The 56777-nt window shown below is 67.3% G+C and carries 52 protein-coding genes and 1 riboswitch (2 of these 53 only partly in view); of the genes, 33 read left to right on the top strand and 19 right to left on the bottom strand.

The annotated features are described in order from the left end of the window. Positions 1-24, bottom strand: partial view of a sigma-70 family RNA polymerase sigma factor gene (locus ABE485_RS09595; protein WP_346515054.1) — the 5' end (the start) only. Its footprint begins 465 nt before the window's first position; 24 of the gene's 489 nt are visible here — the first part of the coding sequence; it begins with the start codon at positions 22-24; its stop codon lies off the left edge, out of view. A 122-nt stretch (positions 25-146) separates the two neighbouring features. Between ABE485_RS09595 and ABE485_RS09590 the strand changes: the two genes are divergently transcribed. Both ABE485_RS09590 and ABE485_RS09585 read left to right on the top strand, forming a co-directional pair. After that, positions 147-1160 carry a FecR family protein gene (locus ABE485_RS09590; protein WP_346515053.1) on the top strand — a complete coding sequence of 338 codons (1014 nt, stop codon included), beginning with the start codon at positions 147-149 and terminating at the stop codon, positions 1158-1160. 233 nt (positions 1161-1393) lie between these two features. Then, a complete protein-coding gene (locus ABE485_RS09585; protein WP_346515052.1) occupies positions 1394-3757 on the top strand; it encodes a TonB-dependent siderophore receptor in 2364 nt (787 codons plus the stop codon). Positions 3758-3799: 42 nt separating this feature from the next. Here the strand turns inward: ABE485_RS09585 and ABE485_RS09580 are convergent, their stop codons facing one another. Further along, positions 3800-6217: a DNA internalization-related competence protein ComEC/Rec2 gene (locus ABE485_RS09580; RefSeq protein WP_430795407.1), complete on the bottom strand. Its 2418-nt coding sequence runs from the start codon at positions 6215-6217 to the stop codon at positions 3800-3802. A 102-nt stretch (positions 6218-6319) separates the two neighbouring features. Beyond that, positions 6320-7222 (bottom strand): LysR substrate-binding domain-containing protein, encoded by a 903-nt coding sequence (locus ABE485_RS09575; RefSeq protein ID WP_346515051.1) that lies wholly within the window; start codon positions 7220-7222, stop codon positions 6320-6322. A gap of 126 nt (positions 7223-7348) precedes the next feature. Between ABE485_RS09575 and ABE485_RS09570 the strand changes: the two genes are divergently transcribed. The 16 genes from ABE485_RS09570 to ABE485_RS09495 all read left to right on the top strand — a co-directional run bounded on the left by ABE485_RS09570 (position 7349) and on the right by ABE485_RS09495 (position 23208). Continuing rightward, positions 7349-7735 carry a carboxymuconolactone decarboxylase family protein gene (locus ABE485_RS09570; RefSeq protein WP_346515050.1) on the top strand — a complete coding sequence of 129 codons (387 nt, stop codon included), beginning with the start codon at positions 7349-7351 and terminating at the stop codon, positions 7733-7735. A 1-nt stretch (position 7736) separates the two neighbouring features. Then, positions 7737-8618, top strand: a complete 882-nt coding sequence (gene mmsB, locus ABE485_RS09565) for a 3-hydroxyisobutyrate dehydrogenase (RefSeq protein WP_346515049.1) — start codon at positions 7737-7739, stop codon at positions 8616-8618. 27 nt (positions 8619-8645) lie between these two features. Further along, positions 8646-9614, top strand: coding sequence for a Bug family tripartite tricarboxylate transporter substrate binding protein (locus ABE485_RS09560; protein WP_346515048.1), 969 nt, complete (start codon positions 8646-8648; stop codon positions 9612-9614). Between the two features lie 88 nt (positions 9615-9702). Next, positions 9703-10116 (top strand): (R)-mandelonitrile lyase, encoded by a 414-nt coding sequence (locus tag ABE485_RS09555; RefSeq protein WP_346515047.1) that lies wholly within the window; start codon positions 9703-9705, stop codon positions 10114-10116. A gap of 98 nt (positions 10117-10214) precedes the next feature. Further along, on the top strand, positions 10215-11843 hold the full coding sequence (locus ABE485_RS09550; RefSeq protein WP_346515046.1) for a flavin-containing monooxygenase: 1629 nt from the start codon (positions 10215-10217) through the stop codon (positions 11841-11843). A gap of 73 nt (positions 11844-11916) precedes the next feature. After that, the gene (locus ABE485_RS09545; RefSeq protein WP_346515045.1) at positions 11917-12885 is read left to right on the top strand and encodes a Bug family tripartite tricarboxylate transporter substrate binding protein; all 969 of its coding nucleotides are present in this window, start codon (positions 11917-11919) and stop codon (positions 12883-12885) included. 33 nt (positions 12886-12918) lie between these two features. Next, the gene (locus tag ABE485_RS09540; protein WP_346515044.1) at positions 12919-14100 is read left to right on the top strand and encodes an iron-containing alcohol dehydrogenase; all 1182 of its coding nucleotides are present in this window, start codon (positions 12919-12921) and stop codon (positions 14098-14100) included. Positions 14101-14153: 53 nt separating this feature from the next. After that, positions 14154-14924, top strand: a complete 771-nt coding sequence (locus ABE485_RS09535; protein WP_346515043.1) for an SDR family NAD(P)-dependent oxidoreductase — start codon at positions 14154-14156, stop codon at positions 14922-14924. Positions 14925-14957: 33 nt separating this feature from the next. Beyond that, positions 14958-15941 (top strand): quinone oxidoreductase family protein, encoded by a 984-nt coding sequence (locus tag ABE485_RS09530; protein ID WP_346515042.1) that lies wholly within the window; start codon positions 14958-14960, stop codon positions 15939-15941. 55 nt (positions 15942-15996) lie between these two features. After that, a complete protein-coding gene (locus tag ABE485_RS09525) occupies positions 15997-16953 on the top strand; it encodes an alpha/beta hydrolase (RefSeq protein ID WP_346515041.1) in 957 nt (318 codons plus the stop codon). 53 nt (positions 16954-17006) lie between these two features. Next, a complete protein-coding gene (locus tag ABE485_RS09520) occupies positions 17007-17930 on the top strand; it encodes a LysR substrate-binding domain-containing protein (RefSeq protein ID WP_346515040.1) in 924 nt (307 codons plus the stop codon). A gap of 125 nt (positions 17931-18055) precedes the next feature. Next, entirely contained in the window at positions 18056-19033 is a 978-nt protein-coding gene (locus tag ABE485_RS09515; RefSeq protein ID WP_346515039.1) for a Bug family tripartite tricarboxylate transporter substrate binding protein, read from the top strand. A gap of 49 nt (positions 19034-19082) precedes the next feature. After that, positions 19083-20369 carry a M28 family peptidase gene (locus ABE485_RS09510; protein WP_346515038.1) on the top strand — a complete coding sequence of 429 codons (1287 nt, stop codon included), beginning with the start codon at positions 19083-19085 and terminating at the stop codon, positions 20367-20369. Between the two features lie 87 nt (positions 20370-20456). After that, complete coding sequence (locus tag ABE485_RS09505) at positions 20457-20906, top strand: PA2169 family four-helix-bundle protein (protein ID WP_346515037.1); 450 nt, start codon at positions 20457-20459, stop codon at positions 20904-20906. A gap of 272 nt (positions 20907-21178) precedes the next feature. Next, on the top strand, positions 21179-22222 hold the full coding sequence (locus ABE485_RS09500) for a uroporphyrinogen decarboxylase family protein (protein ID WP_346515036.1): 1044 nt from the start codon (positions 21179-21181) through the stop codon (positions 22220-22222). Between the two features lie 29 nt (positions 22223-22251). Beyond that, positions 22252-23208: a Bug family tripartite tricarboxylate transporter substrate binding protein gene (locus ABE485_RS09495; RefSeq protein WP_346515035.1), complete on the top strand. Its 957-nt coding sequence runs from the start codon at positions 22252-22254 to the stop codon at positions 23206-23208. Between the two features lie 87 nt (positions 23209-23295). On the opposite strand, the gene ABE485_RS09490 is transcribed toward ABE485_RS09495, so the two are convergent. After that, the gene (locus tag ABE485_RS09490) at positions 23296-23931 is read right to left on the bottom strand and encodes a glycoside hydrolase family 19 protein (RefSeq protein WP_346515034.1); all 636 of its coding nucleotides are present in this window, start codon (positions 23929-23931) and stop codon (positions 23296-23298) included. Between the two features lie 256 nt (positions 23932-24187). Between ABE485_RS09490 and ABE485_RS09485 the strand changes: the two genes are divergently transcribed. The 3 genes from ABE485_RS09485 (at position 24188) to ABE485_RS09475 (ending at position 27897) form a co-directional block, all read left to right on the top strand. Beyond that, entirely contained in the window at positions 24188-24646 is a 459-nt protein-coding gene (locus tag ABE485_RS09485; protein WP_346515033.1) for a DUF2846 domain-containing protein, read from the top strand. 88 nt (positions 24647-24734) lie between these two features. Then, positions 24735-24860: riboswitch (TPP riboswitch) on the top strand. Between the two features lie 29 nt (positions 24861-24889). After that, positions 24890-25705 (top strand): hydroxyethylthiazole kinase, encoded by an 816-nt coding sequence (gene thiM, locus ABE485_RS09480; RefSeq protein WP_346515032.1) that lies wholly within the window; start codon positions 24890-24892, stop codon positions 25703-25705. A 74-nt stretch (positions 25706-25779) separates the two neighbouring features. Further along, positions 25780-27897 (top strand): 5'-nucleotidase C-terminal domain-containing protein, encoded by a 2118-nt coding sequence (locus ABE485_RS09475; protein WP_346515031.1) that lies wholly within the window; start codon positions 25780-25782, stop codon positions 27895-27897. A gap of 36 nt (positions 27898-27933) precedes the next feature. On the opposite strand, the gene ABE485_RS09470 is transcribed toward ABE485_RS09475, so the two are convergent. Genes ABE485_RS09470 through ABE485_RS09450 form a run of 5 tightly spaced genes read right to left on the bottom strand, consistent with a single transcriptional unit; the run spans position 27934 to position 33696 of the window. Beyond that, positions 27934-28692, bottom strand: a complete 759-nt coding sequence (locus ABE485_RS09470) for an iron ABC transporter ATP-binding protein (protein WP_346515030.1) — start codon at positions 28690-28692, stop codon at positions 27934-27936. Further along, complete coding sequence (locus ABE485_RS09465) at positions 28689-29672, bottom strand: iron chelate uptake ABC transporter family permease subunit (protein WP_346515029.1); 984 nt, start codon at positions 29670-29672, stop codon at positions 28689-28691. Before ABE485_RS09465 ends, ABE485_RS09470 begins: the two co-directional genes overlap by 4 nt. After that, entirely contained in the window at positions 29665-30657 is a 993-nt protein-coding gene (locus ABE485_RS09460) for an ABC transporter permease (protein WP_346515028.1), read from the bottom strand. Before ABE485_RS09460 ends, ABE485_RS09465 begins: the two co-directional genes overlap by 8 nt. A 31-nt stretch (positions 30658-30688) precedes the next feature. Then, entirely contained in the window at positions 30689-31630 is a 942-nt protein-coding gene (locus tag ABE485_RS09455) for a siderophore ABC transporter substrate-binding protein (RefSeq protein ID WP_346515027.1), read from the bottom strand. Between the two features lie 44 nt (positions 31631-31674). Next, entirely contained in the window at positions 31675-33696 is a 2022-nt protein-coding gene (locus ABE485_RS09450; protein ID WP_346515026.1) for a ligand-gated channel protein, read from the bottom strand. A gap of 212 nt (positions 33697-33908) precedes the next feature. Between ABE485_RS09450 and ABE485_RS09445 the strand changes: the two genes are divergently transcribed. Beyond that, positions 33909-34622, top strand: a complete 714-nt coding sequence (locus ABE485_RS09445) for a response regulator transcription factor (protein WP_346515025.1) — start codon at positions 33909-33911, stop codon at positions 34620-34622. Then, positions 34622-36022 (top strand): sensor histidine kinase, encoded by a 1401-nt coding sequence (locus ABE485_RS09440; RefSeq protein ID WP_346515024.1) that lies wholly within the window; start codon positions 34622-34624, stop codon positions 36020-36022. Before ABE485_RS09445 ends, ABE485_RS09440 begins: the two co-directional genes overlap by 1 nt. A gap of 69 nt (positions 36023-36091) precedes the next feature. Here the strand turns inward: ABE485_RS09440 and ABE485_RS09435 are convergent, their stop codons facing one another. From ABE485_RS09435 to ABE485_RS09425, 3 genes are read right to left on the bottom strand one after another with little or no spacing between them, the layout of a single operon-like run. Next, positions 36092-36910, bottom strand: a complete 819-nt coding sequence (locus ABE485_RS09435) for a TatD family hydrolase (protein WP_346515023.1) — start codon at positions 36908-36910, stop codon at positions 36092-36094. A gap of 50 nt (positions 36911-36960) precedes the next feature. Beyond that, a complete protein-coding gene (locus ABE485_RS09430; RefSeq protein ID WP_346515022.1) occupies positions 36961-37650 on the bottom strand; it encodes an ABC transporter ATP-binding protein in 690 nt (229 codons plus the stop codon). After that, entirely contained in the window at positions 37643-38875 is a 1233-nt protein-coding gene (locus ABE485_RS09425; protein WP_346515060.1) for a lipoprotein-releasing ABC transporter permease subunit, read from the bottom strand. Before ABE485_RS09425 ends, ABE485_RS09430 begins: the two co-directional genes overlap by 8 nt. A 178-nt stretch (positions 38876-39053) precedes the next feature. Here ABE485_RS09425 and ABE485_RS09420 point away from each other — a divergent pair, with 178 nt between their 5' ends. From ABE485_RS09420 to ABE485_RS09395, 6 genes are all read left to right on the top strand, one after another. Beyond that, complete coding sequence (locus ABE485_RS09420; RefSeq protein ID WP_346515021.1) at positions 39054-39995, top strand: hypothetical protein; 942 nt, start codon at positions 39054-39056, stop codon at positions 39993-39995. Then, positions 39977-41677 carry a single-stranded-DNA-specific exonuclease RecJ gene (recJ, locus tag ABE485_RS09415; protein ID WP_346515020.1) on the top strand — a complete coding sequence of 567 codons (1701 nt, stop codon included), beginning with the start codon at positions 39977-39979 and terminating at the stop codon, positions 41675-41677. Before ABE485_RS09420 ends, recJ begins: the two co-directional genes overlap by 19 nt. Positions 41678-41855: 178 nt before the next feature. After that, a protein-coding gene (gene prfB / locus ABE485_RS09410; RefSeq protein WP_346515019.1) for a peptide chain release factor 2 occupies positions 41856-42960 on the top strand; the annotation gives its coding sequence in 2 pieces (ribosomal slippage) (positions 41856-41936 and positions 41938-42960; 1104 coding nt in all). 42 nt (positions 42961-43002) lie between these two features. Further along, a complete protein-coding gene (locus ABE485_RS09405) occupies positions 43003-43758 on the top strand; it encodes an SDR family oxidoreductase (protein WP_346515018.1) in 756 nt (251 codons plus the stop codon). Positions 43759-43769: 11 nt separating this feature from the next. After that, entirely contained in the window at positions 43770-45293 is a 1524-nt protein-coding gene (gene lysS / locus ABE485_RS09400; RefSeq protein WP_346515017.1) for a lysine--tRNA ligase, read from the top strand. 15 nt (positions 45294-45308) lie between these two features. Further along, positions 45309-45629, top strand: coding sequence for a preprotein translocase subunit TatB (locus ABE485_RS09395; protein ID WP_346515016.1), 321 nt, complete (start codon positions 45309-45311; stop codon positions 45627-45629). Between the two features lie 15 nt (positions 45630-45644). Here the strand turns inward: ABE485_RS09395 and ABE485_RS09390 are convergent, their stop codons facing one another. The 7 genes from ABE485_RS09390 to ABE485_RS09360 are packed head-to-tail and all read right to left on the bottom strand — an operon-like array spanning position 45645 to position 53526. After that, positions 45645-46397: a citryl-CoA lyase gene (locus tag ABE485_RS09390; RefSeq protein WP_346515015.1), complete on the bottom strand. Its 753-nt coding sequence runs from the start codon at positions 46395-46397 to the stop codon at positions 45645-45647. A gap of 31 nt (positions 46398-46428) precedes the next feature. Further along, entirely contained in the window at positions 46429-48564 is a 2136-nt protein-coding gene (locus ABE485_RS09385; RefSeq protein WP_346515014.1) for an acetate--CoA ligase family protein, read from the bottom strand. Continuing rightward, positions 48561-49058 (bottom strand): MaoC family dehydratase, encoded by a 498-nt coding sequence (locus ABE485_RS09380; RefSeq protein ID WP_346515013.1) that lies wholly within the window; start codon positions 49056-49058, stop codon positions 48561-48563. The genes ABE485_RS09385 and ABE485_RS09380 overlap by 4 nt, the downstream gene beginning before the upstream one ends. Further along, positions 49055-49804, bottom strand: a complete 750-nt coding sequence (locus ABE485_RS09375; RefSeq protein ID WP_346515012.1) for an SDR family NAD(P)-dependent oxidoreductase — start codon at positions 49802-49804, stop codon at positions 49055-49057. Before ABE485_RS09375 ends, ABE485_RS09380 begins: the two co-directional genes overlap by 4 nt. Positions 49805-49864: 60 nt before the next feature. Next, positions 49865-50830 (bottom strand): Bug family tripartite tricarboxylate transporter substrate binding protein, encoded by a 966-nt coding sequence (locus tag ABE485_RS09370; protein WP_346515011.1) that lies wholly within the window; start codon positions 50828-50830, stop codon positions 49865-49867. 28 nt (positions 50831-50858) lie between these two features. Then, positions 50859-52322, bottom strand: coding sequence for an aldehyde dehydrogenase family protein (locus ABE485_RS09365; protein WP_346515010.1), 1464 nt, complete (start codon positions 52320-52322; stop codon positions 50859-50861). Beyond that, the gene (locus ABE485_RS09360) at positions 52309-53526 is read right to left on the bottom strand and encodes an iron-containing alcohol dehydrogenase family protein (RefSeq protein ID WP_346515009.1); all 1218 of its coding nucleotides are present in this window, start codon (positions 53524-53526) and stop codon (positions 52309-52311) included. The genes ABE485_RS09365 and ABE485_RS09360 overlap by 14 nt, the downstream gene beginning before the upstream one ends. Positions 53527-53607: 81 nt before the next feature. Here ABE485_RS09360 and ABE485_RS09355 point away from each other — a divergent pair, with 81 nt between their 5' ends. The 4 genes from ABE485_RS09355 to ABE485_RS09340 form a co-directional block, all read left to right on the top strand. Continuing rightward, positions 53608-54429, top strand: coding sequence for an IclR family transcriptional regulator (locus tag ABE485_RS09355; RefSeq protein ID WP_346515008.1), 822 nt, complete (start codon positions 53608-53610; stop codon positions 54427-54429). Further along, positions 54426-55463: an NAD(P)H-dependent flavin oxidoreductase gene (locus tag ABE485_RS09350; protein ID WP_346515007.1), complete on the top strand. Its 1038-nt coding sequence runs from the start codon at positions 54426-54428 to the stop codon at positions 55461-55463. Before ABE485_RS09355 ends, ABE485_RS09350 begins: the two co-directional genes overlap by 4 nt. A gap of 279 nt (positions 55464-55742) precedes the next feature. Further along, a complete protein-coding gene (locus ABE485_RS09345) occupies positions 55743-56714 on the top strand; it encodes a Bug family tripartite tricarboxylate transporter substrate binding protein (RefSeq protein WP_346515006.1) in 972 nt (323 codons plus the stop codon). A 29-nt stretch (positions 56715-56743) separates the two neighbouring features. Beyond that, positions 56744-56777, top strand: the start of a protein-coding gene (locus tag ABE485_RS09340) for an acyl-CoA dehydrogenase family protein (protein ID WP_346515005.1). 1118 nt of this gene lie beyond the right edge of the window; 34 of the gene's 1152 nt are visible here — the first part of the coding sequence; its start codon is at positions 56744-56746; the stop codon falls past the right edge of the window.

Below are 56777 nucleotides of genomic sequence, written 5' to 3'. Positions count from 1 at the left end.
ACCGTAATATTTTTCGACCGCCATGCCTTTGCATCGGGCAGACCCGTATTTTCAGTGTTCTGCAGAGGCGCCGCAGTGGTGGTGGGGCTACACTAACTGCCCGACTTCCCATTGCTCCCCGTTGTGCCTGACGGCAATTCTATCCCATGACTGCGCCCTCTCCGCCGCAATATTCTTGCTCGCCGGATGACGAAGCCATTACCGCGCAGGCGGTGGATTGGTGCGTGCGCCTGCACGACCAGTCCCCAACCGCCGCGGACCTTGCCGCCTTCGAAGCGTGGCGCCGCAGCGATCCCCGCCACGGACAGGAGTACGACGAAGTCGTGCAGTTGTGGGACCTGTCGCGCGAACTGCCCTCTCCCTCCCAGGCGCCTGGCGCCGCGGGCAAGAGCAAGGCCCGGCGGCCCGTCCCGCAAGGATGGAAGTTCGCGGCACGGCGCACTGTCGCCATCGCGGCAGGCGCCGCTGCAATCGCGGTCGCGGGCTGGTCCATCGGCTGGCTGCCTTCGGACTATCAATCCTATGGCGCGCAGGGCTCCGCCGCCATCGTCTCATTGCCCGAGGGGTCGGTAGTCGAACTCAACGTCAACACCACCGTGACCTTCATGCAGTACCGCGATCGCCGCGAACTGCGCATGACTCGCGGCGAAGCCTTCTTCAATGTGAGCCACGACGCCGACAGTCCCCTGACGGTCCACACCCCCGCCGGCCAGATCACCGTGACGGGAACCCGCTTCAACGTGTGGGCCGACGAAGACCGCACGGTGGTCACGCTGGTCGACGGCTCGGTTTCCGTGCGCACCGCCGACAACGTCCAGACCGTCCAGCTGCGGCCCGGCATGCAGGCGTTACTGCAGCAGCAGTCGAGCATCAACGTAGACAGCGCGGCCCAGGTCGAAGACCTGCTCATGTGGCGGCAAGGCAAGCTGGTGCTGCACGATCTGCCGCTGCGCGACGTGGCGCGCCTGTTGAATCATTATCTGCCTCCACCGCAGCGCATCGTGGAGGTCGCTCCGCAAGTCGGCGACCTGCGCCTGGGCGGCAGCTACGACATCGCCGAGGTGCCCCGACTGCTCGAGCGGCTACCCAAGGTGCTGCCCGTTACCGTGCGCAAGGACGGCGACGGCAAGATCCGCCTTCTGGCTCCGCGCCGCGGCTGAGTTCCCCTTGTTCCCCAGGGTTGGCCAAGCAACCCACAATGGTTTCATTTAGTTACAACAAATCCGGTTCCGTTTCCATTCCTGAGGCGTCTTAGGAACAAGAACGATTATCAATGTTGTTGACTAACCTTGGAACTTCCGTGGCCCCTTCATCTTCCGCCCGCCATGCCTGCCGGATCCGGCGCGCCGCCTTGACCCTGAGCCTCTGCGCCGCAACCGCTGCAATGGCGGGAATGCCGCCCGTCGTACTGGCGGCGCCGATCCCGGTGAACATCCAGGCGCAGCCGCTGGCTTCCGCCCTGATCGCGCTCGGGCGCCAATCCAACCTGCAGATCCTGTTCAGCCAGGATCTGGTGCGCGGGCTCCACGCCAATGCCGTCAGCGGCACGATGGAATCCACGGACGCGCTCACCCGGCTGCTGGCCGGCACCCAGCTGACGTTCCAGATCAGCGGCAACAGCGTCACGATCATCCAGGCCGCGGCGCCCGGCGGCGTGACGACACTGTCGCCGATCTCGGTGACAGGCCGCACGGAAACGGCCACCGGCCCGGTCGACGGCATGGTCGCCCGGCGCAGCGCCACGGGCACCAAGACGGACGTCAGCGTGCTTGAAACGCCGCAGTCCCTGAGCATCATCACGCCCGACCAGATGGACGTGCAGGGCTCCACGAATCTCGAGCAAAGCGTGCGATACACGCCTGGCATACGCAGCGAGATCCTGGGCGCCGGCACCGAGCGCGACAAAATCTACATCCGCGGCTTCGAGCCGAACTACTACCTGGACGGCATGATGCTGCCCTACGGCGCCGCCGGCCAGGGATCACGCATCGAGCCTTACGGCCTGGAGCGGATCGAAGTGCTGCGAGGCCCCTCTTCCGTGCTGTACGGGCAGAACCCGCCCGGGGGCATCATCAACATGGTGAGCAAGCGCCCGCTGTCGGAACCCCTGCGAGAAATCGCCTTGGAAGGCGGCAATTTCGACCGCCGCCAGGTGGCCGCCGACTTCAGCGGCCCGATCGACGAGGAAGGCAAGTTCCTTTACCGCCTGACCGCGCTCAAGCGCAACAGCGACACGCAGGTGGACTACGCGCGCGACGACCGCGATTACATCGCGCCCAGCTTCACCTGGAAGCCGTCGGCGGCCACCACGCTCACGGTGCTGGGGCAGTACCAGCGCGACGACGCGGACGTCTCGGTGATGTATCTGCCCGCCTGGGGCACGCTGTACAAGAATCCGTACGGCGACATCCCGCGCGACCGCAACATCGACGAGCCCGACCACGACAAGTTCAAGCGCTACTACCGTTCCATCGGCTATCTGTTCGAGCACCACTTCAACGACAAGCTCACCGTCAGGCAGAACCTGCGCTATGCGGACGTGGACGTCACCGCCTATTCCGTCTATGGCACCGGCCTGCTCATGAACCCCGTCACGCAGTTGCCCAGCGACTACCGCACGCTGTCGCGCTACCAGTGGGACGTCGACCGCTACCAGTCGTTCTTCACGCTGGACAACCAGGCCCAGGCCAAATTCCAGACCGGCCCCCTCAGCCACGACCTGCTGGTGGGCCTGGACTACAAGCGCGCCACGCTGGACCAGACGGTGCACGGCGGCGTCGGGCCCACCATCGACATCTACGATCCGGTCTATCACGACATCGGCCGCGGCGCGAAGGTGGTCGACGGCTACGAGGAACAGCACCAGATCGGCCTGTACCTGCAGGACCAGGTCAAGCTCGAACGCTGGCTGCTGACGATGGGCGGCCGCTATGACTGGACCGACAAGACCAACCGCAACCGCCTGAACAACGTCAAGACCACCACCGACGACAACGTCTTCACCGGCCGCGTGGGCCTGACGTACCTGGCGGACTCGGGCCTGGCGCCCTACGCCAGCTATTCGACGTCGTTCGAGCCGGTGTCCGGCACCGGCTACGGCGGAGCGCCCTTCGAACCCACCAAGGGCCGCCAGTACGAAGTGGGCGTGAAGTACCAGCCCCACAACTCCAACAGCCTGATCACGGTGTCGGCGTTCCACCTGACCCAGGAGAACGTGCTGACGCCGGACATCGAACACCGCAACTGCGCGCTCTATCCCGGCACCTGCGGCAACTTCAACGAGCAGACCGGTGAAGTCGAGGTGAAGGGCCTGGAATTCGAGGGCCGCGCCAGCCTGACCGACAGCCTGAACCTGATCACGACCTACGCCTACACCACCTCGGAAATCACGCGCAGCAACACGGCCACCCAGGGCAACCAGCAGCCGCTGATTCCGCGCCACCAGGCTTCGGCGTGGGCCGATTACACGATCGGCGGCGGGCCGCTCGCCGGCCTGCGCATCGGCGGCGGGGTTCGCTACGTGGGCACGTCCTACGGCGACAGCACCAACACCTTGAAGACGCCCGCGTACACGCTGGTGGATGCCGCCCTGCAATACGACCTGGGGCAGTTGAGCACGCAGCTCAAGGGTGCGCGCGTGTCCCTGAACGTGAACAACCTCTTCGACCGCCGCTACCTGACGACGTGCGCCGCCGTCAGCGCGTGCTTCTACGGCCCAGGCCGCGTGATCGTGGCCCAGGTGCGCTACCGCTGGTAGCGGTTAGCCACTGCGCATGGGCGGACCATGCGTGATCGCCGCCTAGCGCCCATGCCAGTACCGCCCGCCCCGCTCCCGCTGCGCCCACACGTCCAGCCCGCCGGGGCCGGATTCCGCCACGACCGCGCCATCGCGGTCGCTGCGCCAGAACCCGGCCCCCGCACGCGTCCACCTCAGCTCCACGGCGCGCGCGGGGTGGCGGAACCGGTTCAGATGCCCGGCCTGCGCGATCACGTGCTCCGCGTCCACTGCCGTCACCAGTTCCCGGCTGGAGGACGACCCCGAGCCATGATGCGGCGCCAGCACCACATCGGCCTTCTCCAGCCCGTGCGCCGCCAGTTCCCGCTCCTGCGCCGCGCCGACGTCCCCGGTCAGCAGCAGGGAATGGCGCTCGCCTTGCACACGCAACACGCAACTGTCCGCATTGCGGTCGTCTGCCTTCGAACTGCCGCCAGGCCCCGGATGCAGGAACGTGAACACCACGCCGTCCGCCTCCCATCCCAGCCCGCGCTCGCACCGCGCCAGCTCCTTGGGCAGGACCGGCTGCGCATTGCCAACGTCCGGCCACATCCTGGCGTCGCGCCGCAGGAAGGCCGGCAGGTCGAATGACGCGTAGCCGCGGTCCACGGGCGCCGCCGCCAGCACCGCGCGCGTGCCGCCCACGTGGTCCATGTCCGCGTGCGACAGCACCAGCACGTCCAGCCGGCCGATCCCGCGCGCCTGCAGGAACGGCGCGACCACCCGCTCGCCCGCATCGCTGCCGCCGAAGCTGCGGGGGCCGGCGTCGAACAGCAGCGACCGGGTGGCAGTCTCCACGAGGATCGCGCTGCCCTGCCCCACGTCCAGCGCACTCATGCGCCAATAGCCGGGTTCCGGCCTGTCGGGCCGCCAGAACAACAAGGGCAGCATGCACGCCCAGCCCAGATGGCGCCCAGGCCAGCCGCGCGCCTGCAGCGCCCAGGCCATGCCCGCCACCGCCAGCAGCAGCCAGGGCCAGCCGGCGGCTGCGACCGGGACGCTGGCCCAACTGGCATTGCCCACCCAGGCCACCGGCGCCATGGTCAGGTCAAAGGCGGCCAGCCCCGCCTGTCCCGCCAGCGCAGCCAGGCCATCCAGGCCGGGAACGCAGGACAAGGCCGCGCACAGCAGCGCCAGCGGCGTCACGATGAACGTCACCGACGGAATGGCCACGGCGTTGGCCAAGGGCGACCCCAGCGACACTTGATGCACCAGGAACGCCAGCAACGGCGTCAGGCCCACCGTCACCATCAACTGCAGGCGCACCGCCTGCCCGGCCCGGGCCGCCCACCGCGCGCGCCAGCCGGCCTCGGCGTCGACCGGCAGGGCGGCGATGCGCAACAGCACCGCCACCGCCCCGAACGACAGCCAGAAGCCCGCCGACACCGGCGCCCACGGATCCAGCATCACCACCGCCGCCGCGGCGCAGGCCAGCACCCGGTCCGGCGACAGCGGCAGGCGCGACAACGCCGCCGCCAGCACCACCATCAGCATGAAGAACGTGCGCCGCGCCGGCACGCCCCAGCCGGCCAGCAGGCAATACAGCAACGCCACGATCGCGGCGACGGCGCCGCCCGCGATGCGGGCAGGCGCAAGTTCGGCCAGCCCCACGCCGCGCCACCGCAAGCGCCGCCACAAGGCGGACGCCATCAAGCCCGCGATGCCGGCAATGGACGTGACGTGCATGCCGCTGATCGACACCAGATGGGTTATGCCGCTGCGGTTGAAGATCCGCCAGTCGTCGCGCGCCACGCCCGCCTGGTCGCCAATCGCCAGCGCGATCATCACCGGCGCATAGCGGTGCTCGCCCAGCGCCGCCCGCATCCCTTCGCGCACATGATGGCGCGCGCGTTCGATCGCAATGCCGGGCGTGGCCCAGGGCCGGTCCGCCAGCAAATCCGGTTGCCCGCGCACCGTGCCCGTCGCGCGCACCCCATCCGCAAACAGCCGCCCTTCGGTATCGGGACCCGCCGGATTGAGCAGGCCGTGCGGCCGCCGCAGCACCAGCGCCATGCGCCACACCTGGCCCGGCACCAGCTGCGGCACGCCCTGATTGGACCCGGAGCCCCATTGCCAGGTCACCTGGATGCGGGATGGGATGCCAGATCTGGCGGGCGAGTCCCATTCCGCCAGGAAGCGCTGGCGCTGCGCATCGCCGTCGGGCAGCTCGGCCACGCGCAGCACCAGCCGGGAGACTTCGTCCTGATGCGCATCCGCCAGCGCGTCGTCCAGGCGGTGCTGGGCTTGCAAGGCGGCGTTGAGGAAGCCGGCGGAGAATCCCAGGGTCAGGGCGGCAAGGAGGCGCACGACAGGATGGCCCGCGCGCGACCACGCGGCACAACCGACAGCCGCGGTGGCAGCCAGGAGCCACAGTAAAAGCGGCCCAGGCAATGCCGGCAACACCTGCACCAGCCCCGAACCGGCCACGAACGCAAGGCACAACGATCGGCCCGTGATGGCGCTCTCCCGAAATGGGAAAGCGTAGGTCGCCGCCCCACGGGGTGGGTCTCCGAGTGAACGGATTTATCCAGGCCGGATCACACCTCACCTGCCCGACGCCGCCTCCGCCTGCTGCTGCACCAGCAGCCGGACAAAGACCTCGCATTCCGGACGCAGCGGCTCGAAGGCGGACGTGACCAGGTACACGGCCACCGGCAACTCCAGGTCCACCGGACGCACCGTCAACCCGCTCCACAGCTCCTCGTCCACGCACAGTTCATTGACCAGGGCCGCGCCCACGCCTTCGTGGACCAGCGCGCAGGCCTGTTCGGACCGATTGATCTCCACCAGCGGCCCGTCTTCCACGCCGGCGGCGCGCAGCCGCTCGCGGATCAGGGCGCCCATCGGCATCTCCTGCTGGTAGAGAATCAGCGGCACGCCCGCCAGGTCCTCCAGCTTGATCATTGCCTGGCGCGACAGCGGATGGCCCTTGGGGACGGCCAGGCAGATCCGTCCGTCAAACACGGGCGTGCATCGCAGGTTCGGATGATCGACCGGCCAGATCGACAGGGAAAAATCCACGACCTTGCCCAGCAGGTCCGCCGGCATCTCCTTGACCAGGCTGGTCTTGTACGAAAAGCTCGCGGGCGCCTGCGTGGCGAGATAGCGCTTGATCGCCTTCGGCACCACGCGCAGCCCCAGCGCCGGACTGCTGGAAAAGCTGATCCGCTGCTGCCGATGTTCCTTCAGGTTTTCGACCAGCCCGTCGATGCGCGCCGCGGCGCCGTAGAGGTCATCGACTTCCCGAAAGATGACGCGCGCATTGTCGGTCGGCCGCAAGGTGCCGCCCTTGCGATCGAACAGGGGAAGCCCGAGGCTGCTTTCGATATGGGCCAGCGTACGGCTGACGACGGGCTGCGATACGAACAGCATGCGCGCCGCCCCGCTGGTCGACCCGGTCAGCATGACCGCGCGGAACACCTCCATATGGCGCAGCTTGAATTTCATCGTCGTCTCCTCCTTCCTATGTCTTGCAGCTATACCTGCCGCACTAATTGCATATCCGCACTCGCGTCAACGTTCCTAGAATAGCCCGCAGGCGGCCGACTTCTCAGGCTGCAACCAGGAGACAAGATGAATGACCTTCAGGCAACCGGGCGCGACGTGCTGCGCCGCGTGCTGGGCGAACAGTATTTCGAAAAGCGGGAAGCGGGCCGCAACGCCTTCAACAACGACGCCCGGGAGCTCGTCGAGACCTACTGCTTCGGCGCGATCTGGGGCCGTCCCGGCCTGCCCGACCGCACCCGCAGCCTGCTGGTCCTTGCGATGCTGACCGCGCTTGGCAAGGGCGCCGAACTGAAGATGCACGTGGTGGGCGCGCTCAACAACGGCTGCACCGTGGACGAAATCAAAGAAGTGCTGCTCCAGGCCATGATCTACTGCGGCGTTCCCGCCGGCGTCGAAGCCATCCGCGCCGCCGAGGAGGTCCTGGCGGCCCAAAACCTGATCGAGAAGGCCTGACATGACGCGCATCGGATTCATCGGGCTGGGCGCGATGGGGCTGCCCATGGCCACGAACCTGCTGGCCCAGGGGCACCCTGTCATTGGCTACGACACGGTCGACAGGCCGGCCTTCGTGCAGGCGGGCGGCCGGGCAGCCGGCTCCATTCGCGAACTGGTCGAAGACGCGGACGTCATCATCACGATGCTGCCCAACGGCGCGGTGGTGCTCGACGTGGTCGCGACGCAGGTGCTGCCGCACGTGCGGCCCGGCCAGGTGCTCATCGATTGTTCGACCATCGGCGTGCCCAGCGCCCGCAAGCTGCACGCGCTGGCTGCGGAGCATGGGCTGGCGGCGCTGGACGCCCCCGTGACGGGCGGCGTGGGCGGCGCGCAGGCCGGATCGCTCACGTTCATGATCGGCGGGGACGAAGCCGTGTTCTCGGCGATGCGCGGCGTGCTGGCCGTCATGGGCGCCAAGCTGGTCTATGCAGGCGCGGCGGGTAACGGCCAGGCCGTGAAGATCTGCAACAACATGGCGGCCGGCATCATCAAGATCGCCATCAGCGAAGCATTCGTGCTGGCGCGGCAACTGGGCGTCGACGAGCGCACCTTCTTCGAAGTTGCGTCGGCCGGCAGCGCGCAGGCTTTCGCGCTGACCCGCACCTGCCCCGTGCCAGGACTGGTCGAAAGCTCTCCCAGCAGCCGCGATTACACCAACGGCTTCGCCACCAGCCTGATGCTCAAGGACATGGTGCTGGCGCAAGAAGCCGCCATGGCGAGCGGCGCCGCAACCGTGCTGGGCGGAGCCGCGACGCATCTCTATCAGCTGTGCGCGAACGCCGGACTGGGCGACCGCGACAATGGCATCGTTTATCAATTTCTATCGGCCCAGTCGGCATAAGACCGGCATCGGCAGCAGGAGACATCCATGAATTACCTGAAGCACACCCTGATCGCGGCGGCCCTGGCCGTCACTGCGTCCGGCGCCTGGGCGCAGGACGGCTATCCCGCGAGGCCGGTGTCGATCGTGGTCGGGTTCGCCGCGGGCGGCAGCACCGACCTGCTCGCGCGCACCCTGGCCAAAGAGCTGTCGGATCAGTTCAAGCAGTCGTTCATCGTCGAGAACAAGCCGGGCGCCAACAGCAACGTCGCGCACACCTTTGTGTCGCGCGCCGCGCCGGACGGCTACACGCTGTTGATGGTTCCCTTCGGCCTGGCCGTGAACCAGTATCTGTACAAGGGCCAGAAATACACGCTCGACAGCTTCGCGCCGATCGCCCTGGTCGCGCAGGTCCCCAACGTGATCGTGGTCAACAAGGACGTGCCCGTGAAGGACGTCAAGGGCTACGTGGATTATTCCAAGGCGAATCCCAAATCCGTTTCCTACGGATCGCCCGGCGTGGGCTCGTCATTGCACCTGGGCGGAGAACTGTTCCGGCAGGCCACGGGCGCCCAGATGCTGCACGTGCCCTTCAACGGCAGCGGCCCCGCGCTGGTGGCGGTGCGTTCGGGCGACGTGACGTCGGCGTTCGACAACCTGTCGACCGTCGCGCCCATGATACGCAACGGCGACCTGAAGGCGCTGGCGGTGACAAGCGCGAAGCGGTCCGATGCCTTTCCGGACGTGCCGACCGTCGCCGAGTCCGGCTATCCGCAATACGAAATATCCTCGTACTTCGGACTGGCCGCGCCCGCGGGCACCCCGCCCGCGATCGTCGAACAGCTGAACGCCGCCGTCATGAAGGCAGTGGCGGGCCCGGCCTTCCAGGCCCAGTTCAAGACGCTGGGCGCCTATGTCGAGCCGAACACGCCGGCCCAGTTCTCGGCCTTCCTGCACAAGGAAAGCGAAAAATGGAAGACGGTCATCGCAACGTCCGGCATCGATCTTTCGAACTGACCCGGGCCGCAGGCTTCCGAAACCTTGCCGCTCTATAACTAAAAAGCGGGAAACCGCGCCGAAGCGCGCTTCCCGCATGGAGACAAGCATGAAGGTTGTAAGAAATGGGGAAGGACGAACCAACCGCGGTTCGGCCGAATATTTTTCGGGAACCGTGCTCTCGGAACCCATCGTCGTTGCTCCCGACCCCGCACGGCTCAATGCCTCGCGCGTCACGTTTCTGCCGGCAGCCCGCACCGCCTGGCACAGCCACCCCTACGGCCAGACGCTGTATGTCACGGCGGGCACGGGCCTGGTCCAATTGATGGGCGAACCCGCCCGGGTCATCCGGCCTGGCGACTGCGTGTGGATCGCGCCCGGCGAAAAGCACTGGCACGGCGCGACCGCGCTGCACGCCATGACCCATATCGCCATGCACGAGCGCCTGGACGGACAGTACGCGACCTGGATGGAGCAAGTCAGCGAAGACGACTACGCTGCCGCGCAGCGCCTGATCGACTGACCTCCCATCGAAGACATCCTGCTTGGGCATGACGGGGCATCCCGTCAAACCCGGGCGTAGTGCGCCCCAAGAACATACCTATGCAAGGAGACCCCAAGATGAGCCCGCACGCCAACCCTCCAGGCGAAGAAAACCCGTCGCAGACGTCCATGGAAACATGCGACGTCGTCGTGATCGGCGCCGGATTCAGCGGCCTGTATGCCGTTCACCGCTTTCGCGAGATGGGGATGTCGGTCATCGGGATAGAGGCCGGGTCCGACGTGGGCGGAACCTGGTACTGGAATCGGTACCCCGGCGCCCGCTGCGACATTCCGAGCCTGAGCTATTCCTATACCTGGAGCCCCGAACTCTCCAAGACCTGGCGCTGGAGCGAAAAGTATGCCGCCCAGCCGGAAATCCTCAGCTACATCAACCATGTCGCGGACCGGTATGACCTGCGCGGCCTGATTCGCTTCAACACCAAGGTCAGCAGCGCGGTCTACGACGAGGCAACGGAAACCTGGCTCATCACGACCGACCAGGGGAGCCGCATCCGGACACGGTATTGTCTCCTGGCGACGGGCAATCTATCGGTGCCGAACATGCCCCGGATTCCCGGCATGGCCTCGTTCAAGGGCCCCATCTACCATACGGGCAAGTGGCCCAAGGAACGCATCGACTTCACCGGACTGCGCGTGGGCGTGGTGGGCACGGGTTCGTCGGCCGTTCAGGCGATCCCGATGATCGCCAAAGAGGCCGAGCAGTTGTATGTCTTCCAGAGGACGCCGAATTACTCCGTCCCGGCAATCAATGTGCCCCTCACGGACGCGGATCATCGACAGTTCAACGAATCGATCGCCACGTTCGTGGAAAGCCTGGACAGCTTTGGCCGCGTTCCGCCCGATGCCGCCCAGGCGCCGGTTCCGTCGCCCGACGAACAGCGACAGGTGTTCCAGGCAGCCTGGGAAAAAGGCGGCGCAAGCTCCTTCCTGCACGCCTTTCCCAATGTGCTGACCAGCGAAGAAGTCAACGAAGGCGCGGCCGCGTTCGTCAAAGAGAAGATTCGGCAGATCGTGCAAGACCCTGCCACGGCCGACGCGCTCTGCGCCACGAATTCGCTGCTCGGCGTGAAGCGGCTTTGCGTCGATACCGGGTACTTCCAGACCTACAACAAGGCCAACGTCACGCTGGTCTCGCTGAAACAGCAGCCGCTGGAAACGATCACGGCCAATGGAATCAAGACGAGCCAGGGCGAATATGAACTCGATGCGCTGGTCCTGGCGACCGGCTTTGATGCGCTGACGGGCGCGATTCTGGCGATCGACATCCAGGGCAAGGACGGCGCCAGCCTGAAAGAGGCCTGGTCGGAAGGGCCGTCCTCGTACCTCGGGCTGATGGTGTCCGGCTTTCCGAACATCTTTACCGTCACGGGCCCGGGCAGCCCGTCCGTGATCGGCAACGTGCTCCAGCATGGCCAACATCATGTCGAATACATCGCCGACCTGATCGCGGCCATGCACCGGATGGGCAAGAAGACCGTCGACGTCGAGCCCAAGGCCCAGGACGAATGGACGGCCCATGTCGCCCAGGTCGCCGACCAGACGCTCTTCCCGAAAGCCAGCTCCTGGTACACGGGCGACAACATTCCGGGAAAGCCGCGGGTCTTCATGCCCTACGTCGGCCACAGCTACCGGAAGACGTGCGCGAACATCGCCGCCCAGGGATACACGGGGTTCGTATTCAAGTAGCAGGCTCCGGGCCCGCCATGCGGGGCCGAAAGCCAAGGTCACATAAGAAGACAACCATTGCGGAGACAAGAAAATGCCCAAGATCTACGCCGCTGCCCTGGCAGCGATGGCGCTTGCCACGTCCCCCGTCCACGCCGAATTTCCGGATAAGCCCATCCGGCTGGTCACCGCGGGAGCCCCCGGCACCGGATCCGACACCTTGACGCGCCTGCTGGGCGGAAAGATGTCCCAGATTCTCAAGCAGCCCGTCATCATCGAAAACAAGCCCGGCGCCGGCGGGGCCGTGGCCATGTCCCACGTCGCGCTCGCGGCGCCGGACGGATACACGATCATCCTCGGCAGCTTTTCCGGAAATGTGCTGGTGCCCGCCAGCAACCCCAACATCAACTACAACGTCACGAAGGACTTCGTTCCGATCGGGCAGATCGCCAGCGCCCCGACCATGGTGGTGGTGAGAAGCGATTTTCCTGTCAAGACCGTGGAGGAACTGGCGGATCGCTCCCGCAAGACGCCCGGCGGCGTCCAGTACGCCAGCTGGGGCTACGGCAGCACCGGGCACTTCTGCGGTGAACTGCTCAGCCACAGCATGAAGGCCAATCTTTCCCACATCCCGTACAAATCCGTCGCGCAGATCACGACCGACCTGCAGGGCGGGCATGTGGACGTCGCCACGGTCGACATGATCACCGGGCTGGGACTGGTGCAGTCCGGCAGGGCAAGGGCGCTCATCCTTTGCGTCGATGGCTCGAACCTGCTGCCCGACGTTCCCAGCTATGTCGACAAGAAGATCGATTTCGACGGCAAGAAGCCAACCGTGGCCCGCTGGGTGATGTACGCCCCCGCCGGCGTGCCGGAGCCGGTCAGGAAGAAGCTGTCGGCGGCGCTGCAGCAGTCGATCAACCTGCCGGACGTCAACGAATGGCTGATCAGGCAAGGCAACTCGCCGGCGTTCCTGGATGGGCCGAAAGCGGTTCAGGCCGACCTGGACGACAAGAAGTTCTGGGTCGAAGTGGCCGAGGGGCTGGGCATCAAGGCGAAGTAACCCCGATCGCGCGAATCGAAGGAGACCTTCCAGGTGCAGCACAGAACAGAAGCATCGCCCGGGCTGTTCCGCCAGTACGCGTTGGAACGTGTGCTGCATGGCCAGCCATTCCAGGACGCCCTGTCGTCCGAACTCGACCGTCACGCGGACTGCAGGGTCTTCGTCATGTCGGCCCCGGGCTTCGACGACACGCCCGCGTACAGGGCGCTGCAACGCAGCCTGGGAGACCGCCTGGTCGGCGGGTTCTTCGGCGTCCCCGCGCATTCGCCCCTCCCCGCCGTCATGCAGGCCGCCGACCGGGTCCGTGCAAGCGGGGCCAATCATCTGGTCGCCATTGGCGGAGGGTCCGTCATCGATGCGGCGAAGGCAGTCGCATTCTGGGTAAGCGAAGCCGTTCCGGCCGGCTTCGATCCCCGCAAGCTGCCCGCCATCGATTCGGTCGATCCCAGCCGCCGCGGCGACAGCGACGCGCAATGGCTGCGCATCACCGCCATTCCGGTCACGCTGTCCGCCGCGGAATTCACCTTCTTCGCCGGCGTCACCGATCCGCTTACCCGCGAGAAGCGGATCTTCGGCCACGCGATGATGGCGCCGCGGGCGGTGATCTATGACGCGGCGCTTACCGCGGCCGTCAGCCTCCCGACGTTTCTGGCCAGCGGCATCAAGGCACTGGATCATGCCGTGGAGCGACTGGCCTCTCTGCGGCCGCATCCGATGAGCGACGCGATGGGCAAACAGGCCATCGAGATGCTGAACGGCTTCCTGCCGCGCGTGAAGGACGCCCCCGACGACCTCGACGCCCGGCAGCAATGCCAATTGGCCGCATGGATCTCCATATCGGGCGGCAACGCCGGCGTGCGCGTCGGGGCAAGCCATGCCTTGGGACATGCCTTGGGCGCGCACAGCCTCATTCCCCACGGATTGACGTCCTGCGTGCTTCTGCCGTCGGTGATGCGCTGGAACCTGCCGGCGAACGCCGCGCGTCAGCGGATCATCAGCCAGGCATTCGGCTGCCCCGACACCCCTGCCGCCGACGCCATCGAGGCCCTGATCGCGTCGCTGGGCCTTCCTACCCGCCTGCGCGATGCGGGCGTCCAGAAGCCCGAACTGCAAGCCATCGCCGACAAGGCGCTGCACGATCCTGTTGCGCGCCATAACCCCAGGCCGGTCCGGACAAGCGCCGACCTGCTGGAAATCCTGCATCTCGCGTGGTGAGGCCGATACGGCTCATCGCGCACTCCAAACCCGAGACCAAATCGGAAATATCCATGGACAGACTGAAAGGCAAGATCGCAATGATCACCGGCGGCGCAAGGGGCATCGGCGCGGCCTGCGCGCGGCGATTTCTGGAAGAGTCCGCCACCGTCATCGTTTGCGACCTTTCCCCCGCCGAAGACGCGCCGGATGACGCGCGGTACGCTCATCTGGAACTGGACGTGACCAGCGAGTCCGGCTGGCGGGACACCATCCAGGGAGCGGAACAGTCCGTGGGGCCGATCGACATCCTGGTGAACGCCGCCGGCATTGTCGGCAACGTGGTCGATGGCGCCCTGGACAAAATGACCCTGGATGACTGGCGGCGCGTCATGGCGGTCAACCTCGACGGCACCTTCCTGGGCTGCCGCGAAATGATGAAAGCCATGCAGCGCCGCGGCAGCGGCTCGATCATCAACCTGTCCTCGGTCGGAGGCTACTACCCCACCCAGCAAAACGCCGCTTACGGCGCCAGCAAGGGCGCGGTGACGCAACTCACCAAGACCGTCGCGCTGTTCGGCGCCCGGGATGGCCTGCGGGTGCGCTGCAACTCCGTGCATCCCGGCCAGATCGACACCGGCATGCTCCAGTCGATCCGCGAGCAGAAGAAAATGCGCAGCGAAGCGTCGCCCTACACCGGCGCCGACTCGGCCAGCCGCGTGCCATTCGGAATGGGCACGCCGCAAGACGTCGCCCATCTGGCGACTTTTCTCGCCTCGGACGAAGCCAGCTACATCACCGGCGCGGAATTCACCGTCGACGGCGGCTGGCGCCTGGTCCGCTGACGGCAATCCCCTTCGAAAACCGGAGCAAGGCCAATGAGGGCGTTGATCAAGACTGAAGACAGCGTGGCATTTCGCGACGTCGCCATTCCCGTGCCCGCGGCCACGGAAATCCTTGTGCGCGTGGCCGCCAGTTCGCTCAATCGCGCGGACCTTTTCCTCGTCGATGGGCGCAGCCACGGCCAACATGGCGGGGCCGGTTCACCGCTGGGCCTGGAATGGGCCGGAGAAGTGGTGCAGGCGGGATCGGCAGTCACCCGGTTCAAGCCCGGCGACCGCGTCATGTGCTCCGGACTGGGCGGTTTCGCCGAATACGCCGTGACCGACTGGCGGCGGGCGTTCCCCATTCCGAATGCCACGATGTCCTGGGAAGCGGCCAGCTGCCTGCCCATCGCCGTGCGCACCGCGCATACGGTGCTTACCGAACAGGCCGGCCTTCGGCGGGGGCAGTCGGTCCTGGTGCTCGGCGCATCGTCCGGCGTCGGCCTGATGACCCTGCAGGTCGCGAAAATCCTGGGCGCGGGGCACGTCATCGGAAGCTCGACGAGCCCCGCACGGCGCGAAAGACTCCGCGCGTACGGGGCGGACTTGACGGTCGACACCAGCGATCCGGACTGGGTCGCGCAGGTATTGGCCGCCACTGACAGCAACGGCGTCGACATATCGGTCGACTTTCTTGCCGGTCCGCACATCAACGACAACCTGCGCGCGGTCCGCATCGGCGGCGCCATTGTGAACGTGGGACGCCTGGCTGGGGAATCCGGCTCCTTCGATTTCGACCTGCATGCCCTGCGCCGTATCCGCTATCTTGGAATGACGTTCCGAACCCGGGATGTGGAGAATGTCGGCGGACTCGCCGACCGGATCCGCGTAGACCTCTGGGATGCCCTGAAGGACGGACGGCTGGCGCTGCCGATCGATATGCGCCTGCCCTATGAGCGCGCCGTGGACGCGTTCGAGGCGATGCGCAACAACCGGCATTTTGGAAAAATCGTCCTGACCCGGGCGGCTTCCTGCTAGCCGCGCCAGGCCAGATCCTTGCGCCCCAATCGACTACCGCCTCACGGAGAATGCCTTGTCCAGCCGCCATCTCGTCCATCCCGAACTGCAGACCTGGATTGCCCAATATGCCACCGTGGACCTGGACGCCGACCGGGTGATCCTCCTGCGCGCCACCCGGCCCGTCGATGAGCGCGCCGCCTCCGACGACCTCAGCGTGGAAGAACGGTATGTCGGCCCGCCCGGCGCGGCCGTCCGCGTCCTCGTTTTCACGCCCCGCGGCGTCGCCGCGCCCATGCCCGCCGTCATGCATATCCACGGCGGCGGCTACGTCATGGGCAAGCCGGAAGAATGCCTGAATGAGAATGCCGAGCTTGCGCTGCGCTGCGGCTGCATGGTCGTCTCGGTCGACTACAGGCTGTCGCCCGAGACTCCCTATCCCGGCGGCCTGGACGATTGCCACGCCGTCCTCGAGTGGCTCCACGCGTCGGCGGCCTCGCTGGGCGTGGACCGCGACAGAATCGCCCTGAAGGGTGAAAGCGCCGGCGGAGGCCTGGCCGCTTGCCTGGCGCAGAAGGCGCGCGACGAAAAGAAATATCCCATCTGTTCCCAGGTCCTGATCGCGCCCATGCTGGACGATCGGACGCCGGCCGCAGCAAATCCCTTTTCTGGCGAGTTCGTCTGGACCGAAAACAGCAATCGATTTGCCTGGCAAGCCTATCTGGCGGAACGGTACGGCGCCGATACCCTGCCGCCCTACGCATCCGCCGCCCGGGCGAAGGACCTGAGCGGCCTGCCGCCGCTCTTTCTGGCCGTGGGCGCGCTTGACCTGTTTTTCGACCAGAACCTGGAATATGCGCAGCGGCTGAACCGCGCGGGCGTTTCGTCGGAGCTTCACGTTTATCCCGGCGCGTTCCATTCCTTCAACCGCGTCGGCGGGAGCTCTCTGGCCCAACGTCTGCGCGGCGACTACACGCGGGCGTTGATCGAGGCCTTCGGCGGGTCGGGGGCCGGTATCGGAGCCAACCGCTGACATCCCGGCGCAGGAAGTACATTACCCCTTCCCGAACGCCACGCCCCCGCCCCATGAAAGGCACCCGCAATTCCCTCTCCTCGCTGCGCATTTTCCTCACCGCCGCCGAAACCCTGAATTTCAGCCGCGCCGCCGAAGCCCTGAACCTGACGCAAAGCGCCGTCAGCAAGCACGTCGCCGCACTGGAGGACCGCCTGGGCACCGCCCTCTTCAAGCGCATGCCCGCCGGCCTGCGCCTGACCTACGCCGGCGCCCTGTACCTGGAACGCATCAGCGCGGCGGTGCGCCTCATCGACGAGGCGGACGCGCTGGTCGCCAATCCCGCCTCGCGCGTCGCCCTGAACGTGGCGGTGTCGCCGTCGTTTGCGCAGTTCTTCCTGTTGCCCAGGCTGTCCGAGTTCTTCGAGTCGCACCCCGAGATCCGCGTCAACATCCGCCCTCGCCTGCTGCACGCGCGCGACCGCTCGGAACGGTTCGACGCGGAAATCCAGCTCCACACGGGCTACGTGTCGGGCATGAGCGCGCAGTATCTCTGCGGCCGCGAAATGACGCTGGTTGCCGCGCCGGCGCTGCTCAAGCGCCATCCGGTCAAGTCAGTGGACGACATCGCACAGCTGCCCTTGCTCAAGCGCGCCCAACGCGGCTACGGCTGGGACGAATGGCGGGCCGACGTGGCGCCGCTGTGGTCCGGCCCCGCCGCCACCGCGGCGGAATATGAAGGCTTTTCGATACTGCTGCCGGCCGTGATGAACGGGTTGGGCGCGGGCATCATGCCGCTGTGCATGGTGATGGACCAGCTGGACGCCGGCCAGCTGGTCCGTCCTTTCGGCGAGACCGTCGAGGGCCGCTACGGCTATCACCTGATGCAACCGCGCCCCAATGTCGGCGGTCCGTACTGCCAGGCGTTTTGCGACTGGGTCATCGCCCAGGGCCAGGAGCTCAATGCCCGGACGCGCAGCTATGGCGGCCTTGCGTAACGGCCGGGACGCCTGGCCGCGATCGGTATTCCAGATTGGAATATCCCATGCGCATACTTCCTTTGCCCGGCGCGCGGGCCGCCACCACAATGACGTGAAATTTCTCATGGATCACCAGAAAAATCATGTTCAAGTGGAAAAAACTGCTGGCCGCCCTGGCCGTCCCCTCGCTCCTGGCCGCCGCGCAAACGGCGTCGGCCGCCTATCCCGATAAGCCCGTCAAGATTGTGGTGCCCTACTCGGCGGGGGGCAGCTCCGACGTCGTGGCCCGCGCCATCAGCGACCAGTTGAGCGCCCAGCTGGGCCAGTCCATCATCGTCGAAAACCGCGCCGGCGCGGGCTCGATGCTGGGCACCGCCTATGTGGCCACCGAAGCGCCCGACGGCTATACGCTGCTGCTGGCGGACGTGCCGTTCACGATCGTCCCGGCGCTGTACAAGGACCGCGTGAAATACGACGCGAAAAAGGATTTCGCGCCCATCACGCTGCTGGGCCTGTCGCCCACCTACCTGTTCGTCAATCCCAAGTTCGAGGCGCAGGACATCAAGTCCCTGGTCGCCGCCGCGACCGCCCGGCCGGACACGATTTCCATCGGATCGGGCGGCAACGGCTCCTTGACGCACTTGATGGCCGAGCTGTTCATGCTGACCACGCAGACCAAGCTGGCGCACATCCCGTACAAGGGCGCGTCCGCATCGGTCAACGACCTGGCCGGCGGCCAGATCCAGGCCAGCTTCACCACCATGCCCACCGCCGTGGCGCTGTACCAGGGCGGCAAGATCAAACCCCTGGCCGTGTCCTCGCCCTCGCGCCAGGCGGATACGCCCGATGTGCCGACCTTCCAGGAACTGGGCTACCCGGGCCTGACCGTGCAAAGCTGGTGGGGCCTGGTGGCGCCGGCCGGCACGCCCGAGGACGTGCAGAAAAAGCTGGCGGACGCGATGGCCAAGGTCATGCAGTCCGACGCCGTCAAGCAGCGGCTGTCCAGCGTGGGCATGAATCTTCCGTCCGATACCAGCGCCGCCGCCTTGAAGGCGCTGCTGGCGCAGGACTTCGACCGCTGGGCCGACGTCGTCCAGCGCGCCAACATCACTTTCGAATAACCCAAGCTGCATGCGCCGCGCGCATGGCTGCGCGGCGCCGGAGACAACAATGACATCCTGGCAACAGGCGGCCGCCGATGACGCGGCCTTGATGAACGATTTTCAAACCATCTGTGGTTTTGGCGGACGCCTGTCCGGCTCCGGGCAGGATGAAGCGGCCATGGCATGGGCGCTGGAACGCCTGCGCGAGGTCGGCCCCGACGTGCGCCGGGTGGCCGTGCCCTACGATGGCTGGCGCTGCCTGTCGGGCAGCCTGACCCTGCTGGGCGACAGCCCCGCCAGTTTGGATTGCGTGCCCCTGCTGCGCTCGGCGTCGACCGATGCGGCGGGCCTGGAAGGCGTCGTGCTGGACCTGGGCGCCGGCCGCCCCGAAGACTTTGCGCGTGCGGGCGATGCGGTGCGCGGCAAGATCGTGCTGGTCCGCCACGAGTACCCGTTTTCCCGGGGCCACGTGCATCGCCGCCGCAAGTACGACATGGCGGTGGCGCAGGGCGCCGCCGCCTTCCTGATCGCCAATACGCTGCCGGGCGCCGGCCCCTTGTCCGGATCGTCGGGGCGGCCGCGCGACGGCGCGGGCATTCCCGCTGCCTACATCGATCACGAAGGCGCCCTGGCCTTGAGCGCAACGCCCGGCGCGCGCGTGCGCCTGCAGATCCAGGGAGAAGAACTGCGGGATTCCATGGCCTGCGCCGGCATCCTGGACCTGCCCGGCGGACGCGACAGCCGCATCGTCATCAGCGCGCACATGGATGGGCACCACCTGGGCAACAGCGCACTGGACAACGCCACGGGCGTCGCCGTTGCGCTGGCCGCGGCCCGCATCCTGGCGCAGCGCGTGGGTCCGGACACGCCGGGACTGCGCGTGTGCTTCTTCACCGCCGAAGAGTGGGCGCTGGCGGGGTCGGCGCGCTATCTGGCCGACATGCCGGCTGCCGAACGCCACGCCTTGAAGCTCAACATCAATCTGGACACCGTCGCGGGCGACGACGCCCTGTGCGCGCTGATCAGCGAGTACCCCGCCCTGGCGGCGGTGGTGGACGCGACCGCAGACCGGGCCGGTGTGCCGCTGTCGCACTGGCTGCCCTTCATGCCGAATTCGGACCACGCCAACTTCGCGAAACACGGCATTCCCGCGCTGCGCCTGGTGGCCGGCTTTGAAAATCCGCAATCGCGCGTACGCCACATCCTGTCGCGCGGCGACGTCCCGGACATCATCCTGGAAAGCGAAATGCGCAAAGCCCTGGCGGTGACTTGCGCGATGGCGTCGCTGGCCCTGGGCATGACGGACCAGGAACTCGACGACCTGAAGGCCGGATCGACCTGCCCCGCCGCCTAGGGGGCCAGGTCAGGCACGCTACATGCTGAGTCTTCCATTCGACAGGCGGCAGACGCCGCCTGGTGGATGAAATTCAAGGAGACCGATATGGCGGACCATGTAATCAAGGTACTGAACGACCTCATCGAAACCTCGAAGGATGGCGAAAAGGGCTTCGCCGCCGCGGCCGACGACACCAAGACCGCCGAATTGCAGGAACTGTTCCGGAACCGGGCGCGCGACTGCGGCACCGGCGCCGCGGAACTGCAGGCCCTGGTGAGTCAATTGGGCGGCAAGCCCGAGGACAGCGGCACCGTGTCCGGCGCCATGCACCGGGGCTGGACCAACATCAAGGCGGCAGTCGCCAGCCGGACTGACCTGGTGCTGCTCGAGGAATGCGAGCGCGGCGAGGACGTGGCGAAAGCGGCCTACTCCAAGGCCCTGAAGGACATGCTGCCGGAGAATGTGCGCGCGATCGTCGAACGCCAGTATCAAGGCGTACTGCGCAATCACGACCAGATCCGCGATCTGCGGGACCGCTACCGGGCCGCGACGTAACCGGTCCGGCGTTCTCCCGGGCGCGCCGCGGCGCGCGTTGCCCCCCGACACAGCGCCAGGCCTGGCGCTGCCGTTCACGGCGCGTCCGCACCGGGCGCGCCGCCGCTTGCCCGCTTTGCACGCGGCTGTCCCCCAGGTGGCCCAAAAATCTCCGAACGCGTTCCCGCGCGGCTTTGCGTGAATTTTCCTCAATCTGCCCGCAAACCCAATTCACGCTATATCGCCTATAAAGCCGGGTTCGCCTTTTTACGCCTTTTCCGTTCGGAGTCCGCATGTCCATCCTGTTGCCCACCACGCTCGTCGGTTCGTATTCCCAGCCCGACTGGCTGATCGATCGCAAGCGCCTCGGCGACCGCTTCCCGCCCCGCGTGCGCGCACAGGAACTCTGGCGCGTGGCACCGGAATGGCTGGAGCAGGCGCAGGACGACGCCACGCTGCTGGCGATCCGCGACCAGGAAGCCGCCGGCATCGACATCATCAGCGACGGCGAAGTCCGCCGCGAAAGCTATTCCAACCGCTTCGCCACCGCGCTGGAAGGCGTGGACCTGGACAACCCGGGCACCGCCCTTGACCGCAGCGGCCACCCCAACCCCGTGCCGCGCGTCACGGGCAAGATCCGCCGCAAGCACGCCGTGCAGGTGCGCGACGTGCAATTCCTGCGCATGAACACGGACCGCCAGATCAAGATCACGGTGCCCGGCCCCTTCACCATGGCGCAGCAGGCCCAGAACGATTTCTACAAGTCCGACGCCGAGATGGCCTACGACTACGCCCAGGCCGTCAACGAAGAAATCCGCGACCTGTTCGCGGCCGGCGCCGACGTGGTGCAGATCGACGAGCCCTACATGCAGGCCCGCCCCGAAAAGGCCCGCGAGTATGGCGTCGAAGTGCTGAACCGCGCCCTGGAAGGCGTGAACGGCCGCACCGCCGTGCACATCTGCTTCGGCTACGCCGCGGTCATCCACGCGCGTCCCAACGGCTACTCGTTCCTGCCCGAACTGTGCGGCTGCTCGGCCCACCAGATCTCGATCGAGACCGCGCAATCGAACCTGGACTGCGCGGTGCTGGACTCCCTGTCCAACAAGGAAATCATGCTGGGCGTGCTGGACCTGTCCACCAACGAGATCGAGCATCCCGACGTTGTCGCCGCCCGCATCCGGCGCGCCCTGCCGCACGTGGCGCCCGAGCGCCTGATCATCGCGCCCGACTGCGGCCTGAAGTACCTGCCGCGCGACGTCGCCTTCGGCAAGATGAAGGCCATGGTCGACGGCGCCAGGATCGTGCGCGCCGAACTGGCCGAACGCGCCTCTGCCTGACTCGTCAACCGCCGCCCCGGGTTTCTGCCATGTTGCGCAAACTGATCGCCCTTTCCCTCTCCCTGCTCGCGCCGCTGGCGGCTGCCCAGGACTTTCCCACGCATCCGGTCACGATCATCGTGCCCGTGCCGCCCGGCGGCATCGTCGACCTGGCCGCGCGCCTGGCGAGCGAGCCGCTGGCCACCGCGCTGGGCCAGCCCACCGTCATCGACAACCGCGCCGGCGCCAGCGGCAACATCGCCTACGGCGTGGTCGCATCCGCGCGTCCCGACGGCTACACCCTGCTGGCGTCGTACTCGATGTACCACGCCGGCAACCCGTCGATGTTCACCGGCCTGCGCTGGAGCGCCGAGTCCTTCAAGCCGGTCGGCATGATTGCGGTGGCGCCGCACGTGGTGACGGTGCATCCCTCGCTGCCCGTGCACAACCTGAAGGAACTCGTCGCCTATGCCAAGGCGCACCCGGGCGAAATCAACTACGCCTCGCAAGGCAGCGGCTCGGTGCCGCACGTGGGCACCGAACTCTTCAAGCAGATGACCGGCACGGACATGGTGCACGTGCCCTACAAGGGCTCGGGCCCGGCCATCCAGGACGTGCTGTCCGGCCGCGTCCAGCTCTTCGTGACCACGCCGCCCTCGGTGATCGGCCACGTGCAGATGGGCAAGCTGCGCGCCATCGCGGTGGCCGGCGCCGCCCGCCACCCCATGATTCCCGACGTGCCGACCGCGGCCGAGCAAGGCTATCCCGGTTTCGAGCTGGACGCGTGGGTGTCGCTGTTCGCCCCGGCCGGCACGCCGGACGCCGTGGTGCGGAAGATCAGCGCCGCGCTTGAAGCGGGGCTGAAAATGCCGGAACTCATCCAGACCGCCAATGAGGCGGGCGTGCGGGTGAATTACCAGAACCCCGAACAGCTCGGGCGCACCGTGGCGCAGGATACGGCGCATTGGTCGCAGGTGATCAAGTCGGCCAATATCACGGTGAATTGAAGGGTGAAACACAACTCGGGTCGCGCCTGCCGCCAAGGCAGGCAACCCGCGGCGCATGGCCGGACGGCTCCCGCGCCGTGAACGCCCTCATCGCACCAGTTCCGCGTAGACGCGCTTGAACAGGGCGAAGCGCTCCTTCAAACCGGCCACTCCGCCGTTGATGCGACGCGTAATCCGCGCGAAATCCTCAAGATCCTCATCATGGGTCCGGTCATCCGCAAGTTCATTGAGCCCGCGCGATTGCCAGAACCATCCCGCACTCATCGCGGCCCATTTCGGTTCAGACAGCAGTTCGGGCGCGTTGAGCAGGTCCACGCCCAAGGCCTCCCCCGCCGACTCGTAATTGCTGCGTCCGGTCAGCTGAATGATGCCCCTGCCCCGAAACCGGTAGCCGTCGTCGCTTTGCGCATCGCCGTTGCCCATCCGGTTGGCATACACCATGTTGGCGAGCTTCTGCGGGTTATTGACATACGGCATGGCTGCTGCCTCGTCCGGAAAGCGCCTTGGCCAAACCCGGGTCAGCCGCGCGGCGGTCGTGTAGTTCAGGTTTTCCTCAAGACGGTTGTACTGGCTTGATTCATAGCCGGTCTGTGCGAGAAAGCTCGCTATTCGATCCGGGGTTTCGATTTCGTATTTCTGGAATGCGGGAATCAGCGCATCCACCCAGGCGCCCGGATCTTTGCAATTGGGAAAGGCCTGCCAAAGCATATCGGGACTCAGCATGATTTTTCCCCTTTTTGCGGAGGGGATGATTTTGAGCCAAGCACCTGCGCGATGAATACCTCATTTTGGGTATATCCGCCGTCAATTTATCCGGGCCGTTCGCTTCGTCACGCCAGGCTGGCGAATCATGGACATGTCACGATATTTATGAAACACTTCGACAGCTTTAGATACACGCCCCTATTTTAAGTATTTGAAATGGGTGCGTATTCCCCAACTGTTTACTCTCGCAACAATGAACCGAACGACCAAAAATATGTTGAAACTGGCCGCTGCCAGCGGCGCCATGCTCGTAGTGACCGGATGCGCCAAGATTCCCCTGGCTCCCGAAGAGAGCAACCAGAAGGCGAAAACCTTTGCCGCGCCGGATGACGGAAAATCCGGGCTTTACATCTATCGGGACAGCTTCGTCGGCAAAGCGCTGAAGAAAAACCTGTATATCGACGGCAATTGCCTTGGCGAAACCGCCGACAGGGTCTTCTTCTACACCCAAGTCGAAGGCGATAAACCGCATAAGGTATCGACTGAATCCGAGTTCTCCCCGAACGATCTCCTGCTGACAATGGACGCGGGCAAAAATTACTTCGTACGACAATTCATCAAACTGGGTGTATTTGTTGGCGGCGCCGGCGTGGAACAAGTCTCGGAAGAAGAAGGGCAACGTGTTATTTCCAAGCCTGAACTGAAGCTGGCTGTTGAAGGCCATTGCGACTGAGCGACCAGCCGTTCGAAAGAATCGGCCACGACGCTGCCCGCGCCTCTGCCCGGGCAGCTTGACACCTCCTCCTTCGCCCCGGAACATAACCATCCACCCGGGGAGCGCCGCCAAGGCGCTGAGAATCCGTTGGCCTGCTCCGCAGGCAATGCACGGCGACCCGTCGAACCTGATCCAGATAACACTGGCGTAGGGATGGTGCGTGTCCGCGGGCGCGCGTCCCCCGCGCAAGGACCGCCCGGCATGACGCATTCCGATCTGCAAGCCCTCGCCCACCGCTCCCGGGATCTCCTGGCCGCCGTCCGCCGCGACGCGCCGCTGGTGCAGTGCCTGACCAATTTCGTCTCCATGAACTACGCCGCCAACGCCGTGCTGGCGATCGGCGCGTCGCCCGCCATGGTGCATGCCGAACAGGAAGCGCCCGAATTCGCGCGCATAGCCGGCGCGGTCGTGATCAACATCGGCACCCTCTCCGTCCCCTGGCTGGACAGCATGCTGCTGACCGCCGCGTCGGCCGGACAGGCGGGCACGCCGTGGGTGCTGGATCCGGTCGCGCATCACGCCACGGCGTTCCGCCGGGACGCCATCGGGCGGCTGCTGGACCTTCGGCCCGCGATCATCCGCGGCAACGCGTCAGAGATCATCGCGCTGGCCGGCGGACGGAGCGCCGGCAAGGGGGTCGATGCGCGCGATGCCGTGGCGCAGGCGGAGCAGTCCGCCCGCGACATTGCCGAGCGCAGCCAGACGGTGGTGGCGGTCACCGGCGAAGTGGATTTCGTGACGGATGGCGAGCGCGCCATCCGCATCGGCGGCGGATCGCCGCTGATGCCGCGGGTGACGGCGACCGGCTGCGCGCTCAGCGCCGTCGTGGGCGCCTTTGCCGCCGTGTCCAAAGATGACCCGTATCACGCGGCCATCGCCGCCCTGTCCTGCTTTGGCATCGCCGGCCGGCGGGCCGCCGCGCAGGCCGAAGGCCCGGGCTCATTCGCGTGGCGCTTCCTGGATGCGCTCGCGGCGCTGGAACCCGGCTGCCTGACGCGGGAATCGCCGCTGCGTTGATCCCGCACCGCCCATGTCACGGGTAGGTCACACTCCGTCCCCAAAATTCCTCCATTCAACCCGGAGGAAAGACGGTGAAGCCACACCTACGCAAGATCTTCGCGCTGACCGCCAGCTTCGCGCTGGTTGCCGGCCTGTCCGCCTGCGGCGGCGACGATGACGACGACGACGCCGCGCCCGAGACGCCGCCCGCGGCCGGCATCCCGCAGGGGTCGACGCTGGACGTGGCCATCCTGGCCACGACCGACCTGCACGCCAATGTGCTGGGCTATGACTACTACAAGCTGGCCGAGGACAAGAGCTATGGCGTGGACCGCACGGCCACGCTGATCGCCAATGCGCGCAGGCAGCACGCCAACACGCTGCTGTTCGACAACGGCGACACGATCCAGGGCACTGCGCTGTCGGACTACCAGGCGCTGGTGTCGCCGGTGCAGTGTTCCGGCGTGATCGCGATCTACAAGCAGATGAAGCTGCTGTCCTACGACGCGGCGACCATGGGCAACCACGAGTTCAACTACGGCCTGCCCTTCCTGTCGCAGATCACCAATGTGGACTTCGGGCTGGCCGGCATCGGCAAGGGCACGGCGCAGACCAACCCGGCCGGCGCGAAGGACTGCGCGGCGCCGGCGTTCCCGTTCGTGTCGGCCAACGTGATCTCGGCGGCCACCAAGCAGCCGATCTTCAAGCCCTGGGTGCTGCTGGACAAGACCTTCAAGGCCACGGACGCCAGCGGCAACTCGATCGATGTTCCGCTCAAGGTTGGCGTGATCGGCTTTGCGCCCCCGCCCATCATGCAATGGGACAAGGCCAACCTGGAAGGCCATGTGGAAGTCACGGGCTGGAAGGAAACCGCCGCGCGCTATGTGCCGGAAATGAAGGCGGCGGGCGCCGACCTGGTCGTGGCGCTGGCGCACGGCGGTATCGATCTGGCGACGGCCTACTCGCCGGACATGGAGAACGGCGCGGGCTACCTGAGCCAGGTCGCCGGGATCGACGCCCTGATCACGGGCCACCAGCACCTGCTGTTCCCCGACACCAACGCCAAGTCGCAATTCGCGGGCCAGCCGGGTATAGAACTGGAGAAAGGCCTGATCAATGGCGTACCGACGGTGCAGGCCGGCCAGTGGGGCAACAACCTGGGGCAGATCACGCTCAAGCTGGCCTACGACCAGGGCTGGCAGGTGCGCAAGGACGCGACCCAGGTGCAGCGCGTTTCCACGCGCCTGACCGCGCAAAGCGGCTCCACGCCCGCCACCTATGTCGAACCGGACGCCGCGGTGCAGCAGCTGGTGCAGGCCGAGCACGCGGCCACCATCGACTACGTCAAGACGCCGATCGGGCAGAGCCAGTTCGACATGGCCACGTACTACGCGCTGGCGGGCGACGTGTCCGCGCTGCAGGTCGTGAACATGGCGCAGATCGACTATCTGACGGACTACATCGCGAAGAACAGTCCGTCCTATGCGGGCCTGCCGATCCTGTCGGCCGCCGCGCCCTTCAAGGGCGGCCGCAACGGGCCCGGCGACTTCACCTATGTGAAGCAGGGCAACATCGCCATCAACAACGCCGCCGATCTCTACCTGTATCCCAACACCCTGCAAGTGGTGCGGGTCAGCGGCGACATCGTGCGCCAGTGGCTGGAAAAGACGGCCGAGCAGTTCAAGCAGATCGACCCCGCCCAGGTCGCGCCGCAGGACCTGATCGACACCAGCTTCCCGACCTTCAACTTCGACGTGCTGTACGCGCCGGGCAACGGCCTGCAGTACGAAATCGACGTGACCCAGCCGAAAGGCTCCCGGATCACGGCACTGACGTACCAGGGCGCGCCGCTGGATCCGGCCGCGCAGTTCCTGGTCGTGACCAACAACTACCGCGCCAGCGGCGGCGGGGATTTCCCGGGCCTGGCCGGGGGCAAGGGCGACATCGTGCTGCAGGCGCCCGACGCGAGCCGCGACGTGCTGATCAGCTACATCAAGAAGAACCCGACGCTGGACCTGGCCACCTATGGCCTGGACCGCAGCTGGCGCTTCAAGCAGCTGGGCGCGCTGGCCGGCCCGGTGGTGTTCCCGTCGGTGCCGGGCACCCTGGCAATGGCCGCGGCGCATGGCGTGACCAATGTCTCGGTGTACGACGCCACGCCGGACCCGACGACGCAACTGTCGCGCTACGCGATCGATCTCAGCCTGTAAGGAGATCGGGCGGGCGCCCCGCGACGGGGCGCCCGCCTAGCGGTAATACACGCAGATCCGCTTGCCGCCGATCTCGTGCACGTCGATCGGCAGTTCGTAGAGCTCGCTCAGCACGTCCGGCCGGATCAGTTCGGCCGGCGTGCCATGGCGGGCGATGCGCCCCTGCCGCATGGCCACGATGCGGTCGGCATAGCTGGACGCGAAATTGATGTCGTGCAGCACCAGCACCACCGTCTTGCCCAGTTCGTCCGCCGCGCGGCGCAAGGTGCCCATCATGGCGACCGCGTGCTTCATGTCCAGGCTGTTCAACGGCTCGTCCAGCAGGACGTAGCGCGTGTCCTGGCACAGCACCATGGCCACGAAGGCGCGCTGGCGCTGGCCGCCGGACATCTCGTCCAGGTAGCGGTCGGCAAGCGGCTCCAGATTCAGGTAGGCGATGGCCTGATCGATATGGGCCTTGTCATCCAGCGTCAAGCGCCCGCCCGTGTGCGGATAGCGCCCGAAAGCCACCAGGTCCTTCACCGTGAGCCGCAGCGGCAGGTGGTTGTCCTGGCGCAGGATGGCCAGGCGGCGCGCCAGTTCGCGGCTGTCGGCGCGCGTCACGTCCAGCCCCTCCACCATCACCCGCCCCGCGCTCATCGGCAGCAGCCGGCTGACCATCGAAAGCAGCGTGGACTTGCCCGCGCCGTTGGGCCCGATGATGGCGGTGACCCCGCCCGCGGGAAGGTCGAGGCTGACGTCGTCGATCACCACGGCTTCGCCGTATTGCTTGCTGACGTTCTGGATTTCTATCATCGGCGCCCCCTGCGCAAGATCAGGACGAGGAACATCACGCCGCCCACGAATTCGATCACCACGCTGACCGTGGTGTTCAGCCCCAGCACGCGTTCCAGCAGCGTCTGGCCGCCCACCAGGAAGATGACGCTCAGCAGCGTCGCGGCCGGCACCGTGTACCTGTGCCTGTCGGATCCCATGGCGTGATACGCCAGGTTGCTGACCAGCAGGCCGAAGAAGGTCACCGGCCCGACCAGCGCCGTGGACACCGACACCAGCACGGCGATGGCCGCCAGTGTCAGCATCAGCGTGCGCCGGTAGTCCACCCCCAGGTTGACGGAAATCTCCCGGCCCAGCGCCAGCACGTCGTAGCGGCGCCGCATCCGCCAGATCAGCAGGGACGCGGCGCACACCGCCGCGAATGCGATCGGCAGGAGGCCCACGCGCACCGAATTGAAATTGGCGAACATGCGGTCCTGCAGCACCAGGAATTCGTTCGGATCGATCAGTCGCACCACGAAGCTGGACAGGCTGCGGAACAGCAGGCCGAAGACGATGCCCACCAGCATCATCAGGTGCAGGCTGCGCACGGCGTCGGAAAACAGCCAGCGGAACAGCAGGCAGGCGAACGCCGTCATGGCGCACACCTCCAGCAGGAACGCGGCCACCGGGTGGCTGGCGCTGGCCGCCGCCTGTCCGAATCCGAACACCACCACGGCCTGGATCAGCAGGTACAGGGCGTCGAACCCCATGATGGCGGGCGTCAGGATGCGGTTGTGCGTGATGGTCTGGAACAGCACCGACGACACCGCCACGGCATAGGCCACCAGCAGCATGGCCAGCAGCTTGCCCCCGCGGAACGGGATCACGAACGACCACTGGCCGTTCGCGCCCAGCGTCATGAAGGCGACAACGCAGGCCAGCGCGGCAAGCGCCAGGATCGTCAGGCGCCAGGCCTGCGGCGAGCGGACGGCCGGCAGGGAAAGCGAGGCGTCAGCCAAGGCGGTTCCTCCGCGTGCGCAGCAGCCACAGGAAGAGGACACTGCCCAGCACGCCGACCACCGTCCCGATGGGAATTTCATACGGATGGATGACCAGGCGGCCGATGATGTCGCAGGCCAGCACGAACACGCCGCCCAGAACGGCCACCCACGGGATGGCCCGGCGCATGTTGTCGCCCAGCACCAGGCTGACCGCATTGGGCACGATCAGGCCCAGGAAGGGAATGCCGCCCGCCGTCACGACGACCACGGCGGAAATGGCCGAAACGATCACCAGGCCCACCAGCGTCAGCCGCGCGTGGTTCAGGCCCAGGTTGGACGCAAACTCGCGTCCCATGCCGGCCACGGTGTAGCGGTCGGCGGCCGCATAGGCCGCGCAGGCCAGGCCGAAGCCGATCCACAGCAACTCGTAGCGGCCGCGCAGCACGCCGGAGAAGTCGCCGGTGGTCCAGGCGTGCAGCGACTGCAGCAGGTCAAATCGATAGGCGAAGAATGTCGTGACCGCGTGGATCACGCCGCCCAGGATCAGCCCGATCAGCGGCACGATGAACGGCGTGCGCAGCGGCACGCGCCGCAGCAGCGCCAGGAACAGCAGGGTGCCCGCCAGGGCGAAGCCCGTGGCGGTCAGCATCTTGCCGATCACCGGCGTGTCGGGCGCCAGCAGCGTGACGACCAGGATGCCCAGCGTGGCGGATTCGACGGTGCCGGCCGTCGTGGGCTCTACGAAGCGGTTGCGCACCAGCATCTGCATGATCAGGCCGGCCACCGCCAGCGCCATGCCCGCCAGCAGCAGGGCCAGTGTGCGCGGGATGCGGCTGACCATCAGCAGACGCCAGGCCCGCTCGGCCTCCTCGCCCCCGCTCCAGAGCGCGGCCCACGATATCTGCCCCGCGCCCAGGCTGACGCTGGCCGCGCACAACAGCAGCAACAACGCCAGCACCGCGGCCAGGCCGCCCCAGCCGCTGATCACCCGCCGCCAGTTCATCGGCGGCCCTTCCACGCAACCCGCATGCCGCTTACTTTCCCTGCGCGAGCGCCGCGGCGATCTGGTCCACGTTCTGCTGCATGGCCGTCAGCCCGGCGCTGCCCAGCAGATACCAGTTGAAGCCGTTCAGGTAGACCACGCGCTTGTTCTTCCACGCCTTGGTCGGACGCACCAGTTCGTTGTCCAGCATGCGCTGGGCCGACACGCCCTCGCGGCCGATGGCGGCGTCGCGGTCGATGACGAACAGCCAGTCCGGGTCGGTTTGCGCAATGAACTCGAACGAGATCGCCTGGCCGTGGTTGGACACGTTCAGGCCCGTCGCGGCGGGTTTGACGCCGAAGGCGTCGTGGATCACGCCAAAGCGCGAACCGGGCCCGTAGGCGCTCATCTTGCCGCCGGTCGTCAGCACGATCAAAGCGGTGCCGGCGTTGGCGGCCTTGTCCTTCAGCGACGCGATGGACGCGTCCAGCGCATCCAGCTTTTCCTTGGCCTGCGCCGTCTTGCCGTAGATGGCGGCCAGCGTTTCGGTGTTGCGCTTGACGCTGCCGACCAGGTCCTTGGCGTCGACGGTCAGGTCGACGGTGGGCGCCAGCTTGGACAGCTCGTCATACTTGGGCGCCGAGCGGCCCGCCACGAAGATGAGCTGCGGCGCGGCCGCGTGGATGACCTCGTAGTTGGGCTCGAACATCGTGCCCGCCTTCAGGTAGCGCTGATCCGCGAACTGGCTCAATTGCGGCGGCAGCTTGGCGGCGCTGGGCACGCCCACCGGGTCCACGCCCAGGGCATGCAGGGTGTCCAGCACGGCCAGGTCCAGCACGACCGTCTTGGCCGGATTGACGGGCACGGCAGTCTCGCCGCGGGCGTGCTTGACCGGCAGGGTGGCCTGCGCGGCCCACACGGCGGACGCCGCGCCCAGGATCAGGGCGGCGCCGGCGCGGGCCGCCCAGCGACATGCTTGCTTGGAATTCGTCATTCACATCCTCTCTGTTGCGGGCGCCCGAGGGCGCCCCGTCTTCATCAGAACTTCACGCCCACGCCCAGCCAGTAGCGGCGGCCGTCTTCGACATAGCCGAAGTCGTCGTAGGCGACCTGCTTGTCGAACAGGTTGTAGATGCCGGCATAGACCGACACCGTCTTGTTCACGGCGTACGACCCGCCCAGGTCCACGAAGGTGTAGGACGGGGCCACCAGCGCATCCGAGGACGGACCGGTGACGGGCTGGCTTTCGCGGCCGCGGAAGTTCACGCGCGCCCAGGCCTGCAGCGCATCGGACGGCTGCCAGTTCACGGTGGTGGTGAACAGGTGCTTGGGCAGCTGGTTCAGCGGCTCGCCCTTGTACTGGCCCGACTTCTGCTCGGACTTGGTGAACGTGTAGCTGCTGGTCATGGACCAGTCGGCCGACAGCGGCAGCTTCAGGCTGGCCTCGACGCCGCGCGACACGGCCTTGTCCACGTTCATGTACGTGGTCGGATTCGCGCCGAACTGGTTGGGGCCGTCGGTGCACTGCGACAGCGGGCACGCCACGCGGGTGATCTTGTCCTTGAAATCGTTGTTGAAGAGCGTCAGGCCGGCGTTCAGGCCCGCGCCGTCGTCATAGATCAGGCCGATTTCCTGGGTCACCGACTTCTCGGGCGTCAGGTCCGGGTTGCCGTACATGTTGCCGCCGCGGCTGGTCTGGCCCCAGCCGGCCACCGTCTGGCGCAGGTCGGGCGCACGGAAACCCGTGGAGACGCCCCCCTTCAGGGTCCAGCGCTCGGCCATGTGCCACACGCCGTACAGGCGCGGGCTGAAGTGGCTGCCGAAGTTCTCGTCCTCGTCCATGCGCAGGCCGCCGGTGACCGCGAAGCTCTCGGTCAGGCGCCATTCGTCCTCGGCAAACAGGGCCCACTGGTAGCGTTCCACCTTGTTCGGGCCGCCGGCCAGCTGGTTGCCGGTCTGGTCGTTCAGGCGCTGGTTCAGATAGCTGCCGCCCAGGGTCAGCATGTGCGAACCCAGCGGCAGCGTCCAGGACGTCTGCAGGTCCAGGTTCTTGATTTTCATCTGGCGCGAGCGGTTGTCGAACTCTTCCTGCTGCACATAGCTGTCCGACACGCCCCAGCCCCAGCGCCCGGTGTGCGACAGCGCCCACTTGCCGCTGCGGTAATCGGTTTCCGACGACGCCGGGCAGCCCGTGCGCGGGCAGGCCGTGCCGGGCGGCAGCGGCTCGACGGTCTTGCCCAGCGTGTCCTGGAACTTCTGGCGCATCGTGGTCGCTTCCAGCACGACGTCGTGGTCGCGGTTGGGCGTCAGCGCCAGCTTGGCGGTCACGCTCTCGGCATTGCGCTTGCGATAGCCGTTGTAGATGTTGTCTTCGTCGCGCTGCGTGGCCTGGCCGTAGATCTGCAGGCCCAGCAGGTCGTTCTTGATCGGGCCGGCCAGGTAGAAGTTGCCCTGGTAGATGTCGCCCGACTTGCTGCTCTCCTGGATCGTCGTATCCATGCGGATTTCGCCGTGCCACTCGTCCGGGACCTTGCGCGTGATGATGTTGATCACCCCGCCCATGGCGTCCGAGCCGTACAGCGAAGACATCGGGCCGCGCACCACTTCAATGCGCTCGATGGCCGACAGCGGCGGCGTCCAGCCGCCCTCGACGCCCGTCGAATCCGAGTTGGTGCGGGTCTCGCGGGAGTTCTGGCGCTTGCCGTCGATCAGGATCAGCGTGTATTTCGGGCCCATGCCGCGCAGGCTGATGTCCTGGCGGTCGCCGCCGCCCGTCACGATGACGCCCGGCACTTCCACCAGCGCGTCGTTCAGGTCGCGGTAGAACTTCTTGTCCAGGTCTTCGCGCGTGATGACGCTGATCGAGGCCGGCGCATCGCGGATTTCCTGCTCGAAACCGCTTGCCGTCACGACCACGGTGTCCATCGTCCGCGTGGTGTCCGCCTGCTGGGCCCAGACAGCCGCGGGCGCCATGCCCAGTCCCGCGGCGCACAAGGCGGCGGCCAGTTGCGTGCGCGACGCGACGATGCGCTGGCCGGCGGCCAGATCTTTGCTGCTCATGATTCCGACTACTCCCGTCCCCGGATGGCGCCCCGCCCCACGCGCGGCGCCGCTCCGGCTTCCCATTTATTAATGAAAACTATTCTCATATTAGAATTGGGGCTGGCGGAACCCGGCAACACGCTTTCCGCAACTTTTATCTTCTTTGCACTTCTTGACACTCCGGCGCGCGGCCTTCGGCCACACTGCCGGATGCAGGAAGCCCACGACGCATGCCTTTCAATCCCTCAACGATGGCGCGCCGCATACTCCTGATCGACGACGACGTCGAACTGGCGCAGATGCTGCGTGAATACCTCGAACCCAATCACTGCCAGCTCACGCTGGCCCATACCGGCGCCCAGGGACTTGCCCTGCTGGCGCAGGACGACGTCGACCTGGTGCTGCTTGACCTGATGCTGCCCGACGGCAACGGCCTGGACCTGCTCAAGCACTACCGGCAGCGCTCGCGCCGCCCCGTCATCATGTTCACGGCGCACGGCGGCGAGACCGACCGCGTGCTGGGATTGGAATTCGGCGCCGACGACTACCTGGCCAAGCCCTTCAGCCCGCGCGAGCTCAAGGCCCGCATCACGGCCGTGCTGCGCCGTTTCGAAGAAGCGCCCGGCGGCGCGGCGCCCCGGCTGAACCTGGGGGCTCTGTCGCTGGACCCGGCCACCGGGCGCGCGCGCCTGGGCGCGGACGAAGTCCTGCTGACCGGCGCCGAGCAGCGCATCCTGGAGATCCTGATGCGCGCGCCGGGCCAGGTGATCGCGCGCGACCAGATCGGGCTGTACGCGCTGGGGCGCGCGCCGGACCGCTACGACCGCAGCATCGACACCCACATCAGCAGCCTGCGCAAGAAGCTGCGCCTGGACCAGGGCGCCGACACGCTGTCCATCCGCAACCTGCGCGGCCTGGGCTACGTGCTGGCCGGCGCCGCGTGATGGTGCGCCTGCCCGCCCGCTCGCTGTTCTGGCGCGCCTTCCTGACCTTCTGGGGCGCCATGGCGGTCATCCTGGTGTGCGGCATGGTGCTGACCGCCGCGGTCGCCTGGTACCGCTTCAATTCGCTGGACGGCCTGAATCCCGCCAACCTGACGCGCGACGCCGCCCAGGTGGCGCGCACGCAGGGCGAGGCGGGGCTGGAGCGCTGGGTCCGCGCCATGGACGACAACTACTCGGCCCTGAAGATCTACATCATGGACGCGCAGGATGCGGACATCCTGGGCCGCCGCCTGCCCACCCGCCTGCACGACTGGCTGGTGGCCTACCGCGCGGGACCGGACCGGTCCGCGCAGGCGGACTACCAGCCCGCCGATCCCGCCGTCGAACGCGTGTCCTGGTGGGAGCCCCAGCTTCTGACCCTGCCGGACGGGTCGGAATTGCTGATGCTGTTCCTGCCCTTCGATTCGTCGCGCTGGGAAGTCCTGGCGCTCTCGCCCGTGGCGCTGGCCCTGCTGCTGTTCGCGCTGGCGGTGACCGCCCCGTTCTGCTGGGCGCTGACGCGCCACGTCACCGCGCCGCTGGCGCAGCTGCGCGAAACCACGCAGGCGCTGGCAGCCGGGCGCCTGGAAACCCACACGCCGCCCAAGCTGGCCAGGCGCCGCGACGAACTCGGCATGCTGGCGCGCGATTTCGACGCCATGGCGGCGCGCCTGAAGACGCTGGTGGACACGCGGGAACAACTGCTGCACAACGTCGCGCATGAACTGCGCTCGCCGCTCGCGCGCCTGCGGCTGGCGGCGGAACTGGCGCGGCGCAACGACGAACGGCGCGACCTGCAGCTGGACCGCATCGAACGCGAATGCGAGCGCCTGGATGCGCTGGTGGGCAACACCCTGCGGCTTGCCCGCGTGGGCGCGCTGCCCGCGCCCACCGAACCGCTGGACCTGTCGGAAGTCGTGTCGGGCGTGGTGGACGACGCCCGCTACGAAGCCGAAGGCCGCCACATCCGCATCGCGTGGGACACGCCGCCGCCGGTCCATATCGCCGGCGACCGCGACAGCCTGGCCAGCGCCATTGAAAACGTGCTGCGCAACGCGCTGCGCTTCGCCCCCGCGCACAGCGTGATCCGGGTGCGCCTGCTGATCAGCGCAAGCGAAGCCAGTGTCGAGATCGAGGACCGCGGCCCCGGCGTCGCCGCGCAGGACCTGGCGTCGCTGTTCGAGCCCTTCTACCGCACGGCGTCATCGACGGCAGCGCCAGGCAGCGGCGCCGGGCTGGGCCTGTCCATCGCACAGGCCGCGATCGCCGCGCACAAGGGGGCCATCTCCGCGCGCAACGTTTCGCCGCAGGGCCTGAGCGTGCGCATGGAGCTGCCGCTGCTGCCGGCCCCGCAAGCGTAAGCCCCGCAAAAGCGGGGCCGCCGCGCGGCAACCGCCGCCACGGCGCTGCCTTCGACCAAAGTCTGATTGCTATTCGGAATCCGCCAGAATCGCCGCCGGCAGCCTGGGCAGGACGCGCATGGCATTGGCGGACGTGGCGTGCGCCACCTGCGCCGGCGTGATCCCGCGCAGTTCGGCCAGCACCTGGGCGATGCGCGCCAGCTCGCCGGGACGATTGCGGCGCTGGGGCGGGTGCAGCCAGGCGGGCGGAATATCGGGCGCATCGGTTTCCAGCACCAGGTGCTCCAGCCCCACGTCCACCGCGTGGCGGCGGATCTGGAGCGCCCGTTCGTAGGTCATGGCGCCGCCCATGCCCAGCGCGAAGCCGTGGTCCACAAACGCCTGCGCCTGCTGGGCGCTGCCGTTGAAGGCGTGCGCAATGCCGCCGATGGGGCCATGGCGGCGCAGGTGCTTGAGCAGGATGTCCTGGGATTTGCGCACGTGCAGCAGCACGGGCAGGCCGAACTCGGCGGCCATGGCCAACTGCGCGGCATAAAACCGTTCCTGGCGTTCGCGCGGTTCCCCGGACGAGATGTCGGGCACGAAGAAATCCAGGCCGATTTCCCCGATGGCGACAAAGCGCGGGTCTCCCAGCGATTCGCGGATCGCCTCGCGCAGCGCATCCAGGTCGGCGTCGGCCGCGCGCTGCACGTACAGCGGATGGATGCCCAGCGCGTAAGCGCCCCCGGCGACCTTGCCCGCCAGGTCGCGCACCACCGCGAAATTGGCGCGCTCGATGGCGGGAATGACGATGGCCTGGACCCCGGCCTCGGCGGCGTGGTCGGCCACCTGTTCGCGGTCGGCGTCGAACTCCGCGGCGTCCAGGTGGCAATGGGTGTCGATGAGCATGGGCGCGTCCTCCTGGCCTGGATTATCCGCCCGTCCGGACCGAACGGGGATCACCCCGAAACCAGCCGGCCGTTTTCCATCAGCAGTTGGCGGTCGGCGCGGGCGGCCAGTTCGGGATCGTGCGTCACGATGGCAAATGCCGTCCCCGATTCCTGGTTCACCCGGGTGAGCAGTTCGAACATATTGTGCGCCGTGTGCCGGTCCAGGTTGCCCGTGGGCTCGTCGGCCAGCACGCACACCGGGCGCGTCACCAGGGCGCGCGCCAGCGCGACGCGCTGCCGCTCGCCGCCGGACAGCTGCCCCGGAAAATGGCCTTCGCGCGCGGACAGGCCCACCAGGTTCAGGACCTCGCGCGCCGCCTCGCGCGCCTTGTCGCGGTTTTCGCGGCGCACGATGAGCGGCATCGCCACGTTGTCCAGGGCCGAGAACTCGGCCAGCAGGTGGTGGAACTGGTAGACGAAACCCAGGCTGCGGTTGCGCACCGCGCTTTTCCGGGCCTCGGACAGGCCGACGGCCAACTGCCCGTCGACGGACACCGAACCGCTGGTGGGCACGTCCAGCAGGCCCAGGATGTGCAGCAAGGTGCTCTTGCCCGAGCCCGACGCGCCGACAATGGCGACCATCTCGCCACGGGCGACGGACAGGCTGACGTTGCTCAGAACTTCGATGCGGGCGGGGCCTTCGTCGTAGATTTTGACGATATTGTCGGCCTGCAGGGCTGGCGTCAGGGTATCAGTCATGGCGCAGCACCTGTGCGGGTTGCAGGCGCGATGCGCGCCAGCTCGGATACAAGGTCGCCAGCAGCGACAACACCAGCGACGTCACGCCGATCGTGACGATGTCGCCAATCTGGGGATCGGACGGCAGCGCGCTGATGAAATAGATCTCGCGCGGCAGGAAATGCACGCCCAGCATGCGCTCGATGAAGGGCACGATCACGTCGACGTTGTAGGCGATGGCGATGCCGCCGGCCACGCCCAGCAACGTGCCGATCACGCCGATCAGCGCGCCCTGCACCAGGAAGATGCGCGCCACTTCGCCCGGACCCGCGCCCAGCGTGCGCAGGATGGCGATATCCGATTGCTTGTCCTTCACGGCCATGACCAGCGACGACAGCAGGTTGAACGCCGCCACCGCGACGATCAGCGCCAGGATCAGGAACATCATGCGCTTTTCGGTCTGCACCGCCGCGAACCAGGTGCGGTTGTTGCGCGACCAGTCGCTGGCCATCACGTACGGCGGCAGGACGTTGCGCAGCTCGGCCGCCACTTCGGGGGCCTTCTGCATGTCGGCGATCCGCAGGCGCACGCCGGCCGTGCCGCTATCGCGGAACACCCGGGCCGCGTCGTCGTTGTCGATGAACGCCAGCGACGAATCGTATTCATAGTGGCCGGAGGAAAACACCCCCACCACGGTGAACTGGCGCATGCGCGGCGCGAAACCCGCCGGGCTGATCGAACCCTGCGGCGCCATCATCAGCAGCGTGTCGCCCACCTTGACGCCCATGCCGTCGGCCAGTTCGTTGCCCAGCACCACGCCAAAGCCGCCGGGCTTGAGATCGGTCAGTTTGCCGGACACCATCTGCCGGGGCAGGTCGGACACATTGCCCTCGTTGGTCGGATCGATGCCGCGCACCTGCGCGCCGCGCAAGGCCTGCCCCCGCACCAGCATGCCCTGCGCCGCCACGAAGGGCGCCCCCGCCTTGACCTCGGGGTTGCGTTCGGCGGCGGTGGCGAACTGCTGCCACTGCTCGAGCACCCGCTCCGGCGAGGCGCCGGGAATGTAGAGTTCAATGTGCGGCAGCACCGACAGCATGCGGTCGCGCACTTCCTTCTGGAATCCGTTCATCACGGACAGCACCACGATCAGGGCAGCGACGCCCAGCGCGATGCCGGCCATGGAACTGGCGGCGATGAAGGAGATGAAGCGATCGCGGCGCCCGCGTCGCTGGCGGATTCGGGCCAACCCGGCATAGCGGGCGCCTATCCATAGTTCGTAGGGTATTTTCAGCACGTGCGCATTATTGCATTAACCGCCCGAAAATCCGCCCGCGGATGTGCGGTTGGGAGACGAGGCGTGACAACGTATGGCAGTTGTCGCCGCCGCTAAGTTCCCCTTGGCGCCCCGGTCTACAATCGCGGCCATGCTGATCGTCATTCCGGGCGCCCTGCCCGACCTCCCCGTCGCCGCCGAACTGGCCAAGCTGCTGCCGGAACGCGCACCTACCCTGCACGGCTGGCTGCAGGCCGGCGCCGCCCGGCCCCAGGCCTACGACCTGCGTGCGCACGGCTGCACGGCATTCGAATCCTGGCAGCTGGAGCGCGCCGGCTACGTGCCCGAACCGGGCCTGCTCCAAGGCGCGGGCCTGGGTCCGCTGCTGGCCGGCGGCCCGGACGACGGGCAGGCCGTCTGGCTGGCCGAACTGGTCCATCTGGCGTTGGGCACCGACCAGGCCACCCTGCTCGATCCCGGCGCGATGGACCTGCGCGCGCAGGAAACGGCAGCCCTGCTGGAGACGGCCCGCCCCGTGTTCGAAGACACCGGCTTCGCGGTTGAGGCCCTCTCGCCCGAGCGCTGGCGCCTGCGGCTGCCGGAAGGCCTGCGTCCGCAGACCGCCAGCCCGATGGCCGTGGCCGGACAACGCCTGGACGCCTGGTGGCGCCAGGACGCCGAAACCCGCCCGTGGCGTCGCCTGCTCAATGAAATACAGATGACGTGGCACGGCCACCCCGTGAACGACGACCGCGCGGCGCGCGGCCTGCCTCCGGTGAACGCGCTGTGGCTATACGGCGGCGGCAGGCCCTGGACGGCAGCCAAGGCGGGGCCGGCGCAAGTGCTGACCAGCCTGGACGCGCCCCAGCGGGCCGGCGACTGGGCCGCCTGGCTGGATGCCCTGACCGAACTCGATGCGCAGCATCTGCGTCCGCTGGCCGGCCCCAAGGGCCTGCCCGCCACGCCCGTGGAACTGTTGCTGCTGGGCAATGACCGCAAGGTCGCCCTGGACCTGAAACCGCGCGGGGGCCTGCTCGGCTTGCTGCCCGCGCCCAAGAAAAACTGGAGCGCCTGGTGGTCTCACCCCGCTTAACCATCCGTCCGGCCGATCTGGCCGCCTGCCACGTCCTGGAAGCCTCGGGCATCCATCCGCTGCTGGCCCGCCTGTGGGCCGCGCGCGGCGTCACGCACCCCGACCAGACCCGCCTGGCCTGGCCGTCGCTGCTGCCCCCCGCGGGCCTCACGCATTCGGCGCATGCCGCCGGCGTGCTGGCCGACGCCATCCAGGCCGGCAAGAAGCTGCTGATCGTGGCCGACTACGACTGCGACGGCGCCACCGCCTGCGCGGTCGGCCTGCGCGCCCTGTCCGCCATGGGCGCCGACGTCGACTTCCTGGTGCCCAACCGCTTCGAAACCGGCTACGGGCTGTCTCCGGCCGTGGTGGACCTGGCCTGCCGTCACCGCGCCGGCAAGCCCGACATCATCATCACGGTCGACAACGGCATCGCCAGCGTGGACGGCGTGGCCGCGGCCAATGCGGCCGGCATCGGCGTGGTCATCACCGACCACCACCTGCCGGGCGACACCCTGCCCGACGCCCTGGCCATCGTGAATCCCAACCAGCCGGGCTGCGGTTTCCCGTCCAAGAACCTGGCCGGCGTGGGCGTCATCTTCTACATGATGCTGGCCCTGCGCGCCGAACTGCGCCGCCGCGGCGTCTATGCACCGGACGGCGGCCCGCGCCTGGACGCGCTGTCCGACCTGGTGGCGCTGGGCACCGTGGCCGACGTGGTCAAGCTCGACGCCAACAACCGCCTGCTGGTCACGCAGGGCCTGCAGCGCATGCGCAGCGGCCGGCTGCAGCCGGGGCTGCGCGCGCTGTTCGCCGTCGCCGGGCGCGAACCGCGCAGCGCCAACGGCTTCGACCTGGGCTTTGCGCTGGGTCCGCGCATCAACGCAGCCGGCCGGCTGGCCGACATGAGCCTGGGCATCGCCTGCCTGACCACCGACGACGAGGCGCAGGCGCTCGAAATGGCGCGCGAACTCGACAACATTAACCGCGAACGCCGCACGATCGAAGCCGAAATGCGCGAACAGGCGCTGGCCGCCATGGAAGAGCCCAATGCGGCGGCGGGCGCCACCGTCTGCGTGTTCGACCCGGGCTGGCACCAGGGCGTCGTGGGGCTGGTGGCCTCGCGCCTGAAGGAAAAATTCTGGCGCCCCACCCTGGCCTTCGCGCCCGCCGGCGACGACGAGATCCGCGGCTCGGGCCGCTCGATTCCCGACGTGCACCTGCGCGACGCGCTGGATCTGGTGTCCAAGCGCCATCCCAACCTGATCCGCAAGTTCGGCGGCCACGCCATGGCGGCGGGCCTGACGCTGGGCAAGGCCGACTTTGCCGCGTTCGCGCCCGCCTTCGACGCCGCCGTGCGCGAACTCACGGGGCGCGACGCCTTCGAGCCCGTCATCGAAACCGACGGCTCGCTGGAAACGGGCTACGCCAACGCCGACGTGGCCGGCATGCTGCAGCAGCAGGTCTGGGGCGCGGGCTTCGCCGCGCCGCTGTTCCTGGACGAATTCGTCGTGCGCAACCAGCGCCTGGTCGGCGAAAAGCACCTGAAGCTGTCGCTGGAACGCGGCCACCAGCGCTTTGACGCCATCTGGTTCGGCCACGACCAATCCCTGCCGGAACACATCCAGGCCGCCTACCGCCTGGAACAGAACGTCTGGAACGGCATGGTGTCCGTGCAACTGGTCATCGAACACGCCGGGTGACGGCGACAAAGCCGCCTCTGCATGCGTTCGTCAGCGGCGCGGGCTGCGCCAGCGCCGCCACCGCCGCCCGCCGTCGCAAAAGCGATCCGTCCCCCCTCTGCCGCCCTGGTCCCGCGAACTTGGCCCAACCACGGTAAAATGCCAGGTTTCGCACAAAAGTCATCAGGACAGGATCATCATGGAAGCCGAACGTCAGAACCAGCTCGCAGCCCGCCTCGCCGACTACGCGGAGCGCGAACAGGCTCTACGGAGGTATCTTTGACTACGATGCCAAAGCTGAACGCCTGCACGTCGTAAACGCCGAACTCGAAGACCCAGCCGTCTGGAACGACCCCAAGCACGCCCAGGACCTGGGCCGTGAAAAGAAGTCGCTCGAGGACGTGGTGGAAACGCTCTCGCGCCTGAACTCCGGGCTCGCCGACTCGAACGAACTCTTCGAGCTGGCCGCCTCAGACGACGACAGCGCCACGCTCGAATCCATCGAAAAAGACACCGACGCGTTCCAGCAGACGCTGGAAAGCCTCGAGTTCCGCCGCATGTTCTCCAATCCGGCCGATCCCCTGAACTGCTTCCTGGACATCCAGGCGGGCGCGGGCGGCACGGAAGCCCAGGACTGGGCCTCGATGCTGCTGCGCCAGTACCTGAAGTACGCCGAACGCAAGGGCTTCAAGGCCGAGATCCTTGAAGAATCCGACGGCGAAGTCGCGGGCATCAAATCGGCCACGATCAAGATCGAAGGCGAGTACGCATTCGGCTACCTGCGCACCGAAACCGGCGTGCACCGCCTGGTCCGCAAGAGCCCCTTCGACTCCTCCGGCGGCCGCCACACGTCGTTTGCCAGCGTGTTCGTGTATCCGGAAGTCGACGACTCGTTCGAAGTCGATGTGAACCCCGCCGACCTGCGCGTGGACACCTACCGCGCCTCCGGCGCGGGCGGCCAGCACATCAACAAGACCGACTCGGCGGTTCGCCTGACCCACATCCCCACCGGCATCGTCGTGCAGTGCCAGAACGACCGTTCGCAGCACCGCAACCGCGCCGAAGCCATGCAGATGCTGAAGTCCAAGCTCTACGAACTGGAAATGCGCAACCGCATGGCCGAACAGCAGAAGCTGGAAGACTCCAAGACCGATGTGGGCTGGGGCCACCAGATCCGTTCCTACGTGCTGGACCAGAGCCGCATCAAGGACCTGCGCACGAACGTCGAAATCTCCAACACGCAGAAAGTGCTGGACGGCGACCTGGATCCCTTCATCCAGGCCAGCCTCAAGCAAGGCGTCTAAGTTCCGCGATTCTTCCCCGCTCACGCACCCCGAGGTCCACGAATGTCTGACACCATCGCAATTCTGACCGGCGCTTCCCGCGGCATCGGCGCCGCCATGGCGCGCGGCCTGGCCAAACCCGGCACCCGCCTGATCACCCTGGCGCGCCGCGAAGACCCCGAGCTCGCTGCCTACGCGCGCTCGCAGGACGCGCACCTGGAACAGCTGTCCGTGGACCTCTCGGACCTGAGCGCGGCCGAATCCGCCGCCGAACGCATCTGCGCCGCGCTGCCGCGCGACGCGAAGCGCTACCTGCTGATCAACAATGCCGGCACGGTGCACCCCGTGGCCCGTACCGACGCGCTCACCGACGCCGCGGCCATCACCGCCGCCTTCAACCTGAACGTCACCGCCGTCATGCTCCTCACCGCGCGCTTCCTGGCCGCCGTGGCGGACATCAAGGCCGACCGCCGCGTGCTGAACATCTCCTCCGGCGCGGGCCGCAACCCGAACGCCGGCTGGGGCGTGTACTGCGCCACCAAGGCCGCGCTGGACATGCATGCGCGCGTGGTCAAGCAGGAACAAGGCGCCGACGGCGCCCGCATCGTCGCGCTGGCCCCCGGCATCGTCGACACCGACATGCAGGCCGCCATCCGCGCCAGCTCCGTCGAAAGCTTCCCGGCGCTGGCCAAATTCCAGGACTTCCACGCCACCGGCAAGCTGTCCTCGCCCGCCAACGTGGCCTCCCGCATCCTCGCCTACCTGGATCGCGAAGATTTCGGCACGACCGAAATCGACGACATCCGCAATTACGACTGATCCTCCCCACCATGACCGACCACTCGACCACTCCGGCTCCCGCCCAGGACGAAAACCGCTTGATCGCCGAACGGCGCGCCAAGCTGGCCAAACTGCGCGAAACCGGGGTCGCGTACCCCAACGATTTCGTTCCGGACGCCCGCGCCGCCGCCCTGCATGACCAGTACGACAGCCAGGAGCAGGAAGCCCTGGCCGCCGCCGCCGTCACCGTCAAGGTCGCCGGCCGCATGATGCTCAAGCGCGTCATGGGCAAGGCCAGCTTCGCCACGCTGCAGGACAGCACCGGCCGCATCCAGATCTACCTCGATCGCGGCACGCTGGGCGAAGACAACTACGCCGCGTTCAAGCAATGGGACATCGGCGACATCATCGCGGTCGAAGGGTCGGTCTTCAAGACCAACAAGGGCGAACTGTCGGTGCACGCCGCCACGGCGCGCCTGCTGTCCAAGTCGCTGCGCCCCCTGCCGGACAAGTTCCACGGCGTGGCCGACCAGGAACTGCGCTACCGCCAGCGCTACGTCGACCTGATCATGACGGACGCCACGCGCCGCACCTTCGAGGCGCGCAGCAAGGCCGTGGGCAGCATCCGCCAGTTCATGCTGAACGCGGGCTTCCTCGAAGTCGAAACCCCCATGCTGCACCCGATCCCGGGCGGCGCGGCGGCCAAGCCCTTCGTCACGCACCACAATGCGCTGGACATGGAAATGTTCCTGCGCATCGCGCCCGAGCTCTACCTCAAGCGCCTGATCGTGGGGGGCTTCGAACGCGTCTTCGAAGTCAACCGCAACTTCCGCAATGAAGGCGTCAGCCCGCGCCACAATCCCGAATTCACGATGATGGAGTTCTACGCAGCCTTCGCGGATTACCGCTGGCTCATGGACTTCACCGAGGAACTGATCCGCCAGGCCGCCATCTCGGCCACCGGCAGCGCCGTCCTGACTTACGGCGAACGCGAGCTGGACCTGTCCAAGCCCTTTGACCGCCTGACCATCTGCGAAGCCATCCTCAAGTATGCGGACGGCTACACGCAGGCGCAGCTGGACGATCCGGCCTTCGTGCGCGCGGAACTCAAGAAGCTCGGCGCCGACGCCGACGGCCCCGTGCTGTCCCGCGCCGGCCTGGGCGCGCTGCAGCTGGCGCTGTTCGAAGAGACCGCCGAAGCCAAGCTCTGGAACCCCACGTACATCATCGACTACCCGGTGGAAGTCTCGCCCCTGGCGCGCGCCTCCGACACCCGCGAAGGCATCACCGAGCGCTTCGAGCTCTTCATGACCGGCCGCGAAATCGCCAACGGCTTCTCGGAACTCAACGACCCCGAAGACCAGGCCGAACGCTTCCGCTCGCAGGTCGAAGCCAAGGACGCCGGCGACGAAGAAGCCATGTTCTACGACGCCGACTACATCCGCGCGCTGGAATACGGCATGCCCCCGACGGGCGGCTGCGGCATCGGCATCGACCGCCTGGTCATGCTGCTGACCGACAGCCCCAGCATCCGCGACGTCATCCTCTTCCCGCACCTGCGCCGTGAAGACTAAGCCGCTGACGGCATCATGATCTTCAAGATCCTGATGCTGCTGCTGGTTGCGGCGGGGCTGATCTACTGGATCAAGCAGCCCCGCGGCATCCAGCCCGGCGCGCCCTACCGGACGGCGCCCGCGCGCCGGCCGGCATTCATCGCGCTATGCGTCGCCACGGCCATCTCGCTGGTCGCGGCGATCCTGACCGCCGTGCTGTGGGCGGGCAGCGTCGCCGGCGGCGTCACCGGCGGCGGCTACCGCGGCGAAGCCGATTTCCTGCTACCCGTTTCCGGCTCGCTGCTGGCGCTGTCCGTCGCTTGCGCGGTGGGTGCGTTTCTCAAGCGGCGCGGCTGACCGCCCTGTCCCGGATCACCCCGCGTCATGGCCGCTGGCCATGTCCCATACCTTCTGGGCGATCGGATTCTTCTGTTCCTCGATGATGTGGGCCATCAGTCCCACCGACCGGCCTATCATCGTCAGCGCCTTGCCCAGTTCGGGCGTCAGCCCCATGTCCAGCACGATGGCGCCCTTCGCGCCCGTGGCGTTGAGCGGAATCTTGCGGCCCGACAGCCGCGCCGCGGCGGCGGCCAGTTCGACTGCAAAACGCGAATAGTTGCCGTAATAGCCGCATTCCCTGGCGATCTCGAACATCTTTTCGCAACGCGGGTCGCCATCCACGTGTATCGGATGCCCGACGCCCGGGATCTTGCGCTTGGCCGCCTTGTTCGCCTTGACGCAATCCTCGGCGTAGCGGCGCAACTCCTCGTCGGTGTAGCTTTCCTGGACGGGCAAGGCATCGCGCAGGAAGCGGGCGGCATACTCGATCACCCCCAGGAAACGGCTGCCTGCGCCCAAGAGGCCCGCGGCCAGGGCTCCCTGCATGGCCTCCGGCGCCCCATGCAGCGTCAGCCGCGCCGACAGCGCACTGGGCGTCAGCCCGTGATCCGTCGCGCTCACCAGGAACAGGTTGAGCATGCGCTTGAGCTGCGGCGAGGGAAACTCGCCCAGCAGCTCCAGCGCCAGCACGTCGATGAAGTCCCGGTTGAACAGGTCGTGGACCAGGTCATGGCCACGCACCAGGATGGAATGGGCGTCGCCGCCGCCGATCTTGCTGTCGAACATCTGAAATCTCCGTATCTGTTTTCCCGGTCCGCTATTCGATGACTGCATCGAGCGCCACGACCCCGCGGCCCTCATCCAGCACGACCAGCGGATTCACTTCCAGCGATTGCACACCATCGCCCAGGGCGCAAAACAAGGCCGCGATGCGCTGAACCGCGTCCACCAGGGCCGCCCTGTCCCGCGCCGGCAGTCCGCGATGGCTCGCCAGGCGCCTGGCGATGCGCGTCTTGCCCAGCGCCTCGTCGATGCGCGCCCGGCCGGCCGGAAGATGGCAACGCGCCACATCGGCGTCGACCTCGACCCAGACGCCGCCGGCGCCGATGGTCAGCACCGGCCCGAAGACCGCGTCCCGGTGCACGCCAACCAGCATCTCGACGCCGTCCACCACCATTTCCGATACCAGCACGCCGCGTATGGCCTGTTGCGGCACCTCGTGCCGCGCGGCGTTGTCCAGAATGCGCGCGAACGCCTCGCGCACCTCGTCCTCATCGCGCAAGCGCAACTGCACGCCGCCGATCTCGCTCTTGTGCAGCACGCCGTCGGCCACCAGCTTGAGCGCCACGGGAAAACCGATCGAGCGCGCCGCCGCGGCCGCGTCGTCAGCCGTGCCGGCCTGGGCCTCCTTGGGCGAACGCACCCCGAATTGCGATAGCAGCGCCTTGGCCTGCGATTCGTTGCACGGCGCCTGAAAGGCGGGCGCCACGGCGGGCAAACCTTCCGGCAACGCTTCCGGCGCGCCGTCCGCGGGCAGGCCCGCGTACCAGCTGACGCGCTTGAGCGCCTGCATCGCATTGCGCAGGCTGTAGACGGGCGCGAAGCCCTCCTGGATGAGGAGATCATGGGCCGGCCCCCGGCGGCTGCTCATCCAGACAGGGACGAACGCCTTGGCCCCGCCCTGCGCAACGGCCAGCATGTTGCGCACCAGGCCCTCCGTGCTGGCCGAATAGTTCGACGTGATGGGATAAAGCACCGCATCGACGCCCGGGTCCGCGAACAGCGGAGCCAGGCAGCGCCTGGCCAGGTCCGGATCCACCAGCGCCTTGGTCGTCAGGTCGACGGGATTGGTCAGCGCCGCGTAGGCCGGCGCGTGGCGCGCCATCTCGGCCACCGTCTCGCTGGCGAGCTGGGCCATGGCCAGGCCGGCTTCGCCCACCTTGTCGGCCGACAGCACACCCGCGCCCCCGGACGACGAATACACGCAGACGTTGCGCAGGCTGCGCACGCCCACGCGCGACAGCAGGCTGGCCACGTCCAGCAGTTCATCCAGGTCCTCCACGCGGATGACGCCGTATTGCGCGAACACGGCGTCATTCACCGCGTCTTCGCCGGCCAGCGATGCCGTGTGCGACTGCGCGGCCTTCTTGCCGAAATCCGAACGGCCGATCTTCAACGCGATCAGCGGCTTGCCCGCGCGGCGAGCCGCCGCCGCGGCCGCGATGAACCGGGGACCGCTCCCGATGCCCTCCATGACCGTGCAGATCAGGTCGGTTCCGGAATCATGGGCCAGCCAGTTGATGAAGTCCGCGCTGTCCAGGTCCAATTCGTTGCCCGTGGAGAACCAGCGCGAAAAGCAGACGCCCCGCTCATTGCCCTGCATGAGCGAGCGGCCCAGCCCGCCGCCCTGGGTGACCAGGCCGATGCGCGACAGCACGCCAGTGCGGCCATCGTTGCGGAATTCGGTGGAGAAGGTCAGGCCCAGGCGCGGCGCCAGCATCGTCATGCCCGCGCAGTTGGGGCCGTAGAGGCGCATGCCGGCGCCGCGCGCCACCGCAAGCATCTCGGCTTCCACCGTACGTCCGGCATCGCCCAGTTCCGCGAAACCGCCCGTGAACACGATGACGTAGCGCACGCCCTTCTCCGCGCAGGCGCGCAGCGTGGCAACGGCGGCATCGGCCGGCACCAGCAGCAAAGCCACGTCGATTCCCCGAACAGGCACGTCGGCCACGCTCGCATGCAAGGCCTTGCCCAAGAGCTCTCCGCCCCTGGGGTTGACCAGATACACTTCGCCGTCGAAATCCGAATGCTGCAGCACGTTGACCACGGTCGTGTGGCCCAGCGTTCCGGGCGTCGTGGATGCGCCCACGATCATCACCGACCGCGGCCGCGTCAGCTCGACCAGATCGTCGAAGCGGACATCGGGATCAAATGGGGAAACGCTTGCGCTCATGGAGCCTCCTTTCTGCATTTCATCAGCGTCGTCCATTCCGTTTCCGCGACGACCTCGCCGTTCTGGTTCTTTACCGTGCGCAGCATCGTCACCCGGCCAGTGCCGGGCCGCTTCTGCGACAGGGCTTTCTCGCCGATGCGCAGCTCGACGTGCAGGGTGTCGCCGATGAGCACGGGCTTGCGCCACTGGCACCGCAGTTCGGTCAGCGCGAGCCGGGTGCCGTCCATCAGGCGGTACACCGGCATGCGCGTGGTCAGGCCCGAGGCGATCGCCAGGGTCAGCAGGCCGTGAGCGGCACGCTGGCCAAAAGGATGGGCGGCGGCGAACACCGCGTCCGTGTGCAGCGCGTTGTAGTCCCCCGACAGGCCGGCAAACTGCACCACGTCGGCCTCCGTTACGGTGCGGCGCGGACTCTCCCAGGCCTGCCCCGGCGCGAGGTCCTCGAAGTACAGGCGCCGGCCCAGGTGTTCGTCCAGATCGAAAGGCGCGGTCATGCGTAGCGCCCTCCCGTCACGTGCACGGTTTCACCCGTGGTGAAACCAGCCAGCCTGGATGCCAGGAAGGCCACCGTGGCGGCCACGTCCGACGGATCGCCCAGGCGGCCGACCGGCGTATTGGACTTGGCCCGTTCCGTGAGTTCTTCAAAATCGGGGCGCTGCTGCATGCGGGGGGTGGAGATGACGCCGGGCGCGACCGCATTGGCCGTGATGCCGAACTTGCCCGACTCCAGGGCCAGGGAACGGGTGAATCCGATCAGCCCGGCCTTGGCCGCCGAGTAGTTGGTCTGCCCCGGATTGCCCAGGTGGGCACGCGACGCGATATTGATGACGCGCCCGAAGCGGCGTTCCATCATCAGCGGCAACACGGCGCGCGAGCAATGAAAGGCGCCCAGCAGCGTCACGTCCAGGACGGCATGCCAGTCTTCCTCGGGCATCTTGGTGAGATAACGGTCGCGGGCAAAACCTGCGTTGTTGACGAGGATGTCCACGCTCCCGAAGCGGTCGGCCCCCTGCTGCACGGCCCGGCCCACCTCTTCCTTGTTCGTCACATCGGCGCGCACGCCGATGACCTGCCCCCCCAGGCCGGACAAGGCATTGCGAGCGGATTCGATCGCCGCCTCATTGGCGTCGCACACGACGACATTGCATTCCTCCTGCAGGAAGCGCCTTGCCATTGCCATGCCCAGCGTACCCGCGCCGCCGGTGATGAACGCGGTGCATCCCTTCAGTTCCAGATCCATGTTGCCATTTCCATTCAAGTTTCAATGTTCATGCCCGCCGGGACCTCCGGCGGCCGTCGTTCAATCGACCTGCAGCCGCGCCCGCTCCACCAGCGTCTTGGCGTCGGCCCTTTCCTTGGCCCAGAACGCGGCAAAGGCTTCGGGCGTGCTGCCCACCAGCGGTGTATAGATACGTGCAAAGCGTTCGCGCACCTGGGGAAGCTGCAGCGTTTCCCGCAGCGCCGCGGAAAACTTGTCGACGATGGGCTGCGGCGTGCCGGCGGGCATGACGACCGCCTGCCATGTCGTCACCTTGAAGCCCGGCACGCCCGACTCCGCCACCGTGGGCACGTCGGGCAGGTCCGCCACGCGCTGGTCGCTGCTGATGGCCAACGCGCGCAGAGACCCTTCGCGGATGAACGACGCGGTGGTCGAACGGCTGTCCACCATGAAGGAAAGGCGCCCCGCCAACAGGTCCTGCAGGGCTGGTGCGCTGCCCTTGTAGGGAACGTGGGTCATGGGCACGCCCACGGCCAGCGCCAGCGCGGCGCCGGCAACGTGCATGGAACTGCCGTGGCCTGCGGACCCGTACGACAGGGCCGCGTCGGGCTTGCGCGCGGCCTGCACCAGGTCCTGCATGGTCTGGAACGGCGAGTCCTTCGGCACCACGACCACCAGCGGCGAATCCGTCAATTGCGTCACCGGCGCGAAGGCCTTGCCGGGGTCGAGTTCCACGCCCTGGTACAGATAGGTGTTGATGGCCAGCGGTCCGACGTTGGCCCACAGCGCCGTATAGCCATCCGGTTCGGCCGTGGCCACTGTCTGATTGGCGATGTTGCCGTTGGCGCCGGGCTTGTACATGGGCACCACGGGCTGGCCCAGCTTCCTGGACAGTTCGTCCTGCACCATCTTGAACGCAATGTCCGAAGCGCCGCCCGGCGCGAAGCCGATGACCATGCGCAGGGGCCGGTCGGGCCATTCCGCATGGGCGCTGGTCGCCAGCGCGCAGGCAACAAGGCCGAAGGCCAGCTTGCCGATGAATTTCATGTTGTCTCCCTGGTCCTTCCTGCCGCCGCTAGATGGCGGTGTCGTATTTGACGTTCTTGAGCTGCGTGTTCTCGTAGATGGCTTCCAGCCCGCGCTCCTTGCCGATTCCCGACTGCTTGTATCCGCCGAACGGCGCATCGAACGACGTCCGCAGGCCGGTATTGATGGCGACGCTGCCCGATTGCAGCCCGCGCGCCATGCGCAGGGCGCGGCCGCCGTCGCGCGTGTACAGCACCGCGGCCAGCCCATAACGCGTGTCGTTGGCGATCCGCAGCGCGTCTTCCTCATCGCTGAAGCCGATTACGGATTGCACCGGGCCGAAGATCTCGTCCTGGGCGGATTGCATGCGGCCATGCGAATCCAGCAGCAATGTCGGCGGCACGAAAAACCCCTTGGCCGTTTCGCCGTCCAGGGCCATCCTGCCGTGGCGCGCCGGCCTGGCGCCCTCTTCGCCCGCCAGCTTGATGTACTGTTCAACCCGCTGCATCTGCGCCGCGCTGACCAGGGGGCCCATCTCGGTCGCCGGATCGGTGGGGGACCCGATCCGCACCGCCTCCAGGCGCTGCTGGAGCAGGCCCAGGAAGGCTTCGCGCACGGACTCCTGGATCAGCAGCCGCGTGCACGCGATGCACACTTGCCCGGAATTCTTGATGATGTCGCCGGCGGCGACAGCCGCGGCCTTGTCCAGCGGCGCGTCCTCGAACACGATCAGCGGCGACTTGCCGCCCAATTCCAGCGTGACGCGCTTCACGTCGCCCGCCGCCGCGGCCAGAATGCGCCCGCCCGTCACGGTGCCGCCCGTGAACGACACCCTCGCCACCAGCGGATGAGACACCAGCCGGTCGCCGACGGTGGCGCCGGGGCCGTTGACGACGTTGATCACGCCGGGCGGAAAGCCCGCCTCTTCGAACAGCCGCGCCAGCGCCATGGTCGACAGCGGCGTCACCTCCGACGGCTTCAGGATCACGGTGTTGCCCGCCGCCAGCGCCGGTCCGAGCTTGTTGATGGTGAGCGTCATCGGATAATTCCACGGCATGATGAGCGCGCACACGCCCAGCGGCTCGCGTATCGTGAAATTCAGCACATCCGGATTGCCGACCGGAATGGTTTCCCCGCGCAGGGCAGGAATGATCCCCGCGAAATATTCCAGCGACGCGGGCATCGCCTTCAGCGAGTCGAGCGAGTGCGTGATGGGCTTGCCCACATTCAGCGTTTCAATCCAGGCAAGCTTTTCGCGGTCCCGCTCGAACAGGTCGGCCAGGCGGCGCAGCAGCTTGCCGCGCTGGGCCGGCGTGGTCTTGCGCCAATGCGTTTCATAGGCGGCATGTGCCGCCTGCACCGCGGCGTCCACGTCCGCGCCCGACGCTTCATGAACCTGGGCGAGCACCTGCGCGGTGGCGGGATTGAACGTGTCGAACGTGCGGCCTTCGGCCCCCGCGCGCCAGGTTTCCCCGATCAGCAGTTCGTAGGGAGTTGAGTCAATGACATTCATGCGGCGCTCCTTGCGCGGCGATCTGCAGGTAAAGGGACTTGATTTCTTCGGGCGCGAGCACGCGCGGATTGATCGGCATGGACGCGCTCTGCATGGCCTGGGCGGCCAGCAATCCGGCTTCCTGGTCCGACAGCGCCAGTCCGGAAAACCGCAACGGGATGCCCGCCAGCCGTGCCAGCGATTCCACCGACTCGATCAGGACCAGCGCGTCCCGCCAGGCGTCTCCCGTGTTCGAGATGTCCAGCATGCGCGCCGCTTCCGCATAGGGAGCGGCCGCGGTCTGCGCCGTGTAGCGCGCCACCACGCTGAAGATCGGACCCAGCACCTCGGCGTGGGCGCCGTGCACGCGCGATTCCAGCGGGGTGCACATGGCGTGCACGGCATCCACCTTGCTCATGCCGATGGCCACGCCGGCCATGTAGGCGCCCATTTGCATATCGGCGCGCGCCTGCAGGCTGTCCGGCGCCAGCAGCACGGCGGGCAGCGCGCGCATGCAGAGCCTCAGCGCATGCAGGGCCATCGCCTTGCCGACCGGCGACGGGTCCGTGTTGATCCACGCGCCCAGGGCATGCAGCGTCGCGTCGAAACCGCCTTGCGCGGTCGGCCGCTCCGGCAGGCTGAGCGTCAGGTTCGGCTGCAGCGCAACCAGGGACGGGCGCGCGCGAAGCGACCGGTACAAGCGCTTGCGGCCATCGTCGCCCTGGATCAGCGCGGCGGAACTGCTTTCGCTGCCCGTTCCGGCGGTGGTGGGAACGGCGATGAACAGCGGATCGCCGGGGGCCGCCGCGCTATCCAGCCAGGCCTGTCCACGCGGCGTGGGCAATTCGTCGGCCTCCATGCCGCCCGTCAGGCACGCGTACGCCGCCTTGGCCACGTCGATGGCGCTTCCGCCCCCAACGGCCAGAATGCTCTCGCAGCCCGCCGCGCGCGCCTTGCGCACGGCCTCGCGCACCTGCTCCAGCGCGGGGTTGGGCACCACGCCGTCATAGACATGCCATTGCAGACCCGGCACGGCGGCAAGCGCCGCTTCGACGGATGAACGCACGGCCCGCCAGGTCCCGGCATCGGTCACCACCAGCGGCTTGCGCAGCCGAGCGCCGGCTGCGTCAAACGTTCGGGCCAGCGCTTCGGCGCCCCACTGGCACATGCCCGGCCAGGCGATGCTTCCCCTGGCCTGGCGCGCACAATCTTGTCGACCGATCAAGTGTTCCTCCTTTCTTGCATAATTTGCTATGCGAATTTATAATTCATTTAGTGAATTGATGATAAAAACAGGAGCTTGCCCATGTCAAGAGCCACGCCCCGCGCGTCGTCGAATCCTGCCTCCGACGACTCCGCCGAACCCGACCGCCAGTTCGTCACCGCGCTTGCCCGCGGGCTGGACATCCTGCGCTGCTTCAGCGCAGAACGCCGCATGCTCGGCACGACCGAAATCGCCCATCTCACCGGGCTGGCGCAACCTACCGTCTGGCGCTTGTGCCATACGCTGCAGAAGACCGGCTTTCTGGACGCCGTTCCCGGCAAGGACAAACTGCAGCTGGGCATCGCGGCCGTCGCCCTGGGCGGCGCCGCCCTGGCGGGGCAAGAGGCGCTGGATGTCATACGCCCGCTGCTGCAGGCCTTGGCCGATCGCTATCAGGTCGCGGTGGCCCTGGGCCGGCGGGACGGCGACAGCATCGTCTACCTGCTGCGCTGCCAGGGGAATTCGCCGCTGCTCATGAACCTGCGCGTCGGGTCGCGGATCCCGCTGTTCCACAGCGCAATCGGCTGGGCCTATCTTGCGTGCTGCTCGCAGGAAGAGCGCGACGCCCTGCTCGAAGATGCCCGCGCGGCCGGAAAGCTCGCCGACAAGGCGGATCAGCACGCCATGGCGGACGCCATCGCCGCGTATCCCGAACGCGGGTTCGTGTACCACGAGCGCCCGGCCTTCCAGATCAATACCGTCGCCGCCGCCATCGAATTGCCGGCCGACGAACGCTATGTGGTCAGTTGCGGCGGCCCGGCCTCCCTGCTGCCCCGGCCGCTGATGCTCGACGAAGTCGGGCCCACGCTGCGGCAGCTCGCCAGCGAACTCCAGCCCATCCTGCTGATGGGGAGGCACGTGTGACCGGCCCACTCGCGCCGGTCGGCGGCGCTCTTCCCGCCGTCCCGGACCGTTGGCCCACCCGCATCACCGAACTGCTCGGCATCCGCTGGCCGCTGCTGCTGGGCGGCATGATGTGGCTGTCCGACGCGCGCCTGGTGGCGGCCATGGTCCGGGCCGGCGGCATGGGCTTCATCACCGCGCGCAGTTCGTCCACCGACGACGACTTCCGGCGCGCCTTGCATGAATGCCGCGAACTGGCCGGCGGTCAGCCCTTCGGCGTGAACCTCACGCTGTCGCGCCGCGCGGCCGGCAACGACGCCATGCAGGCCAGGCTGCGGATCGCGCTGGACGAAGGCGTGCGCATCTTCGAAACGGCGGGCCTGCCCCCAACCGGCCTGCTGCCGGCGATCCGCGCAGCCGGCGCCGTCGTCGTCCACAAGTGCGCCCACGTGCGCCACGCCGTGGCGGCACAGAACATGGGCGTGGACGCCGTCACCCTGGTCGGCATGGAAGAAGGCGGCCACCCCGGCAGCAACCCCCTGCCCACTTTTCTCAATGGCGCCTACGCGCTGGAACACCTGCATATCCCCCTGGCCCTGGGCGGCGGAATCGGCCACGGCCGGCAGATCGCGGCGGCGCTGGCGCTCGGCGCCGACGCCGTGGTGATGGGCAGCGTCTTCACGCCCGCCCAGGAAACGCCGGCGCACCCCGCCTACAAGCAGCGCGTCGTCGCCACCGATGCGCACGGCACCCGCGCCGTGCTGGGCAGCCTGGGAGACACCTGGCGCATCCTCGACAACGAAAACGCCCGCAAAGTCGCCGCCCTGGAACTGGCCGGCGCGCGCAGCTACGCCGAATTCGGCGACCTCATCAGCGGCGAGCGCACCCGCGCCCTCGCCTACCAGGCCGGCCAGCACGAAGAAGGCATGCTGTCCATGGGACCGGCGGTGGGCTTTGCGCGCGCGGTGGAACCCGTGGCCGGCATCGTCCGGCGCCTGCAGGAAGAATGCGTGCAAGCCAGCGCGCGCTTCCAGCGGATGCTCGACCCCGCCTGATCCCGCCGCCGCAGGGCGCAAGCGCCCGATTGCCCCAAGCCCCGTCCGGTCCAGACCGGCGGGGCTTTTCCATGCGCTCGCGCGCGCCGCACGCCCACCTCACCGACGCTTCTGGCGGTCAATTCGGCGAACCCCGTTGCGCCCGATTCCGCCTGCGCAGTATCATCAATTCATTCAACGAATTATTAATTCACTATGCGAATTATAAGAATATCGGGCGCCCAGAAAGCCTGCCGTTGAATGCCGTTCCAATCCAACCCAGAAGAACAGGAGACAAATATGAAATTCACCACGATGGTTGCGGCAGCGCTGCTCGCCGCCGGAGTCGCGAGTGCCGCCCAGGCCGCGGAATGGCCCGACAAGCCCATCAAGGCGGTGATCGGCTTCGCCCCCGGCGGCCCCTCGGACATTGCCTTCAAGATGATGCAGGACGAACTCAGCAAGCATCTGGGCCAGCCGGTCATACCCGAATACCGGCCGGGCGCCAACGGCAACCTGTCGCTCGTGGCCGCGGCAAGCGCGCCGCCCGACGGCTACACCATCCTCTGGACCAATGCCGCCACCATCGCCGTCAACCAGTACCTGTACAAGGACCTGAAAGTCGATCCGGCCAAGGCCTTCGCGCCCGTTGCGCAACTGACGGATTCCCCGCTGGTCGTCGTGGTGCCCAAGGATTCGCCGTACAAGACCATGCAGGACCTGATCGCGGCTATCAAGGCGGATAGCCAGGCTGCCCTGACCTACGGATCACCGGGCTTCGGAAGCTCGGCGCATACGGCGGCCTCGTCGCTGGCTCTGGCGCTGAACGCCAAGCTCACGCACGTTCCCTACAAAGGCAGCGCGCCCGCGCTGCAGGACCTGGTCGCCGGCCGCCTCACCTTCATGATCGACAGCCGCTCCAGTTCCCTGCCCTACATCAAGGACGGCATGCTGCGCCCCCTGGCAGTCAGCGGCGCCGCCCGCGTGAAGGACCTGCCGGACCTGCCCACCATCGCCGAATCCGGGGTGCCGGGCTTCAAGGTCACCACCTGGCAGGCGGTTGTCGTTCCGGCCGGCACGCCCAAACCCATCATCGACAAGCTGGCAAAGGCCATCGAAGCCACCGCGGCGATGCCCGTCGTGCAGGAACGGTTCGAACGGATCGCCACCCCGCTCGTCAGCAGTTCGCCCGAAGCGTTCGCCAAGTTCTGGGCCGAGCACCGCGAAACCACGCGGGATCTCGTGGAACGCGCCAACCTGAAGCTGGAATAGCAGCGACAGATCGAACCAGAGGAAATTCGATGAGCAATATCGACCTGACGCCTGAACAACAGG

The sequence above is a fragment of the Achromobacter spanius genome (genome assembly GCF_039673305.1).
GTDB classification, from domain to species: domain Bacteria; phylum Pseudomonadota; class Gammaproteobacteria; order Burkholderiales; family Burkholderiaceae_B; genus Achromobacter; species Achromobacter spanius_F.
Note: the sequence above shows the minus strand (reverse complement) of the source record. Positions and strands in the feature narration are given on the sequence as shown.

What these genes read in the sequence shown, in the direction of transcription:
- ABE485_RS09385 (WP_346515014.1), bottom strand. Translation starts at nt 48,564, where the DNA reads ATGAGCGCAAGCGTTTCCCCATTTGATCCCGATGTCCGCTTCGACGAT.
- ABE485_RS09355 (WP_346515008.1), top strand. Translation starts at nt 53,608, where the DNA reads ATGTCAAGAGCCACGCCCCGCGCGTCGTCGAATCCTGCCTCCGACGAC.
- ABE485_RS09510 (WP_346515038.1), top strand. Translation starts at nt 19,083, where the DNA reads ATGACATCCTGGCAACAGGCGGCCGCCGATGACGCGGCCTTGATGAAC.
- ABE485_RS09535 (WP_346515043.1), top strand. Translation starts at nt 14,154, where the DNA reads ATGGACAGACTGAAAGGCAAGATCGCAATGATCACCGGCGGCGCAAGG.
- ABE485_RS09405 (WP_346515018.1), top strand. Translation starts at nt 43,003, where the DNA reads ATGTCTGACACCATCGCAATTCTGACCGGCGCTTCCCGCGGCATCGGC.
- ABE485_RS09450 (WP_346515026.1), bottom strand. Translation starts at nt 33,696, where the DNA reads ATGAGCAGCAAAGATCTGGCCGCCGGCCAGCGCATCGTCGCGTCGCGC.
- ABE485_RS09445 (WP_346515025.1), top strand. Translation starts at nt 33,909, where the DNA reads ATGCCTTTCAATCCCTCAACGATGGCGCGCCGCATACTCCTGATCGAC.
- mmsB (WP_346515049.1), top strand. Translation starts at nt 7,737, where the DNA reads ATGACGCGCATCGGATTCATCGGGCTGGGCGCGATGGGGCTGCCCATG.
- lysS (WP_346515017.1), top strand. Translation starts at nt 43,770, where the DNA reads ATGACCGACCACTCGACCACTCCGGCTCCCGCCCAGGACGAAAACCGC.
- ABE485_RS09530 (WP_346515042.1), top strand. Translation starts at nt 14,958, where the DNA reads ATGAGGGCGTTGATCAAGACTGAAGACAGCGTGGCATTTCGCGACGTC.
- ABE485_RS09545 (WP_346515045.1), top strand. Translation starts at nt 11,917, where the DNA reads ATGCCCAAGATCTACGCCGCTGCCCTGGCAGCGATGGCGCTTGCCACG.
- ABE485_RS09395 (WP_346515016.1), top strand. Translation starts at nt 45,309, where the DNA reads ATGATCTTCAAGATCCTGATGCTGCTGCTGGTTGCGGCGGGGCTGATC.
- ABE485_RS09550 (WP_346515046.1), top strand. Translation starts at nt 10,215, where the DNA reads ATGAGCCCGCACGCCAACCCTCCAGGCGAAGAAAACCCGTCGCAGACG.
- ABE485_RS09345 (WP_346515006.1), top strand. Translation starts at nt 55,743, where the DNA reads ATGAAATTCACCACGATGGTTGCGGCAGCGCTGCTCGCCGCCGGAGTC.
- ABE485_RS09420 (WP_346515021.1), top strand. Translation starts at nt 39,054, where the DNA reads ATGCTGATCGTCATTCCGGGCGCCCTGCCCGACCTCCCCGTCGCCGCC.
- ABE485_RS09375 (WP_346515012.1), bottom strand. Translation starts at nt 49,804, where the DNA reads ATGGATCTGGAACTGAAGGGATGCACCGCGTTCATCACCGGCGGCGCG.
- ABE485_RS09390 (WP_346515015.1), bottom strand. Translation starts at nt 46,397, where the DNA reads ATGTTCGACAGCAAGATCGGCGGCGGCGACGCCCATTCCATCCTGGTG.
- ABE485_RS09570 (WP_346515050.1), top strand. Translation starts at nt 7,349, where the DNA reads ATGAATGACCTTCAGGCAACCGGGCGCGACGTGCTGCGCCGCGTGCTG.
- ABE485_RS09590 (WP_346515053.1), top strand. Translation starts at nt 147, where the DNA reads ATGACTGCGCCCTCTCCGCCGCAATATTCTTGCTCGCCGGATGACGAA.
- ABE485_RS09455 (WP_346515027.1), bottom strand. Translation starts at nt 31,630, where the DNA reads ATGACGAATTCCAAGCAAGCATGTCGCTGGGCGGCCCGCGCCGGCGCC.
- ABE485_RS09365 (WP_346515010.1), bottom strand. Translation starts at nt 52,322, where the DNA reads ATGAATGTCATTGACTCAACTCCCTACGAACTGCTGATCGGGGAAACC.
- ABE485_RS09370 (WP_346515011.1), bottom strand. Translation starts at nt 50,830, where the DNA reads ATGAAATTCATCGGCAAGCTGGCCTTCGGCCTTGTTGCCTGCGCGCTG.
- ABE485_RS09520 (WP_346515040.1), top strand. Translation starts at nt 17,007, where the DNA reads ATGAAAGGCACCCGCAATTCCCTCTCCTCGCTGCGCATTTTCCTCACC.
- thiM (WP_346515032.1), top strand. Translation starts at nt 24,890, where the DNA reads ATGACGCATTCCGATCTGCAAGCCCTCGCCCACCGCTCCCGGGATCTC.
- ABE485_RS09430 (WP_346515022.1), bottom strand. Translation starts at nt 37,650, where the DNA reads ATGACTGATACCCTGACGCCAGCCCTGCAGGCCGACAATATCGTCAAA.
- ABE485_RS09495 (WP_346515035.1), top strand. Translation starts at nt 22,252, where the DNA reads ATGTTGCGCAAACTGATCGCCCTTTCCCTCTCCCTGCTCGCGCCGCTG.
- ABE485_RS09575 (WP_346515051.1), bottom strand. Translation starts at nt 7,222, where the DNA reads ATGAAATTCAAGCTGCGCCATATGGAGGTGTTCCGCGCGGTCATGCTG.
- ABE485_RS09500 (WP_346515036.1), top strand. Translation starts at nt 21,179, where the DNA reads ATGTCCATCCTGTTGCCCACCACGCTCGTCGGTTCGTATTCCCAGCCC.
- ABE485_RS09380 (WP_346515013.1), bottom strand. Translation starts at nt 49,058, where the DNA reads ATGACCGCGCCTTTCGATCTGGACGAACACCTGGGCCGGCGCCTGTAC.
- ABE485_RS09440 (WP_346515024.1), top strand. Translation starts at nt 34,622, where the DNA reads ATGGTGCGCCTGCCCGCCCGCTCGCTGTTCTGGCGCGCCTTCCTGACC.
- ABE485_RS09505 (WP_346515037.1), top strand. Translation starts at nt 20,457, where the DNA reads ATGGCGGACCATGTAATCAAGGTACTGAACGACCTCATCGAAACCTCG.
- ABE485_RS09435 (WP_346515023.1), bottom strand. Translation starts at nt 36,910, where the DNA reads ATGCTCATCGACACCCATTGCCACCTGGACGCCGCGGAGTTCGACGCC.
- ABE485_RS09515 (WP_346515039.1), top strand. Translation starts at nt 18,056, where the DNA reads ATGTTCAAGTGGAAAAAACTGCTGGCCGCCCTGGCCGTCCCCTCGCTC.
- ABE485_RS09470 (WP_346515030.1), bottom strand. Translation starts at nt 28,692, where the DNA reads ATGATAGAAATCCAGAACGTCAGCAAGCAATACGGCGAAGCCGTGGTG.
- ABE485_RS09555 (WP_346515047.1), top strand. Translation starts at nt 9,703, where the DNA reads ATGAAGGTTGTAAGAAATGGGGAAGGACGAACCAACCGCGGTTCGGCC.
- ABE485_RS09560 (WP_346515048.1), top strand. Translation starts at nt 8,646, where the DNA reads ATGAATTACCTGAAGCACACCCTGATCGCGGCGGCCCTGGCCGTCACT.
- ABE485_RS09585 (WP_346515052.1), top strand. Translation starts at nt 1,394, where the DNA reads ATGCCGCCCGTCGTACTGGCGGCGCCGATCCCGGTGAACATCCAGGCG.
- ABE485_RS09460 (WP_346515028.1), bottom strand. Translation starts at nt 30,657, where the DNA reads ATGAACTGGCGGCGGGTGATCAGCGGCTGGGGCGGCCTGGCCGCGGTG.
- ABE485_RS09490 (WP_346515034.1), bottom strand. Translation starts at nt 23,931, where the DNA reads ATGCTGAGTCCCGATATGCTTTGGCAGGCCTTTCCCAATTGCAAAGAT.
- ABE485_RS09485 (WP_346515033.1), top strand. Translation starts at nt 24,188, where the DNA reads ATGTTGAAACTGGCCGCTGCCAGCGGCGCCATGCTCGTAGTGACCGGA.